Raw genomic sequence first — 55,714 nt, 5'->3', positions numbered from 1 at the left:
GAAAAAAATAAACGAAAAAAGGAAGGAGAAACCGGGAAAAGTGGCGAAATACGAGGGGAAAACCAAAGAACAGATTATTGCGGCCGAGAAAAGAAAACTTGGCGGAATCTATAAAAAGCTTGATGAAAAAACAAAAAAAGCAACAGAAAATCTCGTAGAAGAGGCTGCTTTCATGGGTGCTTCTCTACATGAATTGCGACAAAAGATTGCCGAAAAAGGTTACACAGAAGAATACCAGAATGGTGCGAACCAGAAAGGCGTCAAGAAGTCTGCAGAAGTTGAAATATATAATACAATGATCAAAAACTATATGGCTGTCATAAAGCAGCTGACGGATTTGGTACCGAAAGAGCAGGTGGCGACCAAGACAAATGATGGATTCGAGGATTTTGTAAATGGCAGGGATGATTAGATACCCTGAGGAATACAATCCGATTCTGGAATACTGGGAAAAGATCCAGAACAAAGAAATTATTGTATCGAATAAGGTGTATCGGACTTACAAGAAAGTTGTTTATGATATTCAAAACCCAGGAGAATATTATTACAGTCCTAAGCGAGCAAATCATGTGATCGAGTTTGCTGAAAATTATTGCAGACATTCCAAAGGAAAATTTGGTGGGAAAAGAGTTTTGCTTGAATTGTGGGAAAAAGCTTATCTCGCAACAGTGTTTGGATTTATTGATATTGAGGGCAATCGGAAATACCGGGAATCGATCTTGATTGTGGGAAAGAAAAACGGAAAATCTCTTCTGGCATCTGTAGTTGGTCTTTATATGCTTACTGCTGATGGAGAAATGGGACCGGAAGTATATGCGGTTGCCACTAAGAAAGATCAGAGTAAGATTATCTGGTTGGAATCAAAAAGAATGGTAAAGAAATCACCATCACTTCTGAGAAGAGTGAAACCTCTGGTGGCAGAACTTACGACAGAGTTCAATGATGGTGTATTCAAACCTTTGGCTTCAGATAGTGATACTCTGGATGGTCTTAATATCCATTGTGTTCTAATGGACGAGATCCACCAGTGGAAACAGGGGAAAGCCTTGTATGATATCATGGCGGATGGAATCACAGCGAGGGAACAGCCGCTGATCAGCATTACTTCAACAGCCGGAACTATCCGGGAAGATATCTATGATCAAAAGTATGAAGAGGCAGAGAATGTGATCAATGGATATTTTGATCCAGATGGCTACAAAGACGAACATCTGATTGCATTTATTTATGAATTGGACAATCGGAAAGAGTGGACGCAGGAAGAATGCTGGATGAAAGCAAATCCGGGACTTGGAACGATCAAGAATGCCAAAACTTTGAAAGACAAGGTGGAAAAAGCCAAGAAAAATCCGATCATGGTTAAAAATCTGCTTTGTAAAGAGTTCAACATCAGGGAAACTTCATCAGAGGCATGGCTCACATTTGAACAGGCGAATAATCCGGAAAAGTACGATCTGGAAGTGTTAAAGCCGAGATATGGAATCGGCGGAGTCGATCTGTCGTCTACAACGGATTTAACAGCAGCGAAAGTATTGTTTAAAGTTCCGAATGATGAACATATTTATGTAATTTCCATGTACTGGATTCCAGAAGAACTGGTAGACAAACATGTGACAGAGGACAAAGTACCATACGATATCTGGATAGAAAAAGGATATGTGCGGACGTGTCCAGGAAACAAGATTTCCTACAGAGATGTAAAAGCATGGTTTGTAGAAATACAGGAAAAGCAAGATATTTATTTGAATATGTTCGGCTATGATGCATGGAGTGCAAAATATTTTGTGGAAGATATGCAGGACTATTTCGGAAAATCAGCAATGATACCGGTGATTCAGGGAAAAAAGACTTTATCGCAGCCGATGAAGTGTCTTGGAGCTGATCTGGAAAGAAAGCTGATCGTGTATAACAACAATCCGGTTGATAAATGGTGTTTGTGCAATACGGCAGTAGATATTGACAGAAACGATAACATACAGCCGATCAAAACAAGCAGTCCAAGAAGAAGGATTGATGGAACAGCGGCGTTGTTGGATGCCTATGTAGTGATGCAGGATAACATAAATGAATATATGTCATTGATTTAGAGAGCCAGGAGGCTCTTATTTTTGTGGAGGTAACATGAAACCATTTTGGAAAAGAGAACCAACAAAGACAGACGAAAAAGCAACAGAGCATAACATGATCAAGATGATTACCATGACAGGTGATTATTACTATGCGTGGGATGGAAAGTTATATGAAAGTGATATTGTAAGAGCCTGCATCCGTCCGAAAGTGAAAGCGATCGGAAAGCTGGTTGGAAAACATATCCGAGATGATCCGAAAGGCGGGATCAAGGTAAACACGGAAGCGAACATCAGATTTTTACTTTCCGAACCAAACCCGTATATGACGGCACAGCAGATGCAGGAAAAGGTTGCTACACAGTTATGTTTGAATAATAATGCATTCATATTGATCGTACGGGATGAGAACGAGAAACCGGTGCAGTTGTATCCAGTCCCGTGTGTGTCTGCCGAAGCAAAGTATGACAGCTCGGGTGAATTGTTCCTGAAATTTTTGTATCGTAATGGGAAAAGTGGGACATTTCGGTATGCAGATATCATCCATTTGCGCCACGATTACAACGAAGATGATATTTTCGGAGACAGTCCTGCGCCGGCACTTACGCAGATGATGAATGTGATCGGCACGATTGACAAAGGGATGATCCGCGCAATCAAGAACAGCGGGATCATACGGTGGCTTCTGACTTACAGTTCATCAATGAGGGAAGAGGACATCAAGAGAAATGTTGAGAAGTTCGTTGAAAATTATCTGGCTGTTGAAACGGATACGTTCGGGGCGGCTGGCGTGGATGCGAAGGCAAAGGTGGAGCGAATTGAACCAAAAGATTACGTTCCAAATGCAGCACAGACGGATCGCACAATCGAAAGAATCTATTCATTTTTCAATACCAACAAGAAAATTGTCCAGAGTGATTATAACGAGGATGAATGGAATGCGTATTACGAAGCGGAGATAGAACCGGAAGTTGTTCAGATGCACCAGACCTATACAACCGGAATCTTTACCAGAAAGGAACGGGGGTTCGGAAACCGAATCGAATTTGAAGCAAACAATCTTTCCTGCGCAAGCCTTACAACAAAACTGGCATTCCAAGCAATGGTTGACAGAGGTGCAATGCTTCCGAATGAATGGAGAGCAACGCTGAATATGGCTCCGATTCCGGGTGGCGACGAACCGATACGAAGACTGGATACGCAGGTTGTGAATCTGGTGAAAGAAGCTTTGGGAAAAATGGACAGTAAAAATTACATGGTCACTGCGGAAATTATAACAAGATTACTTGATTCTGCGGAAGGAGGCGATAAGAAGAATGAAATACAGGATTGATATTAAAGGCGTTATGATCCCGAACGATTATAAGTGGTATTATGACTGGTTCGGCGCGGACAGCACAGCTCCGAAAGATGTAACAGATGTGCTGAAAAATGTTCAGCCGGGTGACGAAGTGGAGGTCATGATAAATTCTCCAGGAGGAATCATTGATGTAGGATCTGAAATCTACACTATGCTTAGGCAGTGTGCGGCAGATGTGAAAATCTATATTACCGGTCAGGCTTGCAGTGCTGCATCGATTGTGGCAATGGCAGGATATTGTGAAATGTCCCCGACAGCACTGATGATGGTACATTGTGTTTCTTCGGGCACAGAAGGAAATCACAGCGATATGGAACATATGGCGGAAACGCTGCGAACAGCAGACAATGCGTTGAGTACAGCGTATGTTGCCAAGAGCGGAATGAGCCAGGAAGAGGCACTCGAAATGATGGAGCATGAAACCTGGCTGACTGCAGATCAGGCGAAAGAAAAGAAACTGATTGATAAGGTTATGTTTGAAGAAAAGGAAACAAACTTACAGCTTGTGGCAGGACCTATGTTCAAATTGCCGGATCAGACAAAGATGAATGCGGCAAGAAAAATGATGGAATCCGGAGAGGAAGTTCCGGATAAAGTGGCACTGCAGAAGTTAAAACTTTTAAAATTGAAGGGAGAAAAAAGATGAACAAAAAGCAGTATGAAGCGATGAGAAAAAAACTGATGGATGAAGCGGAAGGTCTGATCAATGAAGGGAAGATCAAGGAAGCAGATTCTAAAATGGATGAAGTAAAGGATCTGGATGAGAAATGGGATGCGATTGCGCAGGCACAGGCGAATTTCAAAGCACTGAATGAAGAACCGAAACCGTTAAATGTATTTGAACAGAATGGCAGCAAGGCTGATTTTGGAGCAAAAGTTTCAGAACCGGAAAATATTTATAACTCTCAGGAATATCGAATTGCCTTCATGAATTATGTAGTCAATGGAACAAAGATTCCGGAGAAGTTCAAAAATGAAGCCGGACCGACTAAAACGGGAGATATCGGTTCTGTCATTGCACCGGTTCTGATTAGCCGTATTATTGAAAAAATGGAATCAATCGGTATGATTCTTCCACTGGTTACGAAGACCACTTTTGCACCAGGCGCAAGAATTCCAGCTTCAAGCGTAAAACCGGTTGCAACATGGGTTGCAGAAGGTGGAACAAGTGAAAAACAGAAAAAGACAACCGGCTACATTGATATAAGAGGTTTCAAGCTGAGATGTGCAATTTCAATGACACTGGAAGCAGTAACCATGTCGCTTACTGTATTTGAAACTGTATTTGTAAACAGCATTGCGGAAGCCATGGTGAAAGCACAGGAGGAAGCGATTGTAAATGGAGATGGAGAAGGAAAACCGAAAGGAATTTTAAATGAAACAGCTCCGGAAGGACAGAGCATCGAAGTTGGTGATAAAGATTCTTTATACAAGAAACTTGTTGAAGCAGAAGCCGCACTTCCGCTCGCGTATGAAAATGGTGCGGTCTGGAATATGACGAAAAAGACCTTCATGGCATTTGTCGGAGAAGTGGATGCGAACGGACAGCCAATCGCAAGAGTAAACCGGGGAATTGACGGAAAACCGGAGCGCACACTTCTTGGAAGAAAAGTCGTGCTCAATGACTATATGGATAGCTATGGAGCTGCAACGGAAGCGGATACTACAGTGGCATTCCTGTATGACTGGTCTGATTATATGTTCAATACGAATTATGCAATGACTGTTAAAAAGTATGAGGACAATGATACAGAAGATGAGATTACAAAGGCGGTTATGATCTGCGATGGAAAATCTCTGGAACTGAATTCGCTTGTAGTCATGAAGAAGAAAGCGGCTTAAGATGGATGGAAGGATAATTGAGAGGCTGAAAAAACGTGTCGGGACCAGGAATGATGAAGAAATCAATGAACTGGCACTGGCGTGTGTAAAGGAATTGGAAAACACTGGTGTGTACGGCGATCCGGCAACGGATGCGCTGTACTATCAGGCAATGGTTCTGTATTGCAAAGCAAATTTCGGATATGATGAAAATACAGAGCGCTTCCAGACAGCCTTTGAAAAACTGAGGGATTCCATGGCACTTTCCGGGGATTATGCAAAGGAGAAGAAAAATGGAAACGGCGGAACTGATCTGGGAGAAAATCTGTAAAAATGAAAATGGTTTCCCGGAAAGAAAAAGATGTTCTGTTGAAGTATATGCAATGGAAAAATCCGTAACCAGAGCGGAAGCATATGAATCTATGCGGGCAGGAGTAAATGCCCGCATTATACTGAAACTCAGGACAGATGACTGGGAAGCAAGCAGACATCCAGGAGAAGATGGAAAACCAGAATACGCAAGAAAGGTGATCTACGAAGAGGCAGAGTACGACATTATCCGTGCTTACAAAAAAGGAAAATCTTTCGTAGAAATAACGTGTGGTTAAGATGGGATTTCAGGCGATAGGATTTGATGATTTTGCGAAAGAACTGGACCGGCTTGGTAAATTAGATGAGTATGCGCCGGATATGTTGGAGACGGCGGCACCGATTCTGGAAAGAGAATTGAAAGGCCAGGTGCAGGCAGAGGCAAACAGAGGGTATGCAACGGGAGATCTTGCCGGATCAATCAAATCAAGGAAACCGGAAAAGAATGAACGAGGCCATTATGTAACGATCACAGCGAGCGGAAAAGACAAAAAAGGTGTTCGCCGGAATGAGAAACTGGCATATCTCAATTATGGAACAACAAAGCAGCAGGCAAGACCAGTTATTTCCAAAGCAGTACAGAATGCAGAAGGAGAATGTCTGGAAGCAATGCAGAGGAAGTTTGACGAGGTGACAGGACCGTGAATGTAAATCAGAAAATAGAGAACACACTGGGAGTAATCACAGAGAATATCTGGCCACTGTGCTGTCCTTATGAATCCCCGCCAGGGAAATATATCGTATATAATCCGGAAATTGATTCAGCGGAATGTTTTGCTGATGATGAAGACCAGGAATGGACATTGCACATGCAGATCCATTTATATACCCGGGAAGACTATATGGATGACAGAAAAACGATTCGTAAATTATTGCGAAAAGCAGGATTTACGGTGACTGATATAGATTCCATATACGAGAAAGAAACAAAATATTACCATTTGTGCTTTTCTTGCTATATTGAGGAGGAAGACTGATGGCTTATACAGGATTGGCACACGTTGTCGGCGCGAAATACAGTGAGACGGAAAATGGAATCCAGTATTCAAACGGATTTCGATATGGATCAGCTGTAAGGATAAGAATTGATCCAAAATATGAAGATGTTAGCGAATACGGGGACATCAATTCAGAAGACGAGGAAGAAATGTTTGCGTATGCATCCGTAACGCTGGAAACTTCGGAGATTACCCAGACGGCCGAAAAAGAAGTTTTCGGACTCGAAGTATCAGAGACTGGTTCTGCATCGAATGAAACAGATTTGTCTGAATACATTGGTCTGGGAGTCAGAGTGAGAGAAAAGCGTAATGGGAAAACGTACTATGTGGCAGTCTGGCTCTATAAAGTTCGGCTGACAGAGGATGAACAGGACATAGAGACAAGGGGAGAAGCACTAAAGTATGTGACAATGCAGGCATCAGGAAAAGCGGTGCCGGCATACGGCGGACAATGGAGAAAAAAAGAAATATTTAACACAATGCAAGAAGCGGATTCCTGGCTGGAAGAAATGGCAGGAATCGGAAAGGAAGAATAAAATGGCATATGTAGGACTTAGAAAACCAATTATTGCAAAATTGTTAGAAAGTGGAAAATACGATAAGCCTTTTGCCTGCGGAAAGGCGATTGGACTGCAGGTAAACCCGAATTATGCAGAAGGCAGTCTAAATGCGGATGATAAGCAGGCGGAATACGACAAAGAGTTTACTTATGCGGAAGTAACACTGAATACCAGTACACTTCCAATCGAAGCACACGAAAAAATGTTTGGACATACGGTTGGTACTGAAAAGAAAAATGTAAAATTCAATGTAGATGACCAGGCGAACTATGTTGGAATGGCATGGGTGTCTGTTGAAAAAGTGGATGGAGTCAGAAGTTTTATTGGAAATTTTCTGAAAAAAGCAAAATTTACGGAACCGTCAGAAGATTATTCAACCAAAGGAGATTCTATTGAATATAAAACACCGTCTATTTCGGGAAGAGCGCTTGGACTGGATGACGGATCATGGAAAGAAACAGAGGCTTGCAGCTCAGAAGAAGATGCGCTGAAATGGATCAATACGATGTTTGGAGTAACAGAATAATCGGAGGCAGGAAAATGTTTGAAGAAATGAATATGATCGTATTATCTGGAAAAGAATACCCTATGAAATGTGACAATCTTGTCCTGGAAAAGATCCAGGACAAGTATGAGGATCTTGGAAAATATGAAAATATGCTGAATGGATTCGTACCGGAGCTGGATGAATACGGTGAAGAAGTCAGAAATGAAGATGGACTTCTTGTTGGACATTACAAGATGCCGGATATCAAGATTATCAACGAGGCAGCGGTATGGTTCATTCAGGAGGGACTCGCAATCAAACGGGAAGAAAACAAAGAGGAGATTCCGGAAATCAGTGATCGAACACTGATCCGGCAGATTGATTTCAACCCAAGAGAATTATCTACAATCTTGCATCAGGAATTCTCAAGATGTTTTGAGAGAAAAAACGCGACAACCACGCAGGGGAAGGCGGAGAACCAGAACCGATAAACTTTGCGTGGGTGGTACTTATTGGGATGCGGATTGGATATACGGAAAAAGAGGTTGCACATATGTATTTCGGTAAATGGTGCGATCTTTTTGAAGAATTCAAGAAAATGCATAATATTACGATGAGAAGACAGGTTTTTGAGCAGCAGAAAATTGCTTCAATGATGGATTTGTAAAGAAAAATGTGGTATGATGTAGAAAGAAGAGGAGGACTGGAAATGCAGAAAGTTAAGATATATGCATGGGTGATATATAGAATACTTGTATTTTATGCAAAACGGCATATTTATATTGCGACAGCGCTCCTGTCTGTTACGGCAGCCTCTCTTTTTGAGTTCGCCACAACAGGAAAACTGTTCTGCCTGGCGCTTCCGTTTATAACGGCTCTGATTATTTATATCCCACGGCATATTTATTTCAAACTGGATGAATTTGCATCACCGGGAATTAAGGGACGGCATTTATGCGAAAAGCGAAAAGTCAAAGAAGAATTGAACAAATACATAGAAGAAAGCATAGCAAAAGATTTTGGTAGATGATGCATGAAAACCGCCTGAGAAGGCGGTTTTTTTATGCCGGTTTGGAGAGAAGAAATGGCAAAGAAAAAAGTGGGCGCATACATTACGCTCGATGGCGAAAAAGAATTCAGATCAGCGGTGACACAGTGCAATAAAAGCCTGTCTACAATGAAATCGGAAATGAAGCTTGTAGAAGCGGAAACGGCGGGAAATGCAAACTCGGTTGATACATTGCGTAAGAAGAATGAGGTCCTGACAAGGACGCTAGATAAGCAGGTAGAAAAAGAGGAGGCAGTAAGGAAAGGTTTGACACATGCACAGGAAGATTATGCACGTGTTGGAACAGAACTTCAGGAGTACCGCACAAAGCTGGAACAGGCACAAAGCACACTGGATGAAATGAAACAGTCTTCGGATGTTTCAGAAGAAGCGTTATCACGGCAGCAGGAAGCAGTCAGTGAATTAACGGAAAAGGTGGAAAAAGGTGAAGCCACCTACCAAAGAGCCGGAAACAGAGTGGAGGACTGGCAGAAGCAGTTAAATAATGCACAGGCACAGACAATCAAGGCAACGAGAGCGGTAAATGAGAATACGGCCTATCTGGAAGAGGCAGAAAAAGCAACAGACGGGTGCGCCAAAAGTATTGACAAGTTTGGAAAACAGACAGATGATGTTGCAGAAAAGATTACCAGTACCGGGAAAATTATTAAGGCAAACTTGATCAATACAATGGTAGACGCCGGAAAAAGTCTCGCAACGAATGTGTTCAAAGATGCGGTGCAGGGGACGCTGGAGCTTCAAGATGCACAGCAGAAACTCCAGGCAAGTACAGGGGCAACAGCAAGAGAAACTGCAGCTTATTCACAGGAAATGCAGAATCTGTATAAAGGTGGTTACGGAGATGCGATTGATGAAGCCGCAAGTGCAATGGCGTTGGTGAAGCAGTATACGAATGAGACAGATCCGACAAAAATCAAAGAGCTTGCAGAGAACGGAATGGCATTGGAAGACGTATTTGGGATGGATCTGAGCGAATCAATCAGAGGCGCAGATGCACTGGTGACAAATATGGGGATCGATGGTAAGACTGCATTCGATTTGATGGCAAAAGGAGCTCAAAACGGGTTAAATAAATCCGGAGAACTTGCGGATAATCTTACGGAATATTCTTCTCTGTGGGCGCAGGCTGGATTTTCAGCGGAAGAGATGTTTGCAATCCTTGAAAACGGTTTAAACTCCGGAGCATATAATCTGGATAAAGTAAATGACTACGTCAAGGAATTCGGAAACAGTCTTGCTGACGGAAGAATAGATGATCACATCAAATCATTTTCTGCCGGCACACAGGATCTTGTTAAAAAGTGGCATGATGGCAGTGCAACTACAAAAGAAGTGTTCCAGTCGGTGATTTCTGATCTGGCAAGCATGAAGAATGAGCAGGAAGCACTGACACTGGCAAGCGATACCTGGAGTGCGCTGGGAGAAGATAATGCCATGAAGGTAATTACTTCTCTGAACAACGTAAATAATTCCTATAAAAATGTCCAGGGAACCATGGAAAAGGTAAAGGACATCAAGTATGACAGTATCACAAACCAGTGGAAGGTTCTTGGAAGGACGGTGCAAGCGGATGTTGTACAGCCATTACTTGTGAAATATCTTCCAATGGCACAAAAAGGAATTAAACTGGTTGCAGACAATCTTGAAACGATTGTTCCGGTGGCAGAGCTTGCGGGAACTGCAATCGGTGGTATTTTTGTTGTAAATAAGAGCAAAAAGTTTATTTCTGAAGTAAAAGATGCCGGGGTCTCGCTGGTTGATTTCGGAAAAAAGGCGGCGGAACTGATTGGAATACGAACTGCAGCGACAACGGCAGAAGCAGCATCTACTGTGGCGCAGGAAGCACAGGCGGCAGCTACAGCAACGCAGACAGCGGCAACCGTGGCGCAGACAGCAGCAACAGAAGGGGCAACTGTAGCGCAGGCAGGATTTAATGCAGTATTGGCTGCGAATCCGGCAATACTGGTTGTGGCAGGAGTAACGGCGCTGATCGGAGTAACGGCTGTGTTGGCATCCAAAATGGGGGATGCGACCAGTGAAACGGACGAGCTGATACAGTCCACTTCCGAGCTGAAGGACAAAGCATCGGAAACAAGCGAAGCCTTGAAACAAGCAACTCAGAATATGACTTCTTCCATGGAAGAGGTAAATGCAAGCGGAACACTGGCGAATAACCTGACAGATGAGCTTGTAAAGCTTGCCGGACAATCCAATCAGACGACAGAACAGCAAAGCCGGATGAAAACGATTGTCATGGAACTGAATACCATGTTTCCGGAAATGTCACTTGCGATTGACGAGACAACCGGAAAATTAAGCATGAGTTCGGAAGAGATGAAGAACTACATAAAGAGTGCTTTGGAAATGCAGAAAATTCAGGTTGCGCAGGAAAAAATGAAAGACAGCGTGGAAAAGCTGGTGGATGCAGAAGTTGAAAAAGCAGATGCAGAGAACAAAGTTTCCGAAATTGGAGAAAAGCTTGCGGCGATCGAAGCGAAGCGGTCAGAAGTAAATGATGTACTCAGGGAAAAGACAGAGGCAACGAAAGAAGCACAGGAGAAGTATAGCGAGGCACTGAAAAAAGGTGCAGATAATGTTGATGAACTTTACGCTGCCACACAGGATCAGTCAGAAGCAACGATTGAGTATAACGGGAATATAGTTACAGTTACAGAGGCGTTAAGACAGATGGCTGACGATGAACGGGAACTCAATGATGCGAAGCAAACGGCAAAGGACAGTCAAAAAGAGATAAATGATGCAATCAAAGAAGCAAACGCCGAGATGGAACCGTATATGAGTTATCTCTCCGATATGACGGAAGAGACAAACAATAATACGGCAGCCACAAAGAATAATACCAGCGCAAAGACTGAGGCGACAGAGCAATCTTCGGTCAGTATTACAATGGCAGGTCAAGAACTGGAAGCATATCAGAATTTGTCAGTATCACAACAGGAACTGGCGGTGAATGTGACAAACAGTGTTCTTACTATGCAGGAAAATGTACAGAGTGCGCTGAAGTCCCAGATGGATATGTTTGAGGAGTTTGATGCCGGTACGCAGATTTCGACCGAGAACTTGCTGGCAAACATGCAAAGCCAGGTAGACGGCGTGACTGCATGGGAACAAAATCTGTCCGCTCTTGCTGATCGAGGAATTAACCAGGGCATTTTGCAGAAGTTGTCAGAGATGGGACCACAGGGATCCGGGTATGTTGCAGCGTTCAATTCCATGACAGATGAAGAACTGAAAAAAGCGAATGACCTTTGGAGCCAGAGTGTGGACATTCAGGGAATGACAAATGAATGGGGACAGCAGCTACTTACGTCTGGAGCTGCCAATATTGCAGGAGGAATGGATGGTCTTACATCTGTTATGCAGGAAAGTGGGACAAATACCGTGATGGGATTGGTTCAGGGAATGCAGAATGCACAGGAAAAAGCAAATGCTGCCGGTAAAGATCTGGGAGTCAAGACGGTTGAAGCGGTAAATAATGGCTTGGGATGTCAGTCACCATCGAAAAAGACAAGAGAATCTGGGAAAAACGTAGATCTTGGACTTGTCCAGGGGATGAAAAATGGAGAATCAAATGTAAAAACGGAAGCAAGAAGTGTAGCGAGTGGAGCAATCAATGTGTTTGCAGCACAATGTACGGCATCAAAGACGCAGTTATATGGATATAATCTTTCTATTGGTCTTGCGAATGGAATTTCGGACGGAAGATCTGCAGTTATCTCGGCGGCAAGCAGAGTGGCAAGCGATGCAATCGCAACGGCAAAGAAAAAACTGGAAATCAATTCGCCATCGAAAGTATTCTGGAGAATGGGACAGTATTCTATGCAGGGATTGGCAAATGGTGTGACAGAAAACTCTTTGCTGGCACAGAATGCGGTGAAAGAAGCGGTTGACTATAGCGGTACAAGCATGACATTTGGAAACATGGCTGAAAACGAGTATACACAGTATAAAGCACTTCGGAACATTATAAAGGACGCAGTGAAAGATCTACAGATCAGAGCCTACCTGGGCGAACGAGAAGTTACAAGAACATTGTCGGATTGGGGTGTGGTATTTAATGCTTAAATATTTAAGTGGAAGTTCACAGGAAGAAATTGTATTAAGCGATAAAAAGATCCGCGCAAAAATCAGGACATCCGGACTTTATGATTCGGAATGGGAAGTAGAAGATACGAAACAGGCACAGGGAAGGAAAGTTGAAGAGTTCAGAAGAGACGCAGCAACCTATAAAGTGATCATTGATTTCCTCGGTGATAAAAGGGAAAGAGCAGAAAACGCAAACCGTTTTGCGGATCTGTGTGAAGAAGATATCTTCAGAAAGTTTCCGGGAACGCTTTTTCTGAACGGTTACAAAATAAAATGTTTCGTGATCGGAAGTGAAATAGGCGCGAAAGACAGCCGTACCCGTATGGAACGGATTGAGGCTAAAATATATGCTCCATACCCGGTATGGGTGATGGAGGAAAAGAAAAGCTTTTATCCGGATTCAGCTGAGAGAAGAGAGGACTATGCATTTCTGGAGTATCCGTATGATTATTCATATGATTATTCAAGACCGAAATCCGGGACAGAAAATTGGTATATTGACCATTACAGGGACAGTAATTTTGAAATGACAATCTATGGTCCGTGTGTAGACCCGAAGATTATTGTAAATGGTTATCCGTATCAGGTAAACGACACCTTAGAAGCAGGAGAATATATTGTAATCAGGAGCCGTGAAAAGAAAGTGATGAAATATCTGAGTAATGGAACGATTCAAAGTATTTTTGAAAAGAGAGAGAAGAAAAACAGTGTATTTAAACGGATTCCTTCGGGAGAACTTATCCTTAACTGGGATGGGACTTTCGGGTTCGATTTGACCATTTACAAAGAGAGGGGTGCACCGAAATGGATCTGATATATACCGACACAAAAGGAAAAGAGCTTGGGGTTGTATACACAACGCTTGATATGGAGATTGGAGAAGAAGCCACGAATGATTTTGAGATTGAGTATAAGAGGTCAGAGTGGGATGGAACAGTCGAGAACGGCTGCTTTTTTTATGTTCCGGAAACAGAGTTTGGAGGCATAGTCCGGGAAATAAAAACCAGCACAAAGACGAATACCATTACGGCGAAAGGATATACCTGGCGTGGAATGATGATGAAAAAGATCATTGAACCGCAATCTGGACAGGATTATGCAACAGCAACTGGTGAACTTAATGAGATCGTGGGAGAAAAAGTAAAGGAAGCGTTCCCGGGGCTATTTTATGGAAGTGATGCAGATACAGGGGTACAAGTAAAAGACTATCAATTCGACAGATATTGCACGCTCTATGAGGGACTGCAAAAGATGCTGCAGTCGGTAGGATACAGACTGGATATCAAGTTTTTTCAAAGAGAAAAAGAAGAGTCAGGATATGTTGTGATCAGCGCAGTTCCGATTAGGGATCGTTCGGTGGAATGCGAGTTTTCAAATGACAACGGTCTATACTTTACGATGGATAACAATCAGCGCGGTATCAATCATATGATTTGTCTCGGAAAAGGCGAGCTCAAAGATCGACTGGTAATCCATTTATACGTTGACCAGAACGGAAAAATAGGGCAGACTCAGTTCTTCCAAGGCGTTGATGAGATTGCAGATATCTACGACAGTTCAAGTTCGGAATATGAGGATCTGTTAAAGGGTGGAACGGAACGGCTGGAGAAAGCGAAGAATTCCATAGAATACGATCTGACATTGGAAACGTTGGAAGACGAGATAGATATTGGAGATATCGTAGGCGGTCGAGATTATTTGACAGGAGTATATATGCGGAAACCAATTGGAAAGAAAATCTGGAAGATAACGGATGGAGAAGAAAAGATTGAGTACAAATTGAAAGGAGAAAGCTGATGGAAATCATTACAGGGTATACCGGAAAGCCGCATGTTACGGCAGAGCAGGACCGGGATGTCAATGAAGGAATTTTTGATACTGGATCATTTGTTCTTAAAACTGGCTCACAGCTGGCAGCAGAACTGGTATCAAATAACGAAATCAAAGTCAGAGACGGAGTATTGGTGATCCAGGGATGCACGGCGGTGATTAAGAAAAATACTTATGATCCGGTGACAATCGCAAACGGATCACAGGGAATGAAACGGATTGATCTTATTGTGGCGAGATATAATAAGAACGAGGAAACAAAAATAGAAGAGGTGATGCTGAAGGTTATTCAGGGAACACCAAATGCAAGCACGGCAGCAGTACCGACGTATAAAACGGGAGATATTCAGTCTGGAGATTTGGTAGCAGATATGCCACTGTATAAAGTAACATTGGATGGACTGAATGTTACGTCGGTGGATAAAATGTTTACGGTAATTCCTACGCTTCCTGAATTAAGTAGCAATTTAGCCAAAACTAACACTGTTTTAGAGAACAGGAAACCAATATTCATTGATTCAACGGCGCAAGGAACAGCAAATTTGGATACCAATAGCTTTTTGAAAGCTGACGTTACATATGCTTTCATCGTTATGGTTTCCTCCAATATCAGCAGTGAAAGCTATAAACAGGAAATCGCTTGTGCATTAAACAATGTAAATATGGGAAATAACGGAAACTATTACAAATTAGTTTCTAATTTTGCAGGAAAATGTAGCAAAGGCGATAAGCTTCGTATTACTTCGTACAAAAATGGAGGTACATGGACTCTTTTTGTGACAAGAGCTATTTTTATCCCGATTAGCTAAAATAAGCCGTTGCTGCAATCATTACGAATGAGGCTCTATCTGTACCGGTGATATATACTACACCATTTTTTATGTATATACGCGCTTGTGTTCCAGCAGGTCCACCATTATGCATAGCTATCGGAATAAGACACTCGAATTCGCCATAACCATTTGGTGTCATTCCTGACGGGACATTGCCGAGAGCCTGATCGTTTGCAAATTTTCCATTATCTGAAAATCTTATCGATCCAGCAACAAATACCACATGACCTATTTTGCGAAATCTTAGCCTTTCTGGAAGATTATTTGCAGTCATATATTTCCAACCAGAATCAGCAGTTGCCGTTTTCAAATTGCTACTTAATTCAGTATGACAGTTGATATACTGAAAGCAAAAAGGAGAGACGTATGGAAGCAAAAATAATGGATGTATTGCGAAGAATGCAACCGGTTTTAGATGAAATGCAATTACGTGAGCTGAAAGAAGTGTTACAGATGACATTTACCGGATGCAGAGTAATCCAGGAAACGGACCTGCAGGTTGTAGACAGGAGCTGGGAAGTGGATCTGGAAGAGTTTCTGATGAGTAAAGCACTGGAAGGAAAAGCATCAAAGACAGTGAAGCAATATCGGTATGAACTGGTTCGGTTACTGACCTATATCAATAAGCCAGTGAAGAACATAGATTCTGGAGATATTTCTGGATTCATGCGGGCTTATAAAATGATCCGCAAGGTAGCAAACCAGACACTAAAGAATGTCCGGGCAGTGTATAGCAGCTTCTTCGGATGGCTGCGAGATCGTGACCGGATTCGGAGAAATCCGATGGTGCTGGTGGAATCTATAAAAGTAGAAAAGAAGATCCGGAAACCATATACTGATGAAGAACGGGAGCGGATGCTGCGTAAATGCAGCAGTCTTCGGGATAAAGCGTTACTAGAATTCCTATATAGCACAGCAGTCAGAGTATCGGAGCTTTCAGAGATTAACAGGGAAGATATCCGGTATGCGAATAAAGAGCTGATTGTATATGGAAAAGGAGCGAAAGAAAGGACGGTGTACATCAATGAACGAACCAACATGTACCTGAAAGAATATCTGGAAAGCAGAAAAGACAATGATCCGGCGCTATTTGTCGGAAGCAAGAAACCGAATAGCCGGCTGACGAAAACAGGAATTGAGGATATCATCCGGCGGATTGGAGAGAAGGCGGGTGTAGAAAATGCGCATCCGCATCGATTCCGGAGGACGGCTCTGACAAATGCATTGAACCGCGGAATGCCTCTGCAGGAGGCTATGATATTTGCGGGACACGCAAAGTCAGAGACAACCATGCGATATTGTACAGTGAATCAGGAAGGTGTACGGTATCATCACTTTAAATATTTAAGCGCATAAGTAAATAAACTTATTTATTTACACTCGGCATTGGTCGGGTGTTTTTGTTATGCGCTTTTATATATGTAACTTTATCAACCAGTCAAAGGAGGGATTCTGAACTAAATAGCAATTTAGTAAAAACGGCTGTGTACATGAATAATGGTGCATACAATATCGCACCAAGCAACTCGGAATTTCAAGGAACTGATTTCAGTAAAAAGATTCTTGACAATATAGGACTTGTGCATAATTATGATGCTACGAATTACAAGCATACTTTTACAGTTCCGCAAGATGGTATATATCTAATTCATGCGTATATGAACTTCCAACAAGGAGTTGCAAAACAATTGAGTCTATACGCAAAATTGGAAAGAAACAATGTGGAGCAGTCAAGACAGTCTAAACTCATAGGACCTTATAATGGTGCCGATTTTATGTTTCTAAATGAAATCAACGCTGGAGATAAAATACGGTTTACTGTTCTGCAAAACTCCGGAAGCGTTATACAGGTTTCTGGTGGATGTAGGCTAAATATTATTCGTATGGGAAAATAAAGTTATAAAAACACTGAATATTCGTACTGTAAATTCCCTGCTTATGCACCTAAAGCAGGGAGGTATAATGTGCAGGTAAACATCTTATTTTGGAAAATGGAAATAATTATGCCTTTACATATGAACAAAATCCATTTTTAACATACAAAATATGAACGAACAATGTAACCGTTGCGGTTCCGTTTCCGAAGTTGTGTCCTTCAATCCCAAAATGATTACTTGTAGAATATCTTGCAGCCGTAGATACATTTAACCAAAGATCGTAATCGCCATGGAAATTCCATGCTAAAACCTCTAACGGATAATAGCCAGGTATTGTCGGCAAGTCCCAGGTCCATCGAAAATCAGAATTAGCAGCAACCTTCAAATTTGTTTTTGTGATTTCAACATTTTTGATTATATTATTCATTGCTGTTATTTTGCTATTTAGTTCAGAATCCCTCTAAAAAGAAGAAAGGGGCAAACAGAAAAATGAAAATCACATTCAATGATGGTCAGGAACTGCAGATCCAGCAGATCACTGAACAGACGGATGGCGCACTTCTGATCAAGACCATTTCAGCACACGAGGATCAGCTGAAGACTTTATTCTCTGATCAGACAACAACTAAGAGAATGTCTGTGAGCGAACGGGATGCAGATACCGTTGTGTATGAAAACTACACAAAGCTCGATGCAATCGTGAAGTACACGGCCGGCATTCTTGGTGTGTTAATGTACCGGGAAGGAGAGGATCCGGACAGCCGGATGGCAGCTCTGGAGGCACGACTTAAAGAAGCAGAAGAGAAAAATGCGAACCTGCAGTCAAGAGTCGAAAAAGCGGAGGAGAAAAATGAAATGCTCGAAGGATGCATTTTGGAAATGTCTGAAACGGTATATCAGTAAAACGATAATTGTATTAACCATTTTATTTTTATTCATATTATTACAAATTTCAGGAGGAAAAGAAATGATGGCAATGTTATGGGCGCAGCAGATTATGTTAGGAAAGAAAACTTATTCACAGGTACCGAGACTTTTAAAGGACAAGGTAAAAGAGGTCCTGATTGATTCCGGAGCAGAAGATCTGGTAACAGAAGACAAGCAGTAGAGGTGAAGCGTAGATGGCAGTAAAAACAGCTCAATATATATTTAATGGTCAGGCATACAATCTGACCTATAATTCGACCTCCGGGAAATGGGAAGCTACGGTTACAGCTCCAAGTAAGTCGAGCTATAATCAGCCGGATCATGTTCTTGGCGGAACAGTAAAGGCTACAGATGAGGCCGACAATACTACCACGGTAGATCAGAGTCATGCTACTCTCGGCGCATCACTTAAACTCCGTGTAAAAGAAAAGACAGCACCGACTATCACGATCACGTCTCCGTCTGCAGGAGCTTATATCACAAATACAACTCCGACTATCGAATTCCAGGTAAAAGATACAGACTCCGGAGTAAATGCAGGAACAATCGCAGTCACAGTTGATGGTACAGCCGTATCGACGGTAACAAAGACTGCTATTGACGGTGGATATAAGTGCACATGCACATCACCGACGTTAAAAGATGGATCACATACGATTTCGGTCAAAGCATCCGACAACGATGGTAATGCAGCTGCAGCTAAGACAGCAACATTTACAGTTGATACAGTGCCTCCGACACTGCAGATCACAGCTCCATCAAATAACCTTATAACCAACAAGAAGACAGTAACGGTAAGTGGTAAAACAGATGACGTATCATCTAAGCCAGTTACAGTAACGGTAAATGGAGCAACTGTAACGGTCGGAACAGACGGAACATTTACTAAGGACGTGACTCTTGCTGAGGGTGCAAACACCATCACAATCGTAGCTAAAGACAAAGCCGGAAAGACTACTACAGTCACACGTAAGGTTACTGTCGATACGTCAGCTCCGGTAATTAAGTCAGTGACTCTTACTCCGAATCCAGTAGACTGCGGAAAGACATTCATTATTGCAGTCGAGATTACCGACTAGGCGGTGCGCCTATGGTAGTAAAGGTAAGCGGTAAGATAGATGGAAAAGAAGTAATATTCGAGAGAGATGAAGGGGACCGGTGGAATGCCACGGTCCCTTATGATTTAGATGGAATGTATGTGGTGGAGTTGACGGCAGAAAATGATGCAGGCAATATTGCATACTGCACGAAGATGCTGTTGATTGTTGATCCGGCTACTCTATGCGTAAGACTTGTTCCACTTGATTATATGGTGGAAATTGTTCCGGAAGACTGTAAGGTTACAGTTATTCCGGAAGATTATGCTGTAGAGGCAGTTCCGGAGCAGTATCAAGTTATCGCAGAGCCAGATCCGCTCTTTGTGGAGGTAATTTATCCGATACACGGAAGGGGGTGTTGTTGTGAATAAAATTAGATTTATCCTGGGCGAAGACAAGCACGTTAAGCTATTGGTGCGAAGTCCTAACGATGAGCCATTTACGATTCTGACAGCATCTTATGAGCTGGCACGTTACACAGACATCGTGGTGCAAGGAGAGTGTGATATCAATGAGCATTATCTTGACTGCAAGATTGCTCCGAAAGAAAAAGGAACACATATATTGGAAGTGACTTATACGGTTGCGGATTCGATCAGGAAAGCAAGGATAGAAGTTGAGGTGGTTTAATGCTTAAAATTACAGATGTGAAATTAAGCAAAAATACGGTTGCGACCGAGGAAAAATTTACGATTTCTGTACAGATCCAGGAAACGGTTGATTATCCGTATGATTACCATTACGACTATCCGATAGCGTATACCGGAACAGCAAAGCCGGTAAAATCATAAGAAATTTAATTGAAAGAGAGAAAAAGCGGTGAAAGACGTATTGATGCAGACATATATCATTGCGCTTCCAATCTTATTGGGATATATTGTCTGGCTCTTGCAGGAGCAAAAAAAGAAACAGGTGCAGGACGCAAAAGAGCGTGATGAACGGATTGCGGAAGAACGTAAAAAAAGGGATGCAAACAGCGCCGGTACAATGTTACTTCTTAGGGTACAGTTAATTGAATATCACGGGAAATATATGAAGCTTGGTAAGATACCGAGCTATGCTTATGAAAATTTCTGTGAGATGTATGAAGCATATCATCGGCTTGGTGGGAATGGCATGATCACAAAAATGAAACAGGAAATAGAAGAATTACATCTAAAACAAAAAGGAGAGTAACGATTATGAATACGGAAATGTTGATGCAGTATATTACCTATGCACTTGGTGGAATCGGAATTTTAGCATTCCTTGTGAGCGTAGTTGTACAGGTGATAAAGGAAATGCCGGTACTGAAAAAGATCCAGACCAATGTGGTGGCACTTGCAGTGTCACTGATCCTGACACCAGTGGCGGTGGTGGTCTTGTGCATTTATTATGGAATTGTAATTGAATGGTATTATGTATTTGCCTCATTTCTAGCAGCATTTATTGTGTATCTGGTAAGCACCGGAGGCTGGGAACGGATCACAGAAATCTGGAACAGAAGTAAATACAAGGAATAATGGGGCGAATAGTCGCCCTCTTTTTGAAAGGAGAAACATTATGGCAATGAATGGAATTGATATTGCAAGTTATCAGGCAGGAATTGACCTCAGTGTGGTCCCGTGCGATTTTGTGATTGTAAAGGCAACAGAGGGAACAGGCTACGTGAACCCGGATTTCGCAAGAGCTTACGCACAGGCTAAGAACGCCGGAAAGTGTCTTGGAATCTACCATTATGCGAATGGTGGAGATTACCAGAAAGAAGCAGATTATTTTCTTGATAGAATCGGAAACCGTATAGGTGAAGCAATCCTTTGCCTTGATTGGGAGGGAACAGGCAACCCGGCATACGGCAGCTCAGATTTTGCATGGTGCAAGAGCTGGCTTGACTATGTATACCAGAAAACAGGCGTGCGTCCGCTCCTGTACTGTTCGCAGTCTGTAGCCTATAGATTTTCTAATATTGGCAATTACGGGCTCTGGATTGCACAGTACGCAGACATGAACGCCACAGGCTATCAGGATAAGCCGTGGAATGAGGGAGCTTATACTTGTGCTATCCGGCAGTATAGCTCTTGCGGTAGATTGAATGGATGGGGCGGTAATCTCGATCTGGATAAATTCTACGGCGACAAGGACGCATGGAACAAATACGCCGGAAAAGGAAACGCAACCAAACCGGCAGAAACACCGAAACCGACAGTGAATACTCCGAGCGGATCCACGCTCGATCTGGTTGTTGGAGTCATGCAAGGAAAATACGGGGCTGGCGACAACCGCAAGAACGCCCTTGGAACACGGTATAACGAAGTCCAGAGCTTCATCGACCATATCTATTCTGCATCCGTAGATACACTGGTGAGTGAAGTGAAAGCTGGTAAATATGGTAACGGTGACACAAGAAAGGTTGTTCTCGGTAGTCGTTACACAGAAGTCCAGAACAAGATCAACGCTGCGTTTGCCAGAAAATCAAATGAGCAGATCGCACAGGAAGTTCTTGCCGGTAAATGGGGCAACGGAAATGACAGAAAGAATCGTCTTTCAGCTGCCGGATATGACTACAATACGATTCAGAATATCGTGAACGGTAAGTCAGGTGCTTCATCCGCACAGTATTACACTGTCCAGTCTGGAGATACGCTTTCCGGTATTGCAGCTAAATACGGCACGTCCTACCAGAAGGTTGCGCAGTTGAATGGAATCAGCAATCCGAATGTGATCTATGTAGGACAGAAGTTACGAGTAAAATAATAAATATTGTCTTGTACTAACTAAACTACCCCAAAACCAGTAACAAGAGTCAAATTAATTCCTTCATCCGCAAAATACCCATTTTCAATCGCAATGTATTGCGGGGCATAGAAGATAGAATGGGCGACTTCGTTCAGTGTCACAGAGACAGGAGAAGAATTGGTGTCATGATTGGCTTGGGAAGTGACGGTTTCAGCTTTAGGATTCGTAGCATTATCATCGGCAGGTGCAGAGCTGCAGGCTGATAAAAGGCCGACAGTTATAGCAGAAACAAAAAGTAAGGATATAAAATTTTTTTTCATAAGTCCTCCTGGGTGGTATAACATTCTCATTTAAGATATGCAAAAAATGTGAAATTGGTGTTTTTATCTGATAGCCAATCGTTCTCCGCTGAAGATTTTGAAACTCCAGAACAACCTGCAACTAAAAGTCCCTTATTTTATCATATAATTTATCCGAGTAATATGGCAGATAAATAATAGCAAAAGTATAAGCCATATGTTTCGCTTCGGTTAAGTCATTTGTCCTTTTTTCACCATAATATTTGCTCATAAGTGGCTGACTTCCATCACCTACGCTCTGCAATATCAGGTTGATGATCACCAGTGAAATATTAGGAGTCAGAGCAAGTCCGAAAGGAGCGAGTCCTGCCTTAAAAATTGATTTGTATAGAGAACCGAATTCACCAGCATTTGCACAAATTTCCATTTTTTTTACCACAAAATGCACAAGAACCGAAAACGGTTTGTTGATTAATTTGTCCCAAGAGAGTAAACTGAAACATAAGACATTTGGTGTGTGTATTTGAGAAAAACTGATAAAATAATGGAGGTGCGGTTATGGGATTCTGGATTTTTATGCTTATAATGGATTTACTGATTCCGTTTACAATGATCGGTTTCGGAAAAATGTTTTTGAAAAAAGCACCGGATCAGATCAATTATGTGTTTGGTTACAGAACATCAATGTCAATGAAGAATCAGGACACCTGGGTATTTGCACATCATTATTGCGGAAAGATCTGGTATATCTGTGGACTTATTCTTTTGGTGGTATCTTTAATTGTGTTACTTCTGGTTATGGGAAAGTCTAATGATGCCATAGGAAATGTCGGTGGAATTTTGTGTGTATTTCAGATGATTCCACTGGTGGGTTCGATCATACCGACGGAGATTGCACTCAGGAAAAATTTTGATAAATATGGAAATAAAAGATAAATCAGGAGGATGCCATGAAAATAGCAGTATTTTTCCCAGGCATTGGTTATCATTGTGATAAGCCACTTTTGTACTATGCAAGAAAACTGGTTCAGGAATATGGATATGAAAAGACAGTCATGCAGGAGTATTCCTATAATGGCAAAAATATACGCGGCGATAAAAAGAAAATGCAAGAGGCATTTGAGTGCTTGTATGCGCAGGCAGAAAAGAAGCTTGAAGAAATCGCATTTGACGAGTACAGTGAAGTTTTATTTATTTCCAAAAGCGTAGGAACCATTATTGCATCAGCTTATGCTGAGAAATATAAGATAAAATGCTGCCAGATTTTGTATACCCCGCTTGAACAGACTTTTATGTTTGAACATGATGATGCAATTGCATTTATTGGAACTGCGGATCCGTGGAGCGATGTAAAAAAAGTAATTGCATGTTCAAAGAATCAGGCAGTTCCGATTTATGTGTATGAGGATGCCAATCATTCATTGGAAAAAGAAAATATTTTACAAAACATTGATATCCTGAAAAACGTAATGGAAAAGACACAGAAGTATTTGCGGTAGCTATTCCAAGAAAGCGAACCCATTTGCACTGGAGGTGTCGAATAAATCCCGTGCAATCCGGATAACGTTGTGTGCATAGGATGGAAGATATCCTCCATGGCGGTGTGCCACTGGGAAGGGAAGTTGAATTGGAAAAGCCTATTTTTTACCAGGAAGATCAGAAAAAACTGATAGAGTAAAAAAATCAGGTTGTGGAGGAGAAGATGAGATTAAGGAATATCCTGATTGTCGTAAAAGACATTGAAAAATCAAAGAAATTCTATCATGATCTGTTTGGTCTGGATATCATTCTGGACAATGATGGAAACGTTATTCTGACAGAAGGACTTGTTTTACAGGACGAAAAAGTCTGGAAGGATGTTACAGGAAAAGAAGTTGTCCCGGAGAATAATTCCTGTGAACTTTATTTTGAAGAGCGGAATATTGAAGCGTTTACTGAAAAATTAGAAAAACTGTATCCGGAAACCAAATATGTCACCAGGCTGATGACGTACAGCTGGGGACAGAAAGTGATCCGTTTTTATGATCTGGACGGCAATTTGATTGAAGTTAGGACACCGATGCGGGGATAAAGAGAAAATAACATACCTCAGGAGGACAACAAAATGGCAGCGGTACTTTTACGTGCAGCATCTCTGGCGTTTGTCATGGTTCTTGGAATTTTATTGAAAAAGACGGGAATCGTCGGCAATCCGGCAAGGGTACTCCGAAAGGTTGAAAAATAGAAAATTTACGAGGTGAGAGAAGATGAAGATAAAATCAGTTGCAGTTTTAGGTGCGGGAGCAGTAGGCTCTTATGTGATCTGGGGTCTTTCTGAAAAATCAGATATCCGGCTTGGAGTGATCGCTGAAGGAGAAAGAGCAGAACGTCTGAAAAAGAACGGATGTGCGATCAATGGCAAGACTTACCATCCGGAAGTGTGGACTCCGGATGAGGCACATGACGTGGATCTGATGGTGGTTGCTTTGAAATACGGTTCACTGGAAGGTGCTTTGGAGAGTATACAAAAAGCAACAGGCGAGCATACGGCGATCATGAGTCTGATGAACGGTATTGACAGCGAAGAGATCATTGGCAGAACAGTGGGAATGGAGCATGTGTTACCGGCACTGATCAAAGTGGCTTCACATAAAGAGGAAAACGGTTATCATTTTGATCCACCGACCACACTTGGAATCATTTTCGGAGAACCGTCCGCACCGTTCGACAGCGAGCGGGTGAAAGCAGTGGAAGAGTTATTTGCAGATACCGGGATTCATTTCCGCTCCACAGAGTATATTCAGGAAGAGATCTGGTGCAAGTTCTGCCTGAATGTGTGCAGCAATCTGCCGCAGGCGATTCTGGGAGCAGGCGTTGGATGTTACCGTGACAGCGTGCACATGAAAGCAATCAGTGACGGATTAAAAAGAGAGCTGGAAGCAGTCGCACAGGCAAAAGGAATCGATATGAGCAAGACCGAAAGCTCGTCCGGACGTGGAAGTGCGGTTCCACCGTCAGCCAGATATTCCACCTTGCAGGATCTGGATGCCGGATGCCACACGGAAATCGATATGTTCTCCGGTGCGCTTGTTCAGATGGGAAAAGAGCTTGGAATCCCGATGCCGTATAATGAATACACCTATCATATGATCAAGGCGCTGGAAGAGAAAAACGATGGTAAATTTGATTATACCGGGAAGGAAGAACTGACCTGGTCAAAGTAGAAAATATAGAGCGGGTATGTTATGCTGAAATCAGCATAAATTAAAATGTGCGATTTCGGGACGAGATGTAAGATCAGATTCTTGTAAAAAGAACAACATAAAATGAAAAAAAGAAAGAGAGAGAAAGCATGAACGAATTATATGAAGCAATTGAAAAGAAAATCAAATCATCCGGATATCCGAGACTGATTTCCGGAGAGGATGTATACGATGATATTTGTGATCAGATTGAAGGAAAGGAAAATGGAGAATATATTTTACTTTCCAAATTTGATGATGATGTCGTGTTTGAATATCATATCACGATTCAGGATGATGATTTTAATCTTGGAATCCTGACCATGAAGACACCGGAAGGCGTATTTGAAGTAGATTTTGATGAGGAATAGAAGATGAAGATTACCGTTTATCTTGGTGCAAATGAAGGAAATGTTTTCCGAACGTCTGGAATTTCTCTAGAATAATTTTTATTCTTATGGCGAATATGCCCTGGTTGGAACAAAGGGCTATTGCTATGAAGGAAAAGATACGATCGAACATTTTGAAAAGCTGCGCAGCCGGGAAATTGAGCGCCTGCGGGTTTCTTTGGAGATGGCGAAAAAGGCAGGATACCAGAAATTTACCGGGATGATTTTTGGAGAAAATGAGACAAAGGATGTTCTATGCTTTTTCATGTTATAGTAGTAGTTACCAGCGTAAATATAAGGAACGGTTTCGGACAAAAAGAGCGAAACCGTTCCTTATTTGGTTGATAGAAGTCACTCACATTTCTCCGGATCAATTTTCGGCGGCCGATAATGATAGACTTCTTCGTAGGATTCCAGCTCAGCTCTGTTTGTGGGACCGACAGGGATCAGACCGGTGCAGTCCTGCGCAGATGCTGCATTAGACAGATAATCGTAGGAATCGATGATCTTCTGATTGGATTTTTTGCGGGATGAAATATCAGAATGTTTTTCTTTTTTCATGGGGACCTCCTTATCTGATATGGCACAGGCAGAAAAAAGTGAAAATCTTAAAAACTGCCGGCAGGATAAGATAAGTATGTGCTGATAGGTAGAAAGTATGTATGAAAAAAACGGTTTCTGCCTCATTTGGATTTGAAAACTATGTGAGATAGAAAGAAAGCCGTTTGTTAAACGCATCAGGGCAAAAAAATACTTGCATTCTGAGTTTAAGAAGACCATAATAGCAAAGGGATTTTTTTGAAATTATTTGAAATCAGGAATGAAGTAAGAGAGAAGCAGAGGAAAAAGGGAGTTAAAAGAAAATGGAACAAAAGCATATGTTCACAAATAAAATGATTGCAGATCTTCTGATACCGGTCGTTCTGGAACAGCTTCTGAACTCCATCATGGGAACAGCGGACACAATGATGGTAAGCAATGTGGGATCTGCGGCGATTTCAGCAGTATCGCTGGTGGATTCGATCAATGTGCTGGTGATCCAGGCGTTTTCTGCGCTGGCGGCAGGAGGCGCGATCGTCTGTGCACAGTATATCGGACAGAAGAATGTGAAGCGGGCAAATGAATCCGCAAGGCAGGTGCTGTTTATTATTACGGCAATTTCGGTTGTGATCAGCCTGATCTGTCTTGTTTTCCAAAAGCCGATGCTGCGTCTGATCTTTGGATCAGTGGAGGCGGAGGTCATGCGTGCGTCGGAAATTTATTTCTTCTACACGGCACTGTCCTTTCCGTTTATCGCAGCTTATGATTCGGCAGCATCGATTTTCAGGGCACAGGATAATACGAAAGGTCCGATGCTCATTTCCATGATATCCAATGTGATGAACATTGCAGGAAATGCAATGCTGATCTGGGGATTTCATATGGGTGTTGCAGGGGCAGCACTTGCAACTCTGATTTCACGTGTTTTCTGTGCAGTTGTAGTTCTGGCCCAGCTGCGACAGGACAGGCAGCCGATCGTGGTGCGTGATTATCTGAAAATCCGTCCAGACTTCCGGATGATCCGGAGAATTCTAAGTATCGGTATCCCTTCAGGGGTAGAGAACAGTATGTTCCAGCTTGGAAAGCTTGCGATTCAGTCCTCCGTATCAACGCTCGGCACAGTGGCAATCGCGGCACAGGCAATGACGAGTATTCTGGAAAATCTGAATGGAATTGCAGCAATCGGAGTTGGCGTTGGGTTGATGACGATTGTTGGACAGTGTATTGGGGCTGGCAGAAAAGATGAAGCGGTTTACTATATCAAAAAGCTTTGTATGATTGCGGAAGTGATTCTGATCATCAGCTGTCTGAGTGTATTTGTACTGACAAAACCGATCACGATCCTTGGTGGTATGGAAAAAGAAAGTGCGGATATGTGTATACATATGACGATGTGGATCACGATTGTAAAGCCATTGGTATGGATTATGGCATTTATCCCGGGCTATGGTATGCGCGCAGCCGGGGATGTGAAATTTTCAATGCTCACATCTTGCACGACGATGTGGCTGTGCCGTTTTTGCCTCAGCGTATTTATGATCCGGATAGTTGGTGTCGGAGCGATGGGCGTGTGGATCGGAATGTTTTCAGACTGGATACTCCGTGGGATTATTTTTTCGTGGAGATTCCACAGCAGAAAGTGGCTGAAGCATCAGGTGATTTAAAATTCTTACATAGATTTTACATGGCAGATCCTTTGGATTTTACATACCTTTGTTAAGATTCTGTTAAAGGTAAGGAATTTGGAAAGGAAGATGTAAAATGAGAAAGCTGTGGGATTTCTGGAAGAATAAAAAATATGGAAAAAAGAGTATGACAGGATGGTTTCTGCTGACGAATGCATTATTGTGTGGGGTTATAGGTGCAGCACTTTGGGGAGTTGTCAGTCTGGTGGCGTTAAAAGGAATATCCTGGCTGATCATATTTGCAGGATATGCGATTGTTTTCCCGGGATTCCTCGGAGGTGTACTTTTTGCAATGAATGCGGAAACAACGATGGATGAATTAGAGATAAAATAAACTGACAGAGAAGCGGAAATATCAGAAATGGTATTTCCGCTTTTTTCGATACAAAATACAAATACAAATTTACAATTTTTACAGATTGTATAGAAAGAAAATACGGAAAAGACTGGTTATTATAGAGCTGATTTGGTAAAATAAAGACAATAATAAGAAGCAGGTGATGAAATATGGACAGTCAGAAGAAAGATCCGCTCTATAAGAGTTTTGGATACGCATTTGAAGGGATTGGTACCTGTATCAAAAAAGAGCGGAATATGAAGATTCACTGTGCGGCAGCGATTCTGGTAGTGATTGCCGGAGTGATATTGAAGATCTCATCGCTGGAATGGTGCATCTGCCTGACACTTTTTGGGCTTATCATGGCGCTGGAGCTGGTCAATACCGCAGTAGAAGCGGTGGTCGATCTGGTGACGGAAGAGCGGAAGCCACTTGCAAAGATTGCAAAAGATACAGCAGCAGGTGCGGTTCTGATTGCAGCAATTATGGCAGCGATCGCCGGGATTATTATTTTTCTGCCAAAGGGGCTTACATTCCTTGGGTTTTAAAGCAGATTGAAATTGTGAAAGGAGATAGACGTTATGGGAAGTTTAGGAGATGGAGTTAAGAAAGTATTACTTGCAGGGATTGGTACAGCAGCAGTAACTGCAGAAAAGTCAAAAGAAGTTCTGGATAAGATGGCAGAACGTGGAGAAGCAGCTGTAGAACAGGGAAAAGTTCTGAATCAGGAACTTCGCCACAATATCAAGAAGACTGTAAAAGAAAATGTCAATGTTTCTGTTAAGACATCTTCACCGGAAGAACTGGACGAGCTACTTGATAAGATGACACCGGAGCAGATTGAACAGCTCAAAGAAAGAATTTATGAGCGTGAAGCAGCAGTTTCTGAAGAAGAAACAGAAAAAGTAGAAGAAGCTGTAGAACAGGCAGGAGAGACGGCTGAAACTGTTGAAACAGAGACGGCAAAGGAAGCAGCAAAAGAAGTTGAAGCAATCGAATCTGGCAACGAGGACATGAATGAGTAACAAAAACCAGCCAAAAGAGTCAAATAAATACGGTTCCAGACTGCGGGAGATGACAGCAGTCCTCAGAAAACATGGGATTACCGGTGGACTTACCCCGGAAAAGCTCCGGCTGATCCTGGAGGATCTGGGGCCGACTTATATTAAGCTTGGTCAGATCATGTCACTGCATTCCGACATTCTTCCGAAAAGCTATTGTGAAGAACTGATGCGGCTTCATTCCGAGGTGACACCGATGCCATTTGAACAGGTAGCAGAAGTGATCCGCAAGTCCTACGGTTATGAGTGGAACGAAGTGTTCCAGAGCATTGATGTGCATCCACTGGGATCGGCATCGATCGCACAGGTCCACCGGGCGGTTCTGAAGACTGGGGAAGATGTTGTCGTCAAAGTTCAGAGGCAGGGCATCTATAAGGTAATGTCCAGAGATATCAGTCTGCTCCACAAAGCGGCAAAGCTGGTCCCGCCAGGTACGATCAAGGACATGGTGGATATTAACATGGTTCTGGACGAGCTCTGGACTGTCACCCAGCAGGAGATGAATTTCCTTCTGGAGGCAGCCAGTATGGAAGAATTTGCCCAGCGCAATCAGGATGTGGCTTTTGTTACAACGCCTCGGCTCTATCGCGAATATACGACCAACCATGTGCTAGTGATGGAATATATTGATGGATTTGCAATCAACGATAAAGAAAATCTGCTGGCAAATGGCTATGATCTGAATGAGATTGGAACAAAGCTTGTAGATAATTACATTCGCCAGGTTATGGAGGACGGTTTTTTTCATGCTGATCCGCATCCGGGCAATGTGCGTATCCGTGATGGAAAGATTGTTTGGATCGATATGGGAATGATGGGAAGACTTACCGAGCGTGACCGGGAACAGATCAGCAATGCAGTCAAAGGTGTGGCAGAGAATGACATCGGTCTGATCCAGGAAGCGGTGATGGCACTTGGCGAGTTCCGCGGAAAGCCGGATCAGAGCAAGCTGTATGAAGATATCAATAATCTGATGGCAAAATATGGAACGATTGATATGGGTGATATCGATATTGCGGAAGTTATGCAGGATCTGATGGAAGTGATGAAGGAAAATAAAATTTCTATGCCTCATGGACTTACTATGCTTGCAAGAGGACTCGCCAATATGGAAGGTGTGCTTGCCGAGATCAGTCCGCAGATCAACATGGTTGAGATTGCGGCGGCACGGATGAAGGAGAGCTTTCTGACGAAGGAACAGTGGAAAAAAGAGATAAAGAATGATGCAAAAAGACTGTATCGTTCTCTTCACAAGGCAATGGATATTCCTTCCCTTGCAGCAGACATCCTGCAGGGTCACATGAAAGGACAGACCAGAGTCAATCTGGATCTTCATACTTCGGATGAGCTTTCCGGGTTGCTCAGGAGGTTGGTGCGGAATATTGTAATGGGGCTGTGGGTGATGGCACTTCTGATCAGTTCCAGCATTATCTGTACAACCAATATGCAGCCAAGGTTGTGGGGGATTCCGGCAATCGGTGCGTTTGGATATCTGATGGCATTTGCTATTGTAATGTATGTTTTTATCAAACATATCTTTTCAAAAAAATAAATAAACAGGGGGAAAAGAGATGCGGAAGGAGTTTTATACAGGGCATCTTTTTGATGTATATCGTTATTTTGGAGCGCATAAAGAGGGTGAAAATTTTATTTTCCGTGTGTTTGCGCCATCGGCAAAAGGAGTGTGCGTATTTGGAGAATTCAGTAACTGGACAGAGATCCCGATGTATCAGGAGGAACAGAGCGGTGTATATGTGTCAGAGCCGATTCCGGCGAAGACTGGTCAGCTGTATAAGTACTGCGTTTACACAGCAAATGGCGGAAGGGTAGAGCACTGTGATCCATATGGCTTCCAGATGGAATTAAGACCAGGAGATTGCTCAATCTTAACGGATCTTTATAGTTATAAATTTAAGGATGAAAAATGGATGAAGAACCGGACAGTCGGATTTGACAGTCCGGTCAATATCTATGAGATCCATGCAGGATCCTGGAGAAAAAAAGGAGAAGGGCATACAGACTGGTATACTTATATTGAGCTTGCAAAGCTTCTGATTCCTTATGTAAAAAAGAATCATTATACTCATATTGAGATGATGCCGCTTTCCGAGCATCCTTTCGACGGATCCTGGGGATATCAGAATACCGGATTTTTTGCGCCGACCGCACGTTATGGAACACCGGATGAGCTGAAAAAATTTGTGGATGAGTGTCACCAGGCAGGAATTGGTGTGATCATGGATTTTGTTCCGGTACATTTTGCAGTCGATTATTATGGACTGAAAGAATTTGATGGAACCTGTCTGTATGAATATCCAAATGCGGCAGTAGGTGAAAGCGAATGGGGAAGCTGTAATTTCATGCATTCCAGAGGGGAAGTACGATGTTTCTTACAGTCGGCAGCAAATTACTGGCTGAGTGAGTTCCATTTTGACGGAATCCGTATGGATGCAGTCAGCCGTCTGATCTACTGGCAGGGTGACGAGGCCAGAGGTGTTAACGGAACGACACTGGATTTTCTGAAGGTGATGAACCAGGGACTAAAGTCCCTTCATCCGACAGCCATGCTGATCGCAGAAGATTCCACCAATTTTCCAGGTGTTACCAAACCGGTTGACCAGGGAGGACTTGGTTTTGATTACAAGTGGGATCTTGGCTTCATGCACGATACACTGGAATATTTCCAGAGTGCACCAGAATACAGAAGCAGAGATTATCATAAGCTGACATTCTCGATGATGTATTATTATAATGAGCATTTTTTGCTGGAATACTGTCATGACGAAGTGGTACATGGAAAGGCAACGATTCTCCAGAAGATGAACGGAGAATATGAGGATAAGTTCCCGCAGGCAAGAGCTATGTATCTGTATATGATGGCGCATCCTGGTAAGAAGCTGAATTTCATGGGAAATGAATTCGGTCAGCTTCGCGAGTGGGATGAAAGCCGCGAGCAGGACTGGGATATCCTAAAATATCCGCTCCATGATGCATTTCACCGTTATATGATCGAACTGAACCGTATCGGTCAGGAAAATGATGCATTCTGGCATGATTATGATCCGGAGAATTTCAAATGGCTGGACTGCCATCAGGAAGAACGCTGTATCTATGCTATCAAAAGAAAAGGAAAAAATAAGAACTTTATTGCGATATTCAACTTCTCAGACGAAGAACAGGAAGATTACGAACTGGATACCGAAGAAGAAGGAAAACTCAGTGTGATACTGGATACGGACTGGGATGAATATGGAGGAAATACAAAAAAGAAAAAGACATTGCCGGCAAAAGCAAAAAAAGGGACGCATGTGACGCTGAACCTGCCGCCGTTTTCGGGGATTTTGCTGATGAGTTAGGTGATGGGGAAGGGACGCCCGGGGCAGAACGATATTTATGCTTTCGGGCGCGCTTTCGCTCCGCAAAAAACGCAGCGGTACTAAGTTCGGTGATACCGCAAGCGTTATCCCCTCACTAAGTGCCGGCGTTTTTTGAGGGCCCGCCAGCAGAATTATCGTTCTGCCCCGGGCTGTGCTATGACATCAGAACCGCATCAGCGAAGGGGGGAAGACGGCACCATACTAAGCGCACAAAAACTAATACCAGGGGGGACGGCATCCGCTGCGCATCGCCTGGATGTGGTGTCTGACGGGAAGTGGTGGCAATGGATTTGCAGAAGTACTGGAGGTATATTGATAAGGTATAAAGTTTACGTTCCTGAGCAACCTATCCCACTGAAATTAAAATAGTATTTTCCCAGTGCGGCAGCGAAGCGCCTCCGCACAACTTGTACTGGAGCGACAAACGCAAGCACCCATGCATTCGGAATGAACCCCATCGGAAACGTCGGTACTTAGTGAGAGGATGTCGTCAGACATCATCGAACTTAGTATCCGCTACGTTTGCGGACTAAGCGCGAGCGGGGGTGAATCCGAATCCATGGGTGCGTAACTTTGTCAACCACCTACAACTTACAAACCTCCCTGTCGTAAGTCATCAGTCCGTTTATTTCATCTTCGATGTCGGAGAGTTGTGTATATACTGCTCCGCACAATCCCTGTTCTTTGAGGGGGTCGATTTCTTCAGACATAAGTTTATGATAGGCTGCCTGGAATTCTTCCTGTGAAGAGCAGATTTTATATCCGTATGTCTTGCCGGAGCAGGTATGTCCTTTGACCTGGCAGGTGTAGCCTCCGTATTCGGAAATGACGAAAGCGCGGTCGGATGGAGTTACGAACTGCTTTGCAAAGTAGTTATGTTCACTTTTGAAATCTCCCTGCCGTCTGTCAAACCATCCACTGGCGGAATCGATGAGCCGGGTGTCATCCAGTTCGCGGAATAAGGCAGTGAGCTTTTTTGAATCAAACTGTCCCCAGCCTTCATTGAAGATTACCCAGGTGCTGATGCATGGGAATGCTTTTAGGGCAGTGACAGTTTCTTTGCATTCACGGATGAATTCTTCTCTGCCATGTACATTTTTCCTGCCGAAGAGAGGATGAATCCGGTCGCTGGTGTGAAGCTTGAATTTTGGAAAGAGTGCAGGCAGCCAGGTCATGAACGGAGCATTGTAGGTGCCACCGTTTACCATGTCCTGCCAGACGATCATTCCAAGGCGGTCGCAATGATAATACCATCTTGCAGTCTCAACTTTTACATGCTTACGGATCATGTTGAAGCCGAGATTTTTCATGGTCTGGATATCATAGATCAGCGCTTCATCAGATGGCGCAGTGTAAAGTCCGTCCGGCCAGTATCCCTGATCCAGGACTCCATTCAGAAAAAGTGGTTCATGGTTCAGGCAGAAGCGGGGAAGTCCTTTTTTATCCGGTTCGATGGTAAAGGTACGCATTGCAAAATAGCCGGTGATTTTATCTTCGCCTGCCTGTATCTCAATTGTATAAAGATAAGGATCATCAGGATTCCAGGGATGCATATTGTTGACGTCACAGTAGCAGGAGTAACAGCAAAGAGAGTCAGACTGATTGGTGCAGATCCCTTTGGAAATCAGGCGACCGTCCATGTCTCTGACGTGACAGACAACCGCTTCGGCATCGCTGCATCCAGAAATCGGATGATTTAAAAGAAGGGATACGTGTACCGTCTCTTTTTCATATAAAGGGGTGAGTTCCAGTTTTTTGACATAGACAGCCGGAACCCATTCCATCCATACTGTCTGCCAGATTCCACTCTGGGCGGTGTAGAACATTCCGCCACGCTTTAATTTTTGTTTTCCAACACTGTGATAAGAAGTGTCGGAACGGTCTTCGATGTGTACAGTCAGAGTGTTGCAACCCTCCTGCAGAGCATCTGTGATATCAGCAGAAAATGGAAGATATCCGCCGATATGTGAGACAACTACTTTTCCATTTACCAGAACTTTCGCATACTGATCGACTGCACCAAAATGCAAGATGCACCGGGATCCGTCGGAAGGAAGGCACTTGACCGACAGCAGGCGCTCACAGAGCATTTTTTCGTGCGGCTTTAACTGGAAACCGGCACCGGAAAGAGGGGCTTCCGGAGAAAAAGGAACGAGAAGAGTTCCTTCTTTGGTTATGGTATTTTTTTTTGAAAGAACTGTGTAATTCCATTCTCCATTCAGGTTGATATATTGATCGCGGATCATTTGCGGACGTGGATATTCTTCTAGTATGTGCTGCGGATCAAGAGCTTTTCCCCAACGGGTAGTCAGTGTCTGATGGGAAGCTTTTCTGGGAAGGATCCGTACACTTGCAAGTGCTGCTAAAAGATTCATAAAAAAACCTCTTTCGTTAAATATTCTTATAGTCTATTGTACCATGTGACAACAAAAACACCGCACATTTTATAGAAATTTTAGAAATGAAAACAGTGGGGAAAAACGGATTGTAAAAAAGAAAGAATCAGTTTATCATAAGAATATAAGAAAAGATGAGCTGTGAGAACACAGACAAAGAGCAGGCAGGAGGAAAGACCGATGAAAATAGTTTTAGATACACATGCACATACCATTGTCAGCGGACATGCATACAATACGATACGTGAGATGGCACAGATGGCGAAAGAGAAAGGACTGGAGGCATTTGCACTGACTGAACATGCACCGCAGATGCCGGGAACCTGTCATGAGTTCTATTTCCAGAATCTGCATATCGTACCGCGTGAAATGTACGGCGTGAGACTGTTCATGGGTGTGGAATTGAATATTATGAATGAAAAGGGAGAGGTTGACCTTCCGGAGAGCACACTTTGTCAGATGGATATTGCAATTGCAAGTATTCATGGACCTTGTTATAAAGGCGAGCGGACGGAAGAGGCAATCACGGCGGCATACCTTGCGGCAATGGAGAATCCGCTGATTCACATTATTGGACATCCGGATGACGGAAGATATCCGGTGGATTATGAACAGCTGGCCAAAAAAGCAAAAGAGACAGGAACCGTTCTGGAGGTAAATAACGGTTCGTTAAGACCTGGCGGATTCCGCGTGGATACCAGGAAAAATGATTTAAAAATGCTGGAATACTGTAAGAAATACGAAGTTCCGGTTACGATGGGAAGCGACGCACATATGGATGTAGATCTTGCAGATTACAGTTATGCGCTTCCGGTGATCGAGGAGAGTCATTTTCCGGAAGAACTGATCGTTAATACTTCTGCAGAGCTTCTGAAATCATGTATTCGGTATAAACGGAATATGTGGAAACAGAAAAAAGTGAATTGTTAATACGTCACTTACGTTAAAAAAGCCTGGATGAAAGATAGAGAAAAGACTTGATATATAGTTTTTAATACTATATAATATCTATATTGAGGTGAAAAAGAATGACGATAAATACGGAAGATTTATTAAACAGTATCCTGGAAAGTGTCGGCAGAATTGATTATATTCATCCGGTAGATATTCCGAATATAGATTTATATATGGATCAGGTAACAACTTTTATGGAGGAGCAGCTCAGTTCGACGAAGCGTTATGAGGATGATAAGATCCTGACGAAAACGATGATCAATAATTATGCGAAGAACAATCTGCTTCCGCCTCCGAACAAGAAAAAGTATTCCAAAGAGCACCTTCTGGTTTTGATTTTTGTCTATTATTTTAAGAACCTGCTCTCAATCAAAGATATTGAGATCTTGTTAAAGCCACTGACAGACAAATATTTTGCTGTGAACTCGGAATTTGACATGGAAAGTATCTATGAAGAAGTCTGTAAGATGGAAAAAAGCAGGATCGGAGAGTTGCAGGATAGTATTCGTAAGGCGTATGAGACTGCTGAGCATTCTTTTGTATGTGTGGATGATGAAGAAAGAGAACAGCTTCAGAAGTTTGCCTTTATCTGTAATCTCAGTTTTGATGTGTATGTGAAAAAGCAACTGATTGAAAAAATGGTGGACGAACTTCCAAAGCCGGATAAGAAAAAATAAAAGCGTTAGCTTTTTTAAGAAGAATAAAAAAAGGAACGGATTTCAGATTTTGAAATTCGTTCCTTTTTGCTATTATGTGTTTGGCAATAGCTGTTACTATCAACTCCTGCCGGTGTCTGTAAAATTAAGATTCAGATTCTTCAGCCCCTGCCTGAAGTCTCTCAAATACCATATCGTATCCATCATTACCATAATTAAGAGAGCGGTTTACGCGGCTGATTGTTGCTGTGGAAGCACCAGTCTTTTCTGCAATCTCCAGGTATGTTTTCTGATCACGTAGCATCTTAGCTACTTCAAAACGCTGTGAAAGCGATAAAAGCTCATTGATCGTGCAGACATCTTCAAAGAATGTGTAGCATTCTTCTCTGCTTTTCAGACTGAGAACGGCATCAAATAAAGAATCGACCGCTTCTGTTCTGATTTTTCTACTCATTATATTATCCCTCCATGACAAATAATCAATAAGAGTGTGACATAAACTGCCCCACTCATTCATACAATGACATATTAGCACATTAAAATTTTAAAGTCCAGATATTTTGCAAAATTTTACAGATAAGAAAAAAGGAGTTGGATTTTTCTATTTTTACGACGAAAAATAGGGACGAGAGATTCTTTGACACCCTACTTTTTTTATAATATAATGATGCAATAGAGCCTCGAGAGAGGAGAAGAAAGAGGAACAAAAATATGAGTATTTATGATACATTAAATGACAGACAGCAGGAGGCCGTTTTCTATACAGAGGGCCCGCTTCTGATCCTTGCCGGAGCAGGATCCGGTAAGACACGTGTCCTTACACACAGGATTGCCTGGCTGATCGATCAGATAGGTGTGAACCCATGGAATATCCTGGCGATCACATTTACGAACAAGGCAGCCGGGGAGATGCGTGAGAGAGTGGATCAGATTGTTGGATTCGGTTCGGAGAGTATCTGGGTGAGCACCTTCCATTCAATGTGTGTGCGGATCCTGCGCAGATATATTGACCGGCTTGGGTATGATACAAATTTTACGATTTATGATGCAGATGATCAGAAGACACTGATCAAGGATGTGTGTAAATATTTGCAGATTGATACGAAAATGTTTAAGGAACGGTCGCTTCTTAGTGCGATTTCTTCTGCAAAAGATGAGCTTGTCACACCGGAAGAGATGACACTTCGTGCGGAAGGGGATTGGGCGAAAAAGAAGATTGCACAGGTTTATACCGAGTATGAAAAGCAGCTGAAAGCTAACAATGCACTCGATTTTGACGATCTGCTTTTAAAGACGGTACAGCTTCTTCAGACACAGCCGGACGTGCTGGAGTATTATCAGGAAAGATTCCGTTATATCATGGTGGATGAGTATCAGGATACGAATACGGTACAGTTTAAGCTGGTAAGCCTTCTTGCCGGTAAGTATCAGAATCTGTGTGTAGTTGGTGATGACGACCAGTCAATCTACAAATTCAGGGGTGCGAATATCATGAATATCCTGAATTTTGAAAAAGAATATCCGAATGCGAAAGTGATCAAGCTGGAACAGAATTACCGTTCCACATCCACAATCCTGAACGCCGCAAATGAAGTGATCCGTCACAATACAGGACGAAAAGAGAAGTCGCTCTGGACCGAGAATGGTGAGGGTGAGAAGATTCAGTTCCGTCAGTTTGATTCTGCTTACGATGAGGCGGATTATATTGTCAGTGATATCAAAGACAAGGTGAACAGTGGAAAAAGAGAATATAAGGATTTCGCTATTTTATACAGAACCAATGCGCAGTCACGTATATTCGAGGAAAAGATGGTGGTATCCAATGTTCCGTATAAGATCGTTGGTGGAGTAAACTTCTATGCAAGACGTGAAATAAAGGATCTGCTGGCATATTTAAAAACAGTAGATAATGGAAAAGATGATCTGGCAGTACGGAGGATCATCAATGTACCGAAGAGGGGAATCGGACTGACAACTATCGGAAGGGTGCAGGATTATGCAACGGAACGGGAGATCAGTTTCTATGAAGCAATCCTGGCTGCAGGATCGGTTCCGGGAATCGGACGTGCGCTTGGCAAAATCGAATCCTTTGCAGCCCTGATTGAGCATTTTAAAGCCGAAGGCGAACGCATGAGTGTAGCGGAATTGATGGATGAGATTATCGATGCGACTGGATATGTAGAAGAACTGCAGGCAGATTCTGATGAAGAAGCAGAAAGCCGTCTGGAAAATATTGAAGAGCTCCGGAATAAAATTGTTGCATACGAAGAGTCCTGTGAAGCAGAAGATGAAAAATCGACACTTTCCGGTTTTTTAGAGCAAGTGGCATTGGTTGCAGATATCGACAGTCTTGATGAGGAGACGGACTATGTGGTGCTGATGACTTTACATAGTGCGAAAGGCCTGGAATTTCCACACGTCTATCTCGCCGGCCTGGAAGATGGGATTTTCCCAAGTTATATGACGATCACGGCAGATGATCCGGCAGAGCTGGAAGAAGAGAGAAGACTCTGTTATGTGGGAATTACCCGTGCAAAGGAGAATCTGACGCTGACCTGTGCAAGACGACGGATGGTACACGGTGAGACACAGTATAATAAGATGTCCAGATTCTTAAAAGAGATTCCGCTGAGTCTGCTTTCTACCGGTGCCCTGTTCAAAAAAGAGCAGACAGAGGAGGAACCAAAGGTATCTGCTTACCGTCAGGCAAAGCAGGCATTTGCGACAAAAGCGTTCGCAGCGACAAAGCCTGAACAGCAGTTTACTGTGACCAAGGGAAAAGGTCCGGGATATGATGTGGGGGACAGAGTGCGTCATATTAAGTTTGGGGAAGGTCTGGTGACACAGATCACAGAAGGCGGACGAGACTATGAAGTGACTGTGGACTTTGATACGGCGGGCACGAAGAAGATGTTTGCCATGTTTGCAAAACTGCAGAAAATTGACTAAAATTGCACTATGTGCCTAAGAAACACATTCTTTTTCGGAAAATCTGTGCAATATGGTGGAAATTATGCATGGATTTGTGGTATACTAGCTATAAACAATGAGTGAGCCGAAGCAGAGAGTGACGGCAGAAAGGGCGTGTATGGAGATGAACAGAATCGAAGAATTACTTGCAACAACGAAACTCAACGATATGATGCATAAGAAAGATGATGATCAGAAGACAACTGTTCTCTGGATTCTTGCAATTATCGGTGCGGTAGCAGCAGTTGCAGCAATTGCATATGCAGTATATTGTTTCTTTACTCCGGATTATCTGGAAGACTTTGAAGAAGATTTTGACGATGATTTCGACAATGATTTCTTCAGTGATGAAGATGAAGTACAGTAATATTAAGAAAGCAGCGAAGGCAGGAATTGTCAAAGATTCCTGCCTTTTCTATGTGAGGGTATAAAGATAGATGAAAAAAGGACAGATATTAGAAGGATATATAGAAAGGGTAGATTTCCCGAATAAAGGATTTGCCGTGGTAGAGGACGAAGAAAAAAAAGTGATCGTGAAGAATACCGTTCCGGAACAAAAGGTGCGTTTCGCGGTGAATAAGATACGAAAAGGTCAGGCAGAGGGACGGCTTCTGGAAATTCTGGAGCATTCACCGGAAGAATGTCAGCCGGCATGTCCGCATTTTGGAGCCTGTGGCGGATGCACTTATCAGAATCTGCCGTATGAAAAGCAGGTGGAGATGAAGGAAGCGCAGATCCATGCGATGATGGATGCGGCGGTTGATGGTGATTATATCTGGGAGGGTGTTAAAGAAAGCCCTGTCAGAGAGGGATACCGCAATAAAATGGAATTTTCTTTTGGAGACGAATATAAGGACGGACCTCTTGCACTTGGCATGCATAAAAGAGGCAGCTTTCACGATATTGTAAATGTTACAGAATGCAAGATTGTGGATGAGGATTTCAGACGAATTATAAAGGCTGTTCTGGAGTTTGCGACAGATACAGGTCTTCCGTATTATCACAGAATGCGCCATACTGGATTTTTCCGTCATCTTCTTGTGAGAAAGGCAGTTCGCACCGGAGAAATTCTGATTGATTTGGTAACAACATCGGAGGCACAGCTAGATGAAGCCAGACTGGTGGAAAAGCTTACCGGTCTTTCTTATGATGGGAAGCTTGCCGGAATTCTTCATACAACCAACAACAGCCTTGCGGATGTGGTAAAAGATGAAGGAACCAAAATTTTATATGGACAGGATTATTTCTATGAGGAACTTCTGGGACTGAAGTTCAAGATCACACCATTTTCTTTCTTCCAGACTAATTCCCTTGGCGCGGAAGTGCTTTATGAGGCAGCAAGATCTTATATCGGTGAGACGAAAGATAAGGTAATCTTTGATCTCTACAGTGGAACCGGAACGATTGCACAGATCCTTGCACCAGTGGCAAAAAAAGTAGTGGGTGTGGAGATCGTTGAAGAGGCTGTAGAGGCTGCAAAAGAAAATGCTGCTTTAAATGGACTCGATAACTGTACCTTCTGGGCTGGAGATGTGTTGAAAGTAATCGATAATCTGGGTGAAGTACCGGATCTGATCGTATTGGATCCACCAAGAGACGGTGTGCATCCGAAAGCACTGGAAAAGATCATTGATTTTGGTGTGGAAAGAATGGTTTATATTGCCTGCAAGCCGACCAGCCTGGCAAGAGATCTGGAGCTTCTGCAGGGAAGAGGATATCAGGTAGAACGGATTGGGTGTGTGGATCTTTTCCCGAGCACTTATCATGTGGAGACGGTAGTTTTGATGTCAAAGGTGAACCCTGACAAGTAAATATAGTGTAGCAGTTAAAGGACTTTCTTAGAGGCTATCGTTAAAAAGTGTATGAAGTCTTGCGGAAAGTCCTTTTTTGATGCTTGTAAATAGCCTAGTGGGAATTGGTCTACTCGGTGGGGTTGACACTAGGAGATGGATATAAGAGATTTGAACCCTAGAGGGGTTCAATAAAAATGATTGAGAAGGAGGCAAGATTAAAAGTGATTAATTTGAGCAGATTAGAAGAAATAAAGGATTTGCGTACTGTGTGGCCGCATGAAGCCCTTGATTTTACGCCATGGCTTTCGCAGGACGATAACATATCCTTGCTAGCTGATGCGGTTGGAATGGATATTACTGTAGATGAAACAGAGTCATCTGTTGGAGACTTTAACGTTGACATTTTTGCGTCTGAAACGGGAACTGATAGAAAAATCATAATTGAAAATCAGTTGGAAGATACCAATCATGACCATCTTGGAAAATTGATTACATATGCATCTGGAAAGTCTGCGGATGTTGTGATTTGGGTTGTAAAGCACGCACGTGAGGAGCATAAAGCGGCTATTGAATGGTTGAATAATCATACTGATGATAATGTAGGATTCTTTTTATGTGAAATCAAGCTATATAGAATTGGAAGTTCTGAGCCAGCAGTCAAGTTTGAAGTAGTAGAGAGACCTAATGATTGGACGAAAGAAGTGAGGAAGAGTGAATCTGTGAATGAAACTCAACAGTCGAGATATGACTATTGGGTGGCTTTTGAAGACTACGTTTTTAATATTCCGGCATTTGCAAAGAATTTCAAGAGAAGAAAACCGTCTACAGATCATTGGATGAATTTCAGTATTGGTTCTTCGGCATGCCATATTGCAGTATCTCAGATTCAAAAGAGGGATGAATTGGATGTGGAACTGTATATTAATGATGACCCTGATTTATATAATTCTCTTTTGGAAAATAAAGAGAATATAGAATCGTTATGTGGATTATCGTTTGATTGGAGAGAACTACCAGACAGAAAAGCAAGCAGGATAGTACTTGAGAAATCGGTTCAATTTGCAAACAAGAGTCAATGGGAATCTCAGTTTGAATGGCTTGCTGATGTAATGGTTAAGATGAAGGCGGCATTCTGTAGGTACATTTAATTGAAAAAATAATACGAAGCAAAAACACATTTAAAATTAGAACATCAAATCTTAAATGTGTTTTTTATGCTAAAATGTAATTACAATTATAATGTAAATACAAGTTGTAAAATAAGTTGTAATTTGAATTGAAATATGATATATTATAATAGTTGAATTATGCTAGGGAGGTATAGCTCGTGAGTGATAAAAAAATAAAGTTACCAATGGAACATTTAAACATTGGAGAATTCAATCGTGGGCAGTCTTCGAAGTTGATAAGAAATCTGGTTGATCATGATCAGGCTGCATTCATTCAAAAAAATGGGAAACCAATTGCGGTGGTATTTTCATATGAACGCTATGAACGACTACTTAATTCGGGAATAGATATCAACGAATACTAAGGAGGCTATCTATGGTCGCAAGAAAATATGGTGTAGTTTATACACCAGATAGATTAGCAGATTTTGCTGCAGAATTACTATGCTCTGAAATTGAAGAAAGCAAATTTGATAACATAAAGGTATTGGATCCGGCCTGTGGCGAATGCGCATTATTAGATTCAGTAAAAAAGATTAAAGGAAAAGGGTATGAATATATAGGTATAGATGTAGATAAGACTGCAATTTTATCAGCAAGTAGAGAATATACCATAATTAACAACGATACTATTTTACCTAAAAATGTTAGAAAAAAAACAGCTGAGTTTTGGGCAGGAAAACTTCCTGTAATAAATGCTATTATAGCTAATCCTCCGTGGAGTTCTGAAAAGATATATAATCGTGATGATTTAAGAAATGCCGGATTTGAGTTGACAGTTGGACAATATGATAGTTTTGTCCTTTTCTTAGAATTAGCCTACAAAATGATTTGTGAAAATGGTGTTTTTGCCTTTATTATTCCAGATTCCATTTTTGATTCACAGAATGAAAATCTTAGGAGATTCTTGACTCAAAATACAGAAATAAAGGTCATTGCTCGTTTAGGTGAAAAATTATTTGATGAAGTTAATAGAGCAACTACGATTATTGTGTGCAAAAAAAGAAAACCGACTGAACAGAGTATCACCAAGTGTTTTAGGCTATCAACTGATAATAGAAAAAAATATCTTTTAACGGATATACAACTTATGGATATATATAAAGAAAATGTCCATCAAGTATTGCAAAAACGTTTCTTAGAGAATCCGTCATGTAACTTTGATGTTGATACGAGACGAGAAGAAGAAGAGTTATTGGCCAAAATTAAATCCAGTTCAATTATATGGGGTGAAAAATTTAATTTTGGCCGTGGTGTTGAAATCTCAAAATCTGGGAATGTTGTTTTTTGTAGTAAATGTGGATGTGCGCAAGGCTATAAAAAGTCACAATTAGAAAATGGTGAAAAGATATGTACATATTGTGGAAAGAAAATCGAAGTTTCCGAAAGCACAATTGGAAGTGTTATTTCTAAACATTCTACAGGAAATGACAATCGCATTTTAGTAGGTGAGAATGTTAAACGGTATGGAATAGAAGGCAAATGCTATATAAAAACATCTGTTCCAGGAATTAATTATAAGGATTTGAGAATGTACACTCCACCGAAACTAATTGTACGAAAAACAGGGTTGGGAATTTATGCATCAATTGATTATACGGGAAGTATGACGAGCCAAACGGTATATATTTTAAAATTAAGGGATAATGCTGATGGTACCCCGTTGGAGTATTATTTGGCCCTACTTAATTCTAGAGTTATATATTATTTTTATCTAAAGGTATATGGCGAGAATGAATGGAAATCACATCCATACTTAACCAAGCAAATTATTTATTCATTGCCAATACGAGAATATACGCAATCAGCACTAGATATAGAAATTATTAAACTGGCAAAAGACTTAGCAAGAAAATATGAATACTCTAAAGATTTGCAGCTTGAAAAATTAATTTGTCGAAAGTATGAATTAACCGATGCTGAAATCCGATTGATTTATGATGAGATGAATCGTCTTCCTGATTTAGGTGCTGTAAATAATATGAAAGTTGAGGTAGATGTTAATGTATAGATATATAGGAAATAAAGCAAAACTAACTCCATATATTCTTGATAAGGTTCAGCAAATGATAGGGGATACGGGTACAGTAGCTGATATTATGGCAGGAACGGGAACGGTATCATTAGAATTACGAAAGAAAGGTTATAAGGTTGTTGCATCTGATGTTATGACATATTCTTATCATCATCTTAATGTAAACCTTTGCATGAAAAAACCGCCTGAGTTTTTGGGGTTAAAAGACATTATTACCGATGATTCACAATGCATGTATGAATCGGTATTAAAATATTTAAATTGCATAGAACCGAAAAAAAGTTTTTTTTATCGGGAATTTTCACCAGAGGGAACACCGAGAAATGGCACACCCTCTAGAAAATATTTCACATCAGAAAATGCAATGCGTATTGATGCAATTCGAGAAAAAATAAATGAGTGGATTGATGATAAACTTATAAATAAAAGTGAAGAATCTTTGTTAAAGCATACACTTATAATGGCGGTAAATGAGGTAGCCAATATATCAGGAACATATGGATATTTTTTATCTTCGTTTAAAAAGAATTCATTGGAGAGGCTAGAATTAAAACCAGTTGATTTTTATGATGATAATAATGAAGGGCATGTTATCAAGCTAGGCTTTGCTGAGAATCTTGCAGCTACTATAAAAGCAGATTTGTGTTACATTGATCCGCCATATATGAAAAGACAGTATGCAGCTAATTATCATATATTGGAGACAATTGCTAGGGGTGATTTTCCAGATGCAGTTGGTAAAAGTGGCTTGCGTGATTGGTGGGATCAACATTCTAAACTTTGTACAAAAACAAAAGGCTTGCAATCTTTTGAAAAAATTATTTCTGACATGCAATGTTCAAAGTTCTTGATTAGTTACAGTGAAGATGGGTTATTTACGTTAGAACAGCTACAGGAGTGCTTTAGTAAATTTGGAAATGTATTGGTACAAGAAATTGATTATAATCGTTTCAGAAGTAATGACAGTAAATTACCACAGAAATTAAAAGAATATTTAATTTCTGTAGAAAGGTAGGAAATTAAATGGAATATATTGAAAGAATTTTTTATAGAAAAATTAATCCATCCGATTTCAAAAAACTTTATGACATTGACAGACCGGAAGGTGGTGGTGGACAGACATACTTAGAAGCAGCAGGAATTCCAAATGAAAAAATTGTTGATTTCTTAAGTTATGCAGAAGTTTCTGATAGTCCGCTTAAGGAAAAGGGAGAGACGAGATCAGTTTATACTTTTAACGCATATGTTTTAGGTAATTCCAAAGTAGGAAGCGCATTTATAGAATTTGCACCTAGGAGCGGCAGAAACAATTATAGAATTAGCCGACAGAACATGAAGTATAAACATCCGGCATGGAGTGTTGATAATGGATTCCCCGAAGCAAATAAAGACACTAACGGAGATTATACATCGGATGGAAATTTTGAGGGCATTATTGACAATTTGGTTATTTGGATTATAAAAACATCAAACAGAAAATATTATGCTGGATTTGTCAACAAAGATACAATGCCTGATGCGTGGCCGCATGATATAGGTCTTGAGGAAATATTTAGAGGTGAGCGTCGTGGAGTAATCGACACAGAACCGTTCAGATTGCAATTTATCGATAATAAAGAATGCCCATTTGGTGATTATAGTATTATGGGGATTGAAGAAGATAGGATTACATCAGGTTGTAATGTTCTTCTTTACGGAGTTCCTGGATCGGGAAAGAGTTGGACCATTGAACATGAGTACTGTAAAAAAGAAACAAATGTAGAAAGATTGGTTTTCCATCCAGATTACACATATTCTGACTTTATAGGGCAGATTCTTCCGAATGTAGATGATGATGGACAGGTTAGCTATAAGTTTACTTCTGGTCCTTTTACAAACATCTTAGCAGATGCGTATCGTAATCCGGAAAAAGAATATATCCTTATTATTGAGGAGATAAACAGAGGTAATGCTCCAGCAATATTCGGTGAAGTATTCCAGTTACTTGACAGAAAAACTGAAATCAGAGATTTTGATGATGATGGTTATCCAGTCGGAACAAGTGAATATGGAATCACAAATGCGAATATCGCAAAGATTGTTTATGGCGATCCAAAACATAAGGTTCGTATTCCATCAAACCTTTCAATTCTCGGAACAATGAATACCTCTGACCAGAACGTATTTACTCTTGATACTGCTTTCCAGCGCAGATGGGAAATGCGTTTGATTGAAAATAACTTTGAACATGTTGACAGAAATTTGGCTGATGCAGTGATTCTAGATACTGGAATCACATGGGAAGTTTTCTGTACACAAATCAACAACATTATTGTTGGAAATAACGCAAGAATGACTTCAGCAGAGGATAAACGTCTCGGCGCATATTTCGTACATCTTAGAGATTTAAGATACGACCAGGAGATGGGTAATCTTTCAGATGGTGAATATGATAATCTGAGAAGAAAAGAAGAGGATAAATCTATCACAGAAGCAGAAAAAGAAAGATTGGATACTATTAGAAATGCGATGAAACAGAATCGTAAATTTCCTGAGAAGGTTATCAAGTATCTTTGGGACGATGCATTTAAGTTCAACAGAGAGGTTGTTTTTGAGACCTCCCAGTTCCAAAGTTTGGAGCAGGTTATTCGTACATTTATGTATGCAGAGAAGATGGATCGTTTTGCAATGTTTAAGGAAAATGTAAGAGCAGCATTTACCAATCCAGAAGAGTAAGGTGGTGATTCAATATGGATTTGGACACAGCATTACACACTGCACTGGTTGATGATGATATAAAAAAGCATTGTCACGTGAACTCAAATGAAGATGGAGATCGATTTGTTGGAATCAAAGCAGACTCTGATAATGCGATGGTCTATTTTCCTATCGGATATCAACTGCCGGAAACAGATAATGAGATAAGAACTGATATAAAGCATTTGATTCAAGTCTTGTCTGAGTTTACAACATCGGAGGATAGACTACTTGCTATAAATAAATTCGCAGCTCCACAGTCGGTTGACTTTCCAATCAATGCGTATAAAAGCGTTATAGAATACTATTTCTCTATCGGTGGAAAGTATTATGTTGAGGTTGATCCGACTTTTAAGACAAGCGCTACAGGTAAGCAGGATTGGCCAAGAACGGTTAGAAATCAAGTACCATTGGTTCAGCAAAAGGGTGGGGTTAGTTCCTTTATTTATACAGAATTTACGGTTAGAGCAACGACACCGAATGATTCGAAGCAAATCACGCAGATTAATCGTTTCTGTGTTTATGAAGCATTTAAAAAGCTGGGATGGCTTTATGTTCCTTATATGCCAGAACAGCCGGGGCCGCATCCGGATGTCAAAACTTCGATTGCAATATTAACTTCAAAATTAGGAGCAACGAATGATGACAAAAAAAGAAATCTGTTCCAGGCGATGAAGGATATGCTTGAGTACATGGATGAAAAAACTTCTGACAGACAGTTTTACTTTGGTACTGATGATTTTGATCATGTTTGGGAAAAACTTATTGACCGTGCATTTGGTGAGAAAGATAAGGACAAATATTTCCCTCGTTCACGATGGTTATTAAGTCATGGAAAGTATAAAGAAAAACGTCCTCTAATGCCAGATACTATTATGATTTATAATGGTAAGTATTACATTTTGGATGCAAAGTGCTACAAGTATGGTTGGACAGGTATTCCAGAACATCTGCCAAATGGTTCATCAATTAACAAGCAGATTACATACGGTGAGTACCTCGAAAAATATAAAGGCATCGATACGAATTCTTTATTTAATGCTTTTATTATGCCATACAATATGGAACAGAATTATTTTGAACTCACTAGCGTTGTCGGAAATATTGGAGAAGCGGTTGGTGATTGGAGACATAACAAAAAATTCTATGAACGTATTCAAGGTATTGTAATGGATACTCGATATTTGATGTACCACTACACCGGAAATCCTATGAAAGAGAAAGTTGCATTAGCTGATTGCATAGAAGCGGTACTTGGTAAAGGTGAAGTGCCACCAGTAGGTGGGGCACCAAAACATACTCCGGTTTCATATATGGATATGTCTTCCAAGCAGTCTGTTTCAATGGTTGCAGAATCACTCAATTACAACATTGGACAAGAGAAAAAATAATAAAATGAAAATCCCTCTACTTGCATAAAAAGCAGAGGGATTGTTCTAATTTTCAGCTAATTCACGTTTTTTCTTTCTATAGCGATCTTGTGTAACACGATTGCAACATTCAGTACTGCAATATCTATTTCTTGTTGATGTGGTTTTTACTAGGAAGTATTTTCCACATCGAGGATTGTCACATGGTCTATATAATTCTAAGTCCGGTTTTAAATAAAAAATTGAAAAGTAAGCGGCACATAATAGAGAATCGACTTTCCAAGAAGGACTCATGGTATCTACGTTATAGACTGGATGTATTCCGTTGAGGTTTGCATTTATTTCCTCGCCAACAATGTAATTTGCCACTTCAGTCATGGCGGTTTTTATGGACTGACTAAGGCTATTGAAATCTGGTGATTTATAATAGTTGATAGCACCTGTGAAATTAATAATGCTCACATCGTATAAGCAGTGAAAAAGAACATCAATGATTTTTCTTGCTATCCCATTCCCATTATAGTTTACATACAATTGAATAACGGATTTGAACAGCGGTTCGTTATATCCTGGCACAGACGAGTAGCCACTGATAATATCATTATATTCAGAAATGATTACTGTATTATTTCCGATAATCGAGTCATCAATATTATAGAAATCACCAGAGGAATCAAAGAGTTCACCATCAGCTCTGCATTTTCAAGCCTTATCGAAACCTTAGCAGAATTTGAAAAGAACGGCATCTACATGAACGGACTTACAACGGTCAACGCAAGATACACCGATTGGGAAACCGGAGAGCATTCCAGAATTCCGGCAATCAAGATGGAGGTGAGATAAGCATGTGGGCAGAAGGAAGCATCAAGGTTTCAAACAACATCTTCCACTACTGGGTCAAACACTTCGAAGAGCCGAGCGAAGATTACGGTATGGACGGCGGCAGGATTTCCAAGCTGATGTTAAAGCGAGACGGTGAGATCGCCTATAACTATGACAGAGGATTGAATATTCCTCCGGCCGACCAAGAAACCGAGATGGCACTTGCCATTTTGATGAAGGAATATAACTAAAACAGAAAGTTTCAGAAGAACCGCCCGCAAGGGTGTGTTCCTCGTTCTACGATATATATTGGACAGTCGCAGTGATGCGGCTTATTTTTATGCAATTTTGGAGGTGATGCAGCTTGCGAAAATTAGAAGATTATAAGCCTACCAAGTTCATGGCGGATACCTCGCATTACGATGAAACGATGGCGGATTTTGCTGTCAGCTTTATTGAGGAGCTGTGCCATACCAAAGGAACATGGGCGGGAAAGAAATTTGAGCTGATTGATTGGCAGGAACAGATCATAAGAGATTTATTCGGCGTGTTAAAACCTAACGGATACAGACAGTTGTATGGCCGGAAAGGTTGATATGATTATTACAAAGTCCATCAGCCGATTCGCAAGAAACACTATCGACTGCCTGAAATATGTGAGGCAGCTGAGGGAAAAGAATATAGCCATTATATTCGAAAAGGAAAACATCAATACACTGGAAGCATCCGGAGAACTGCTTCTTACCATTATGGCCTCGCTGGCACAGCAGGAGTCCGCATCCTTGTCGCAGAATGTAAAGTTAGGACTGCAGTTTCGATATCAGGAAGGAAAAGTACAGGTTAATCATGAACATTTCCTTGGGTATACAAAGGATGAGGATGGCAATCTTATCATTGATGAGGATGAAGCAAAGATTATTCGAAGAATTTACAGAGAGTACTTAGAAGGAGCTAGTTTAAGAGACATTGCAGATGGATTGGAACGAGACAAAATCAAGACTGGTGGCAAACGATATAAATGGCATTTAAGCACTGTTCGTGGGATCCTTAGAAATGAAAAATACATGGGAGATGCACTTCTGCAGAAAACGATTACTACAGATTATATAGAAAAAATCCGAATTAGAAATGACGGGACAGTTCCGCAGTATTATGTGAAAGACAGCCAGGAGCCCATTATAGCACGAGATATATTTGCACAGGTGCAGGAAGAAATGATTAGACGAGCCAATCTTATGAGTGGAAAGGATGGTAAAAAGAAAAGAATCTATTCCAGTAAATATGCTCTTTCTAGCATTTGTACCTGCACAAAGTGCGGAGATATCTACAGACGAATTGCCTGGAACAATAGAGGAAAGAAATCCACAGTATGGAGATGCTGTACGAGAGTGGAGAATGGGCCCTCCGCTTGTGATGCATCAACCGTGCAGGAATCAGAACTTCAAAATGCAACCGTCAAGGCAATCAATCAGCTACTTAGCTGCTCAGACAGAATGATGCGGATATTAAAGGATAATATAGAAACAGCACTTGCAGACGATAATTCCGATGAGATAGAAAAGGTGAATGTTATCCTAAAGAAAAAGCAGAAAGAGCTAGTAAAGCTTGCTCATGCAAAAAAAGATTATACAGCACTTGCCGATGAGATAGATAATTTAAGAGAAGAGAAACAGAAACTTCTGGTACAGAGAGCAGAGACAGAGGGTGTGAAAAAGAGAATTGCAGAACTAACCGATTTCCTTCAAGATGCGGATCAGGAACTGTCAGAATACGATGAAGGAATGGTTAGAAAATATATTGAGCAGATAAAGATATATGAAGATAAGTTTACGATCTGCTTTAAGGCACAGGTTCAGATAGAAGTAAAAAGATGAATTTTGAGAGATGGAGCATCCTCATTACTAAGAAGTGATTCTGGGTAATGAGGAATTTTTTTGTTCACACAATGTACATTGACAAATATATTGTCAAATGATATTATATTTCAAAAGGAGGAGGCATCAATGGAAGAGATTCAGAGAATGCAAGATAATTTACTGTTGATACGCAGAGCTATTGGGTGGACTGCAGCTGAATTCGGAGATCAGATTGGTGTTACCCGTCAGACAATCAATAATATTGAAAGCGGAAGAAATAAGCTGACAAAGACACAGTATATCGCTATGAGAAGTGTAATTGATGCAGAAATTGTAAAGCATCCGGAAGAAACCGAGATGGTTAAAACTCTCCTGGATATGTTGGTTGATCATCCAGAGAATTATTCAAAAGCGGATTATAATAAATTGCTTGAGAAAGCAAATTTAATGTCTCCTGCAATATTAGCAGGTACTGCAACAAGAGAGACTGTTTCAAAAGAGTGGATGAAGACTGCAGGAACAGTTGGAGCAGTTGTCGCAGGTGTAATGGCAGTTCCTTTTGCAGGAGTGCCGATTGTAGGTGCTGCAGTTGGAGGATGGCTGGCAAAGGCAGTCATGACTACAGATAAGAGAAAGGAGGATAAGTGATGAGCAACGATAAGAAAGGCTATGTTACAAAAAAGAAAAATATGAATTTTCAGAGCGTTGAATCACTCCAATCTGTAGTTAATGTAGTGAATGAAGCAGCAGTTGCTGTTGATGATAAAAAGAGAACGATAAGAGAGAGTGCTATTCCGGAAGTTTTAGCTGGGGCACTTGGTGCAGGTATTGGTGGAGTTGGCTCATTTGCCGCTCTGTATGGACTAGGATCCGTTGTGGGTCTTTCGGCGGCAGGAATAACTTCTGGACTTGCAGCAGCTGGTGGTATTGTTGGAGGTGGAATGGCAGCAGGTGTTTTTGTGCTTGCTGCACCAGTCGCTGTTCTTGGAGGTGTAGGTGTAGGAGTTGCAGCACATCTGAAGAATAAGCAATTGCGTCAAGAAAAAGAAAGACTTTATAAGGAAGCCTTGAGTAAACATGATGCAATTATTAAAGCATTAAAAGAAGAAGCTGATGCAGATAAAGAACGAATGGATTATTTGCAGAGTTTAAACATTTTACTTCAAAGAGCAATAACAGATTTGCAGAAAGATCTCGGTATAGCGTAGCGGGAGGCGTGCAGATGGATCAGGAGAAGGAAGAATTTGAAATGCAAAACAACTCAAATGGTGTATTTGACAATTTTGCACATGGAATAGAAGAACATCCGAAAGAGACGGGTTTAGGTGTTTTGGGTCTTCTGGGACTTTTGGGAATTACCAATTTTATTCAATGGAGGAAAAGACGGAAAGAACGAAAACATTATGAAGAAGTGGAGACTCTTCAGAAAGATGCACTTCAAAAGCATGACGCTCAGATTCGAGATTATAAGGATTTATCAGAAGAAAATGAGTATTTGAAGAAGCTGAATAGTGCTCTGTGTGATGCACTTGTAGAGTCAAGTGAAGGTGGTGAATCAAATAATGAAGAGTAGAGGTGAAAATACAGAGCAAGAAATCAATAAAGTAATAATACATCATGATATGATGTTAAAAGAAATACAAAATCAAAGAGAAAATGCACCAAAGTTTGATGCTTCTGCAGCAGAAGAAATACTAAGAAGCAGAGGATATGATTTGCCACAGAAAAAGAGAACAACGGTTTCATTAGCAAAGCGCAGGGCAGTTGTTATCCGTCCTTGGAATGAAGTCTTTGCTGAGGCTGATAGATTTGTATCCGGTGAATGTGATATTAAGTCTATTTTTACAGAGGAAGAATTACAGCAAAATACGGAAGCCATCCATTTAATGAACATAGAGTTTAATCAAATACATAGGCTTGATAAGGTTGACGTGGCAATTGGAGCACTTGCCGGAATGGTAGGATCGGCGGTTGATACATTGATGGTGGGAATTCCACAGAAAACATCGGAAGGATTGAAAGCAGGGCCGTTATCAAATTATATTAGAGATTATTTTGATAGGAAGTTCCCTGAAGAAGAAATGCAGAAACTTGCTAATTCGAAGGAGAGTAAAGTTCCGTTTGATGCTCAGGACAATCGTCATACAACAATTCGTGTCGAAGGGCTGTCCGCCTACTATCACAGATTGCTGCAGCTTGGACATGATCCGGTATTAGGTTTTGTTTTTGGTGTTGCTGATATTTTGACTGGACGTATGACAACTATTGACAAAAACGGAAAAGTAGTTAGTCAAGTGATGGAAAACTATGCTGAAAGAAAAGAAACAGAAATCTTCAAGGCTTTGGCAAAGCAGATTGCTCATTTTAAATCGGATGTGACCACATCAATGGGACTGCCGGTGCCATTTATGAGTTTGTTCAATCTTCTTCAGTTTGGAAACATTGGAGAGTATGACCAAACCATCGCTGAAATCGTGCAGGGAATGTATTACGAAGGATATGATTTTATTCACTTTTGCTCTATGTCAATTCCGACAATGCTGGTAGAGGTGATTGTTCGAATGGGATATGCTTTTAAAAGAATCAGTGAGGGCTATTCAATAAAGGATTCCATCCCTGTTTCTTTAAACAGAGAAAAGCATCCAAAGCTAGCCACTATGTTATTCTTAGGGCATTCGGCGGCAACAGCAGTTAATGCCGGAAAAGTTACTTTTTCAGAAAATCCTATGGCTATCAACTATCCGCAGTGGATTGCCTTTACAAAGTACTCATATTCTCAGTTGAAATGGGCAGTTATGGAGAAACCGTCTATGAGAGAAGCTTATGTGTCAGGAAAAATATATGAGGAAATGCAAAAAGTGTTTGATGAAGTCGAGAATACTTTCGAGGAATATACGAGAGACAAAAAAGTCATTTATAGCTGATATTCATTTAAATATAAAATTGGAGGGTGCGTTAATGGATTGGGTAATTATAGCGCTAGAGGTTCTTGGTATCATAACAGTATTTCTGCTAGGTTTATTTACCAAAAACTATTTACCATCATATATGGAGAAAAAAGGTGAAAACCTAGCGACAAAAGAAGATGTTAAAGAAATAACCAGAAAAACAGAAGAAGTACAGCAGGAATTTCGACAGGAAATGGCAAGATTTTCTCAGGATCTGGAATTTAAATATGACTTTTACTATAAACAATATGAAGGGTTGTATAGTTTTTTATATGCGATAGTTACTCAATCTGAATATACAAAGCATATAATAAAACTGACTGACGGAAGGGATTTGACATTTGATGATTATCCTTTTGTTAAGATTTCCCCTACAAGAAGGGTTAAAACAACATTTGAACTAGGAAAAACTACACATGAAGAATCTTTTATAGAAACAGAAATTTCAGAATTCGATCAAAAGAAAATTTGTGAGTATATTATCAGCAATGGTCATCTTGCTACGCCAGAACTACTTAAATTAGCAGTTTCATATCGTTTAGTTACTAATTTGGGTGTTGATAAAGAAATCGCGGATGGCGAGGAATTTCGCTTGATAAAGGAAATTGTAACTAGGATAGTTCGAGAATACAATTTTTTCAGAAAAGAACTTCAGATGACTTACAATGAAGAAGAACTTAATTCTGGAATTGCTACTATTTAACGATAGCCTAGACCTATCGTTAAAAGGTTCTTAGATATGTTTCCGCATACGGACAGAACTGGCAGACGTACTTAGAGAGCAGTCGAGCCATATAGAAACTTGTGTTTTATTGTCCAAACTAGGATAAAAGCTGGCAGATTGGTAAATGGTATTCGTAATATTGCAGAAGAGATTGTGTTAAAAGAATTGGTGTATATCTAAAGCATGGAAAGCTCCTTCGGGAGTTTTTGGCTGTTTATAAGATAAATTCTGTCGGAGATTTATTATAAAACATTACTTTA

Annotated in this window: 67 protein-coding genes and 1 pseudogene (1 of these 68 running past the window's edge); 60 read left to right on the top strand and 8 right to left on the bottom strand. The window is 41.3% G+C overall.

The features are described 5' to 3' along the window. The 18 genes in view from PGY05_RS02270 to PGY05_RS02185 are tightly spaced (at most 54 nt apart) and all read left to right on the top strand, a layout consistent with a single transcriptional unit that may run on beyond the window. Positions 1-412, top strand: the 3' portion of a protein-coding gene (locus PGY05_RS02270; protein ID WP_082438300.1) for a hypothetical protein. The gene continues 5 nt to the left of window position 1, outside the view; 412 of the gene's 417 nt are visible here — the last part of the coding sequence; the start codon falls outside the window, past its left edge; its stop codon occupies positions 410-412. Then, positions 396-2,087 carry a terminase large subunit gene (locus PGY05_RS02265; RefSeq protein ID WP_055262032.1) on the top strand — a complete coding sequence of 564 codons (1,692 nt, stop codon included), beginning with the start codon at positions 396-398 and terminating at the stop codon, positions 2,085-2,087. The genes PGY05_RS02270 and PGY05_RS02265 overlap by 17 nt, the downstream gene beginning before the upstream one ends. 34 nt (positions 2,088-2,121) lie before the next feature. Then, positions 2,122-3,399 carry a phage portal protein gene (locus PGY05_RS02260; RefSeq protein WP_070098647.1) on the top strand — a complete coding sequence of 426 codons (1,278 nt, stop codon included), beginning with the start codon at positions 2,122-2,124 and terminating at the stop codon, positions 3,397-3,399. Further along, positions 3,383-4,072: a head maturation protease, ClpP-related gene (locus PGY05_RS02255; RefSeq protein WP_055262034.1), complete on the top strand. Its 690-nt coding sequence runs from the start codon at positions 3,383-3,385 to the stop codon at positions 4,070-4,072. Before PGY05_RS02260 ends, PGY05_RS02255 begins: the two co-directional genes overlap by 17 nt. Then, positions 4,069-5,268 (top strand): phage major capsid protein, encoded by a 1,200-nt coding sequence (locus tag PGY05_RS02250; protein ID WP_270475255.1) that lies wholly within the window; start codon positions 4,069-4,071, stop codon positions 5,266-5,268. Before PGY05_RS02255 ends, PGY05_RS02250 begins: the two co-directional genes overlap by 4 nt. Before the next feature lies 1 nt (position 5,269). Then, a complete protein-coding gene (locus tag PGY05_RS02245) occupies positions 5,270-5,578 on the top strand; it encodes a phage head-tail connector protein (RefSeq protein WP_055262038.1) in 309 nt (102 codons plus the stop codon). Beyond that, positions 5,541-5,855, top strand: coding sequence for a hypothetical protein (locus PGY05_RS02240; RefSeq protein ID WP_118219240.1), 315 nt, complete (start codon positions 5,541-5,543; stop codon positions 5,853-5,855). The genes PGY05_RS02245 and PGY05_RS02240 overlap by 38 nt, the downstream gene beginning before the upstream one ends. Position 5,856: 1 nt before the next feature. Next, on the top strand, positions 5,857-6,261 hold the full coding sequence (locus PGY05_RS02235; RefSeq protein WP_055262042.1) for an HK97-gp10 family putative phage morphogenesis protein: 405 nt from the start codon (positions 5,857-5,859) through the stop codon (positions 6,259-6,261). Continuing rightward, positions 6,258-6,593 (top strand): hypothetical protein, encoded by a 336-nt coding sequence (locus PGY05_RS02230; protein ID WP_055262044.1) that lies wholly within the window; start codon positions 6,258-6,260, stop codon positions 6,591-6,593. The genes PGY05_RS02235 and PGY05_RS02230 overlap by 4 nt, the downstream gene beginning before the upstream one ends. Beyond that, a complete protein-coding gene (locus tag PGY05_RS02225; protein WP_055262046.1) occupies positions 6,593-7,150 on the top strand; it encodes a major tail protein in 558 nt (185 codons plus the stop codon). Before PGY05_RS02230 ends, PGY05_RS02225 begins: the two co-directional genes overlap by 1 nt. A 1-nt stretch (position 7,151) precedes the next feature. Further along, a complete protein-coding gene (locus PGY05_RS02220; protein WP_055262048.1) occupies positions 7,152-7,700 on the top strand; it encodes a major tail protein in 549 nt (182 codons plus the stop codon). 14 nt (positions 7,701-7,714) lie between these two features. Next, positions 7,715-8,152 (top strand): hypothetical protein, encoded by a 438-nt coding sequence (locus PGY05_RS02215; protein WP_118219234.1) that lies wholly within the window; start codon positions 7,715-7,717, stop codon positions 8,150-8,152. Between the two features lie 11 nt (positions 8,153-8,163). Continuing rightward, complete coding sequence (locus PGY05_RS02210) at positions 8,164-8,328, top strand: hypothetical protein (protein WP_270475253.1); 165 nt, start codon at positions 8,164-8,166, stop codon at positions 8,326-8,328. A gap of 6 nt (positions 8,329-8,334) precedes the next feature. Then, positions 8,335-8,691, top strand: coding sequence for a hypothetical protein (locus PGY05_RS02205; protein WP_270475252.1), 357 nt, complete (start codon positions 8,335-8,337; stop codon positions 8,689-8,691). A gap of 54 nt (positions 8,692-8,745) precedes the next feature. Continuing rightward, positions 8,746-12,816, top strand: a complete 4,071-nt coding sequence (locus tag PGY05_RS02200; protein ID WP_270475251.1) for a phage tail tape measure protein — start codon at positions 8,746-8,748, stop codon at positions 12,814-12,816. Beyond that, complete coding sequence (locus PGY05_RS02195; RefSeq protein ID WP_270475250.1) at positions 12,797-13,651, top strand: hypothetical protein; 855 nt, start codon at positions 12,797-12,799, stop codon at positions 13,649-13,651. Before PGY05_RS02200 ends, PGY05_RS02195 begins: the two co-directional genes overlap by 20 nt. Next, on the top strand, positions 13,642-14,634 hold the full coding sequence (locus PGY05_RS02190) for a Gp37-like protein (RefSeq protein WP_055262058.1): 993 nt from the start codon (positions 13,642-13,644) through the stop codon (positions 14,632-14,634). The genes PGY05_RS02195 and PGY05_RS02190 overlap by 10 nt, the downstream gene beginning before the upstream one ends. After that, positions 14,634-15,476, top strand: a complete 843-nt coding sequence (locus tag PGY05_RS02185) for a hypothetical protein (protein ID WP_270475249.1) — start codon at positions 14,634-14,636, stop codon at positions 15,474-15,476. Before PGY05_RS02190 ends, PGY05_RS02185 begins: the two co-directional genes overlap by 1 nt. On the opposite strand, the gene PGY05_RS02180 is transcribed toward PGY05_RS02185, so the two are convergent. Further along, positions 15,469-15,774 (bottom strand): hypothetical protein, encoded by a 306-nt coding sequence (locus tag PGY05_RS02180; RefSeq protein WP_270475248.1) that lies wholly within the window; start codon positions 15,772-15,774, stop codon positions 15,469-15,471. The genes PGY05_RS02185 and PGY05_RS02180 overlap by 8 nt on opposite strands. 92 nt (positions 15,775-15,866) lie before the next feature. Between PGY05_RS02180 and PGY05_RS02175 the strand changes: the two genes are divergently transcribed. Beyond that, entirely contained in the window at positions 15,867-16,856 is a 990-nt protein-coding gene (locus PGY05_RS02175; protein WP_118199360.1) for a tyrosine-type recombinase/integrase, read from the top strand. A gap of 134 nt (positions 16,857-16,990) precedes the next feature. Then, positions 16,991-17,395 carry a hypothetical protein gene (locus PGY05_RS02170; RefSeq protein ID WP_270475247.1) on the top strand — a complete coding sequence of 135 codons (405 nt, stop codon included), beginning with the start codon at positions 16,991-16,993 and terminating at the stop codon, positions 17,393-17,395. 106 nt (positions 17,396-17,501) lie between these two features. On the opposite strand, the gene PGY05_RS02165 is transcribed toward PGY05_RS02170, so the two are convergent. Next, positions 17,502-17,804 carry a hypothetical protein gene (locus tag PGY05_RS02165; protein WP_270475245.1) on the bottom strand — a complete coding sequence of 101 codons (303 nt, stop codon included), beginning with the start codon at positions 17,802-17,804 and terminating at the stop codon, positions 17,502-17,504. 62 nt (positions 17,805-17,866) lie between these two features. On the opposite strand from PGY05_RS02165, the gene PGY05_RS02160 reads away from it, so the two are divergent. From PGY05_RS02160 to PGY05_RS02120, 9 genes are all read left to right on the top strand, one after another. After that, a complete protein-coding gene (locus tag PGY05_RS02160) occupies positions 17,867-18,280 on the top strand; it encodes a hypothetical protein (protein WP_270475244.1) in 414 nt (137 codons plus the stop codon). A 64-nt stretch (positions 18,281-18,344) separates the two neighbouring features. Beyond that, positions 18,345-18,485 (top strand): CD1375 family protein, encoded by a 141-nt coding sequence (locus tag PGY05_RS02155; RefSeq protein WP_172676495.1) that lies wholly within the window; start codon positions 18,345-18,347, stop codon positions 18,483-18,485. A 13-nt stretch (positions 18,486-18,498) separates the two neighbouring features. Further along, a complete protein-coding gene (locus PGY05_RS02150; RefSeq protein WP_270475243.1) occupies positions 18,499-19,383 on the top strand; it encodes an Ig-like domain-containing protein in 885 nt (294 codons plus the stop codon). An 11-nt stretch (positions 19,384-19,394) separates the two neighbouring features. Further along, positions 19,395-19,772: a PF13754 domain-containing protein gene (locus PGY05_RS02145; protein WP_055262295.1), complete on the top strand. Its 378-nt coding sequence runs from the start codon at positions 19,395-19,397 to the stop codon at positions 19,770-19,772. Then, positions 19,765-20,031: a hypothetical protein gene (locus tag PGY05_RS02140; protein WP_055262293.1), complete on the top strand. Its 267-nt coding sequence runs from the start codon at positions 19,765-19,767 to the stop codon at positions 20,029-20,031. Before PGY05_RS02145 ends, PGY05_RS02140 begins: the two co-directional genes overlap by 8 nt. Further along, on the top strand, positions 20,031-20,192 hold the full coding sequence (locus PGY05_RS02135) for a hypothetical protein (RefSeq protein ID WP_172680505.1): 162 nt from the start codon (positions 20,031-20,033) through the stop codon (positions 20,190-20,192). Before PGY05_RS02140 ends, PGY05_RS02135 begins: the two co-directional genes overlap by 1 nt. A gap of 28 nt (positions 20,193-20,220) precedes the next feature. Beyond that, positions 20,221-20,577, top strand: a complete 357-nt coding sequence (locus PGY05_RS02130) for a hypothetical protein (RefSeq protein ID WP_242856300.1) — start codon at positions 20,221-20,223, stop codon at positions 20,575-20,577. Between the two features lie 5 nt (positions 20,578-20,582). Beyond that, positions 20,583-20,903 carry a hypothetical protein gene (locus tag PGY05_RS02125; RefSeq protein ID WP_022221038.1) on the top strand — a complete coding sequence of 107 codons (321 nt, stop codon included), beginning with the start codon at positions 20,583-20,585 and terminating at the stop codon, positions 20,901-20,903. Positions 20,904-20,943: 40 nt separating this feature from the next. Further along, complete coding sequence (locus tag PGY05_RS02120; RefSeq protein ID WP_270475240.1) at positions 20,944-22,134, top strand: GH25 family lysozyme; 1,191 nt, start codon at positions 20,944-20,946, stop codon at positions 22,132-22,134. Between the two features lie 20 nt (positions 22,135-22,154). On the opposite strand, the gene PGY05_RS02115 is transcribed toward PGY05_RS02120, so the two are convergent. Together PGY05_RS02115 and PGY05_RS02110 are read right to left on the bottom strand one after the other, a co-directional pair. Further along, positions 22,155-22,436: an ABC transporter substrate-binding protein gene (locus tag PGY05_RS02115; protein WP_270475238.1), complete on the bottom strand. Its 282-nt coding sequence runs from the start codon at positions 22,434-22,436 to the stop codon at positions 22,155-22,157. Between the two features lie 121 nt (positions 22,437-22,557). Next, positions 22,558-22,854 (bottom strand): hypothetical protein, encoded by a 297-nt coding sequence (locus PGY05_RS02110; RefSeq protein WP_270475237.1) that lies wholly within the window; start codon positions 22,852-22,854, stop codon positions 22,558-22,560. Between the two features lie 119 nt (positions 22,855-22,973). Here PGY05_RS02110 and PGY05_RS02105 point away from each other — a divergent pair, with 119 nt between their 5' ends. The 5 genes from PGY05_RS02105 (at position 22,974) to PGY05_RS02085 (ending at position 26,007) form a co-directional block, all read left to right on the top strand. Then, the gene (locus PGY05_RS02105) at positions 22,974-23,351 is read left to right on the top strand and encodes an SdpI family protein (protein ID WP_117558887.1); all 378 of its coding nucleotides are present in this window, start codon (positions 22,974-22,976) and stop codon (positions 23,349-23,351) included. A gap of 14 nt (positions 23,352-23,365) precedes the next feature. Continuing rightward, positions 23,366-23,914 (top strand): alpha/beta family hydrolase, encoded by a 549-nt coding sequence (locus PGY05_RS02100; RefSeq protein ID WP_117558889.1) that lies wholly within the window; start codon positions 23,366-23,368, stop codon positions 23,912-23,914. A gap of 203 nt (positions 23,915-24,117) precedes the next feature. Next, entirely contained in the window at positions 24,118-24,486 is a 369-nt protein-coding gene (locus PGY05_RS02095) for a VOC family protein (protein WP_055262281.1), read from the top strand. Positions 24,487-24,661: 175 nt separating this feature from the next. Then, positions 24,662-25,618 carry a ketopantoate reductase family protein gene (locus tag PGY05_RS02090; protein ID WP_195250694.1) on the top strand — a complete coding sequence of 319 codons (957 nt, stop codon included), beginning with the start codon at positions 24,662-24,664 and terminating at the stop codon, positions 25,616-25,618. A gap of 128 nt (positions 25,619-25,746) precedes the next feature. Beyond that, positions 25,747-26,007 carry a hypothetical protein gene (locus PGY05_RS02085; RefSeq protein ID WP_008369481.1) on the top strand — a complete coding sequence of 87 codons (261 nt, stop codon included), beginning with the start codon at positions 25,747-25,749 and terminating at the stop codon, positions 26,005-26,007. Between the two features lie 369 nt (positions 26,008-26,376). On the opposite strand, the gene PGY05_RS02080 is transcribed toward PGY05_RS02085, so the two are convergent. Next, the gene (locus PGY05_RS02080; protein ID WP_022220316.1) at positions 26,377-26,586 is read right to left on the bottom strand and encodes a hypothetical protein; all 210 of its coding nucleotides are present in this window, start codon (positions 26,584-26,586) and stop codon (positions 26,377-26,379) included. 302 nt (positions 26,587-26,888) lie between these two features. Between PGY05_RS02080 and PGY05_RS02075 the strand changes: the two genes are divergently transcribed. The 6 genes from PGY05_RS02075 to glgB all read left to right on the top strand — a co-directional run bounded on the left by PGY05_RS02075 (position 26,889) and on the right by glgB (position 33,004). Beyond that, entirely contained in the window at positions 26,889-28,229 is a 1,341-nt protein-coding gene (locus PGY05_RS02075; RefSeq protein ID WP_195250693.1) for an MATE family efflux transporter, read from the top strand. A gap of 97 nt (positions 28,230-28,326) precedes the next feature. Further along, a complete protein-coding gene (locus PGY05_RS02070; RefSeq protein ID WP_055249282.1) occupies positions 28,327-28,584 on the top strand; it encodes a hypothetical protein in 258 nt (85 codons plus the stop codon). A 173-nt stretch (positions 28,585-28,757) separates the two neighbouring features. Beyond that, positions 28,758-29,135, top strand: a complete 378-nt coding sequence (locus PGY05_RS02065) for a diacylglycerol kinase family protein (RefSeq protein WP_008369472.1) — start codon at positions 28,758-28,760, stop codon at positions 29,133-29,135. A gap of 33 nt (positions 29,136-29,168) precedes the next feature. Next, entirely contained in the window at positions 29,169-29,612 is a 444-nt protein-coding gene (locus PGY05_RS02060) for a phasin family protein (RefSeq protein ID WP_008369470.1), read from the top strand. Continuing rightward, the gene (locus tag PGY05_RS02055; RefSeq protein WP_022220317.1) at positions 29,605-31,200 is read left to right on the top strand and encodes an ABC1 kinase family protein; all 1,596 of its coding nucleotides are present in this window, start codon (positions 29,605-29,607) and stop codon (positions 31,198-31,200) included. The genes PGY05_RS02060 and PGY05_RS02055 overlap by 8 nt, the downstream gene beginning before the upstream one ends. A gap of 19 nt (positions 31,201-31,219) precedes the next feature. Continuing rightward, complete coding sequence (gene glgB / locus PGY05_RS02050) at positions 31,220-33,004, top strand: 1,4-alpha-glucan branching protein GlgB (RefSeq protein ID WP_195250692.1); 1,785 nt, start codon at positions 31,220-31,222, stop codon at positions 33,002-33,004. A 605-nt stretch (positions 33,005-33,609) separates the two neighbouring features. Here glgB and PGY05_RS02045 read toward each other — a convergent pair. Then, positions 33,610-35,400, bottom strand: coding sequence for a glycoside hydrolase family 2 protein (locus PGY05_RS02045; protein ID WP_195250691.1), 1,791 nt, complete (start codon positions 35,398-35,400; stop codon positions 33,610-33,612). A 201-nt stretch (positions 35,401-35,601) separates the two neighbouring features. Here PGY05_RS02045 and PGY05_RS02040 point away from each other — a divergent pair, with 201 nt between their 5' ends. Beyond that, positions 35,602-36,351, top strand: a complete 750-nt coding sequence (locus PGY05_RS02040; protein WP_055249273.1) for a phosphatase — start codon at positions 35,602-35,604, stop codon at positions 36,349-36,351. Positions 36,352-36,449: 98 nt separating this feature from the next. After that, positions 36,450-37,052, top strand: a complete 603-nt coding sequence (locus PGY05_RS02035) for a DUF1836 domain-containing protein (protein WP_117835834.1) — start codon at positions 36,450-36,452, stop codon at positions 37,050-37,052. 124 nt (positions 37,053-37,176) lie between these two features. Here PGY05_RS02035 and PGY05_RS02030 read toward each other — a convergent pair whose 3' ends face one another. After that, complete coding sequence (locus PGY05_RS02030; protein ID WP_022220320.1) at positions 37,177-37,485, bottom strand: YerC/YecD family TrpR-related protein; 309 nt, start codon at positions 37,483-37,485, stop codon at positions 37,177-37,179. Between the two features lie 257 nt (positions 37,486-37,742). Between PGY05_RS02030 and pcrA the strand changes: the two genes are divergently transcribed. The 9 genes from pcrA to PGY05_RS01985 all read left to right on the top strand — a co-directional run bounded on the left by pcrA (position 37,743) and on the right by PGY05_RS01985 (position 49,125). Then, on the top strand, positions 37,743-39,980 hold the full coding sequence (pcrA, locus tag PGY05_RS02025; RefSeq protein WP_195250690.1) for a DNA helicase PcrA: 2,238 nt from the start codon (positions 37,743-37,745) through the stop codon (positions 39,978-39,980). Between the two features lie 145 nt (positions 39,981-40,125). Beyond that, positions 40,126-40,368: a hypothetical protein gene (locus PGY05_RS02020; protein WP_044998722.1), complete on the top strand. Its 243-nt coding sequence runs from the start codon at positions 40,126-40,128 to the stop codon at positions 40,366-40,368. 70 nt (positions 40,369-40,438) lie between these two features. Further along, positions 40,439-41,812, top strand: a complete 1,374-nt coding sequence (gene rlmD, locus PGY05_RS02015) for a 23S rRNA (uracil(1939)-C(5))-methyltransferase RlmD (protein WP_195250689.1) — start codon at positions 40,439-40,441, stop codon at positions 41,810-41,812. A 176-nt stretch (positions 41,813-41,988) separates the two neighbouring features. After that, positions 41,989-42,942 (top strand): DUF4268 domain-containing protein, encoded by a 954-nt coding sequence (locus PGY05_RS02010; RefSeq protein ID WP_207733928.1) that lies wholly within the window; start codon positions 41,989-41,991, stop codon positions 42,940-42,942. A gap of 179 nt (positions 42,943-43,121) precedes the next feature. Beyond that, positions 43,122-43,328, top strand: a complete 207-nt coding sequence (locus PGY05_RS02005) for a type II toxin-antitoxin system Phd/YefM family antitoxin (RefSeq protein ID WP_270475235.1) — start codon at positions 43,122-43,124, stop codon at positions 43,326-43,328. An 11-nt stretch (positions 43,329-43,339) separates the two neighbouring features. Then, entirely contained in the window at positions 43,340-44,974 is a 1,635-nt protein-coding gene (locus tag PGY05_RS02000) for an N-6 DNA methylase (protein WP_161159855.1), read from the top strand. Beyond that, on the top strand, positions 44,961-46,013 hold the full coding sequence (locus PGY05_RS01995) for a DNA adenine methylase (protein ID WP_161159853.1): 1,053 nt from the start codon (positions 44,961-44,963) through the stop codon (positions 46,011-46,013). The genes PGY05_RS02000 and PGY05_RS01995 overlap by 14 nt, the downstream gene beginning before the upstream one ends. A gap of 8 nt (positions 46,014-46,021) precedes the next feature. Beyond that, positions 46,022-47,713 (top strand): McrB family protein, encoded by a 1,692-nt coding sequence (locus tag PGY05_RS01990; protein WP_270475234.1) that lies wholly within the window; start codon positions 46,022-46,024, stop codon positions 47,711-47,713. A 14-nt stretch (positions 47,714-47,727) separates the two neighbouring features. After that, positions 47,728-49,125, top strand: coding sequence for an LlaJI family restriction endonuclease (locus PGY05_RS01985; protein ID WP_270475233.1), 1,398 nt, complete (start codon positions 47,728-47,730; stop codon positions 49,123-49,125). Positions 49,126-49,170: 45 nt separating this feature from the next. Here PGY05_RS01985 and PGY05_RS16765 read toward each other — a convergent pair whose 3' ends face one another. Continuing rightward, complete coding sequence (locus tag PGY05_RS16765; protein WP_416387170.1) at positions 49,171-49,398, bottom strand: CGNR zinc finger domain-containing protein; 228 nt, start codon at positions 49,396-49,398, stop codon at positions 49,171-49,173. Positions 49,399-49,638: 240 nt separating this feature from the next. Here PGY05_RS16765 and PGY05_RS01980 point away from each other — a divergent pair, with 240 nt between their 5' ends. The 9 genes and pseudogenes from PGY05_RS01980 (at position 49,639) to PGY05_RS01940 (ending at position 55,433) form a co-directional block, all read left to right on the top strand. Continuing rightward, on the top strand, positions 49,639-49,947 hold the full coding sequence (locus PGY05_RS01980; RefSeq protein ID WP_195251589.1) for a DUF7698 family protein: 309 nt from the start codon (positions 49,639-49,641) through the stop codon (positions 49,945-49,947). 2 nt (positions 49,948-49,949) lie between these two features. Next, positions 49,950-50,177 (top strand): DUF7678 domain-containing protein, encoded by a 228-nt coding sequence (locus PGY05_RS01975; protein WP_195251588.1) that lies wholly within the window; start codon positions 49,950-49,952, stop codon positions 50,175-50,177. A 149-nt stretch (positions 50,178-50,326) separates the two neighbouring features. Continuing rightward, a pseudogene (locus PGY05_RS01970) lies at positions 50,327-50,500 on the top strand (terminase large subunit); the annotation flags it as partial. Positions 50,501-50,522: 22 nt separating this feature from the next. Then, positions 50,523-51,800, top strand: a complete 1,278-nt coding sequence (locus tag PGY05_RS01965) for a recombinase family protein (RefSeq protein ID WP_243263685.1) — start codon at positions 50,523-50,525, stop codon at positions 51,798-51,800. Positions 51,801-51,929: 129 nt separating this feature from the next. Further along, entirely contained in the window at positions 51,930-52,430 is a 501-nt protein-coding gene (locus PGY05_RS01960) for a helix-turn-helix transcriptional regulator (RefSeq protein ID WP_195251587.1), read from the top strand. Next, positions 52,430-52,990 (top strand): hypothetical protein, encoded by a 561-nt coding sequence (locus PGY05_RS01955; RefSeq protein WP_195251586.1) that lies wholly within the window; start codon positions 52,430-52,432, stop codon positions 52,988-52,990. The genes PGY05_RS01960 and PGY05_RS01955 overlap by 1 nt, the downstream gene beginning before the upstream one ends. Before the next feature lie 14 nt (positions 52,991-53,004). After that, positions 53,005-53,355, top strand: a complete 351-nt coding sequence (locus tag PGY05_RS01950; protein WP_195251585.1) for a hypothetical protein — start codon at positions 53,005-53,007, stop codon at positions 53,353-53,355. Beyond that, positions 53,345-54,706: a hypothetical protein gene (locus PGY05_RS01945; protein WP_195251583.1), complete on the top strand. Its 1,362-nt coding sequence runs from the start codon at positions 53,345-53,347 to the stop codon at positions 54,704-54,706. The genes PGY05_RS01950 and PGY05_RS01945 overlap by 11 nt, the downstream gene beginning before the upstream one ends. A gap of 34 nt (positions 54,707-54,740) precedes the next feature. Then, positions 54,741-55,433, top strand: a complete 693-nt coding sequence (locus PGY05_RS01940) for a hypothetical protein (protein WP_195251581.1) — start codon at positions 54,741-54,743, stop codon at positions 55,431-55,433. The last annotated feature ends 281 nt before the right edge of the window (positions 55,434-55,714 follow it).

It is taken from the genome of Coprococcus sp. AF51-11b1 (genome assembly GCF_027682785.1).
GTDB lineage: Bacteria > Bacillota > Clostridia > Lachnospirales > Lachnospiraceae > Allocoprococcus > Allocoprococcus comes.
The sequence above is the reverse complement of the archived record's forward strand: the minus strand, read 5'-3'. Positions and strand labels throughout refer to the sequence as shown.

Coding starts and splice junctions, on each gene's coding strand:
- PGY05_RS02265 (WP_055262032.1), top strand. CDS start 396: ATGGCAGGGATGATTAGATACCCTGAGGAATACAATCCGATTCTGGAA.
- PGY05_RS02260 (WP_070098647.1), top strand. CDS start 2,122: ATGAAACCATTTTGGAAAAGAGAACCAACAAAGACAGACGAAAAAGCA.
- PGY05_RS02255 (WP_055262034.1), top strand. CDS start 3,383: ATGAAATACAGGATTGATATTAAAGGCGTTATGATCCCGAACGATTAT.
- PGY05_RS02250 (WP_270475255.1), top strand. CDS start 4,069: ATGAACAAAAAGCAGTATGAAGCGATGAGAAAAAAACTGATGGATGAA.
- PGY05_RS02245 (WP_055262038.1), top strand. CDS start 5,270: ATGGATGGAAGGATAATTGAGAGGCTGAAAAAACGTGTCGGGACCAGG.
- PGY05_RS02240 (WP_118219240.1), top strand. CDS start 5,541: ATGGAAACGGCGGAACTGATCTGGGAGAAAATCTGTAAAAATGAAAAT.
- PGY05_RS02235 (WP_055262042.1), top strand. CDS start 5,857: ATGGGATTTCAGGCGATAGGATTTGATGATTTTGCGAAAGAACTGGAC.
- PGY05_RS02225 (WP_055262046.1), top strand. CDS start 6,593: ATGGCTTATACAGGATTGGCACACGTTGTCGGCGCGAAATACAGTGAG.
- PGY05_RS02220 (WP_055262048.1), top strand. CDS start 7,152: ATGGCATATGTAGGACTTAGAAAACCAATTATTGCAAAATTGTTAGAA.
- PGY05_RS02215 (WP_118219234.1), top strand. CDS start 7,715: ATGTTTGAAGAAATGAATATGATCGTATTATCTGGAAAAGAATACCCT.
- PGY05_RS02205 (WP_270475252.1), top strand. CDS start 8,335: ATGTGGTATGATGTAGAAAGAAGAGGAGGACTGGAAATGCAGAAAGTT.
- PGY05_RS02200 (WP_270475251.1), top strand. CDS start 8,746: ATGGCAAAGAAAAAAGTGGGCGCATACATTACGCTCGATGGCGAAAAA.
- PGY05_RS02190 (WP_055262058.1), top strand. CDS start 13,642: ATGGATCTGATATATACCGACACAAAAGGAAAAGAGCTTGGGGTTGTA.
- PGY05_RS02185 (WP_270475249.1), top strand. CDS start 14,634: ATGGAAATCATTACAGGGTATACCGGAAAGCCGCATGTTACGGCAGAG.
- PGY05_RS02180 (WP_270475248.1), bottom strand. CDS start 15,774: ATGACTGCAAATAATCTTCCAGAAAGGCTAAGATTTCGCAAAATAGGT.
- PGY05_RS02175 (WP_118199360.1), top strand. CDS start 15,867: ATGGAAGCAAAAATAATGGATGTATTGCGAAGAATGCAACCGGTTTTA.
- PGY05_RS02170 (WP_270475247.1), top strand. CDS start 16,991: ATGAATAATGGTGCATACAATATCGCACCAAGCAACTCGGAATTTCAA.
- PGY05_RS02165 (WP_270475245.1), bottom strand. CDS start 17,804: ATGAATAATATAATCAAAAATGTTGAAATCACAAAAACAAATTTGAAG.
- PGY05_RS02160 (WP_270475244.1), top strand. CDS start 17,867: ATGAAAATCACATTCAATGATGGTCAGGAACTGCAGATCCAGCAGATC.
- PGY05_RS02155 (WP_172676495.1), top strand. CDS start 18,345: ATGATGGCAATGTTATGGGCGCAGCAGATTATGTTAGGAAAGAAAACT.
- PGY05_RS02150 (WP_270475243.1), top strand. CDS start 18,499: ATGGCAGTAAAAACAGCTCAATATATATTTAATGGTCAGGCATACAAT.
- PGY05_RS02145 (WP_055262295.1), top strand. CDS start 19,395: ATGGTAGTAAAGGTAAGCGGTAAGATAGATGGAAAAGAAGTAATATTC.
- PGY05_RS02135 (WP_172680505.1), top strand. CDS start 20,031: ATGCTTAAAATTACAGATGTGAAATTAAGCAAAAATACGGTTGCGACC.
- PGY05_RS02125 (WP_022221038.1), top strand. CDS start 20,583: ATGAATACGGAAATGTTGATGCAGTATATTACCTATGCACTTGGTGGA.
- PGY05_RS02120 (WP_270475240.1), top strand. CDS start 20,944: ATGGCAATGAATGGAATTGATATTGCAAGTTATCAGGCAGGAATTGAC.
- PGY05_RS02115 (WP_270475238.1), bottom strand. CDS start 22,436: ATGAAAAAAAATTTTATATCCTTACTTTTTGTTTCTGCTATAACTGTC.
- PGY05_RS02105 (WP_117558887.1), top strand. CDS start 22,974: ATGGGATTCTGGATTTTTATGCTTATAATGGATTTACTGATTCCGTTT.
- PGY05_RS02100 (WP_117558889.1), top strand. CDS start 23,366: ATGAAAATAGCAGTATTTTTCCCAGGCATTGGTTATCATTGTGATAAG.
- PGY05_RS02095 (WP_055262281.1), top strand. CDS start 24,118: ATGAGATTAAGGAATATCCTGATTGTCGTAAAAGACATTGAAAAATCA.
- PGY05_RS02090 (WP_195250694.1), top strand. CDS start 24,662: ATGAAGATAAAATCAGTTGCAGTTTTAGGTGCGGGAGCAGTAGGCTCT.
- PGY05_RS02085 (WP_008369481.1), top strand. CDS start 25,747: ATGAACGAATTATATGAAGCAATTGAAAAGAAAATCAAATCATCCGGA.
- PGY05_RS02080 (WP_022220316.1), bottom strand. CDS start 26,586: ATGAAAAAAGAAAAACATTCTGATATTTCATCCCGCAAAAAATCCAAT.
- PGY05_RS02075 (WP_195250693.1), top strand. CDS start 26,889: ATGGAACAAAAGCATATGTTCACAAATAAAATGATTGCAGATCTTCTG.
- PGY05_RS02070 (WP_055249282.1), top strand. CDS start 28,327: ATGAGAAAGCTGTGGGATTTCTGGAAGAATAAAAAATATGGAAAAAAG.
- PGY05_RS02065 (WP_008369472.1), top strand. CDS start 28,758: ATGGACAGTCAGAAGAAAGATCCGCTCTATAAGAGTTTTGGATACGCA.
- PGY05_RS02060 (WP_008369470.1), top strand. CDS start 29,169: ATGGGAAGTTTAGGAGATGGAGTTAAGAAAGTATTACTTGCAGGGATT.
- PGY05_RS02055 (WP_022220317.1), top strand. CDS start 29,605: ATGAGTAACAAAAACCAGCCAAAAGAGTCAAATAAATACGGTTCCAGA.
- glgB (WP_195250692.1), top strand. CDS start 31,220: ATGCGGAAGGAGTTTTATACAGGGCATCTTTTTGATGTATATCGTTAT.
- PGY05_RS02045 (WP_195250691.1), bottom strand. CDS start 35,400: ATGAATCTTTTAGCAGCACTTGCAAGTGTACGGATCCTTCCCAGAAAA.
- PGY05_RS02040 (WP_055249273.1), top strand. CDS start 35,602: ATGAAAATAGTTTTAGATACACATGCACATACCATTGTCAGCGGACAT.
- PGY05_RS02035 (WP_117835834.1), top strand. CDS start 36,450: ATGACGATAAATACGGAAGATTTATTAAACAGTATCCTGGAAAGTGTC.
- PGY05_RS02030 (WP_022220320.1), bottom strand. CDS start 37,485: ATGAGTAGAAAAATCAGAACAGAAGCGGTCGATTCTTTATTTGATGCC.
- pcrA (WP_195250690.1), top strand. CDS start 37,743: ATGAGTATTTATGATACATTAAATGACAGACAGCAGGAGGCCGTTTTC.
- PGY05_RS02020 (WP_044998722.1), top strand. CDS start 40,126: ATGAACAGAATCGAAGAATTACTTGCAACAACGAAACTCAACGATATG.
- rlmD (WP_195250689.1), top strand. CDS start 40,439: ATGAAAAAAGGACAGATATTAGAAGGATATATAGAAAGGGTAGATTTC.
- PGY05_RS02010 (WP_207733928.1), top strand. CDS start 41,989: ATGATTGAGAAGGAGGCAAGATTAAAAGTGATTAATTTGAGCAGATTA.
- PGY05_RS02000 (WP_161159855.1), top strand. CDS start 43,340: ATGGTCGCAAGAAAATATGGTGTAGTTTATACACCAGATAGATTAGCA.
- PGY05_RS01995 (WP_161159853.1), top strand. CDS start 44,961: ATGTTAATGTATAGATATATAGGAAATAAAGCAAAACTAACTCCATAT.
- PGY05_RS01990 (WP_270475234.1), top strand. CDS start 46,022: ATGGAATATATTGAAAGAATTTTTTATAGAAAAATTAATCCATCCGAT.
- PGY05_RS01985 (WP_270475233.1), top strand. CDS start 47,728: ATGGATTTGGACACAGCATTACACACTGCACTGGTTGATGATGATATA.
- PGY05_RS16765 (WP_416387170.1), bottom strand. CDS start 49,398: ATGAGTCCTTCTTGGAAAGTCGATTCTCTATTATGTGCCGCTTACTTT.
- PGY05_RS01975 (WP_195251588.1), top strand. CDS start 49,950: ATGTGGGCAGAAGGAAGCATCAAGGTTTCAAACAACATCTTCCACTAC.
- PGY05_RS01965 (WP_243263685.1), top strand. CDS start 50,523: ATGATTATTACAAAGTCCATCAGCCGATTCGCAAGAAACACTATCGAC.
- PGY05_RS01960 (WP_195251587.1), top strand. CDS start 51,930: ATGGAAGAGATTCAGAGAATGCAAGATAATTTACTGTTGATACGCAGA.
- PGY05_RS01955 (WP_195251586.1), top strand. CDS start 52,430: ATGAGCAACGATAAGAAAGGCTATGTTACAAAAAAGAAAAATATGAAT.
- PGY05_RS01950 (WP_195251585.1), top strand. CDS start 53,005: ATGGATCAGGAGAAGGAAGAATTTGAAATGCAAAACAACTCAAATGGT.
- PGY05_RS01945 (WP_195251583.1), top strand. CDS start 53,345: ATGAAGAGTAGAGGTGAAAATACAGAGCAAGAAATCAATAAAGTAATA.
- PGY05_RS01940 (WP_195251581.1), top strand. CDS start 54,741: ATGGATTGGGTAATTATAGCGCTAGAGGTTCTTGGTATCATAACAGTA.